The 48,344-nt window shown below is 69.3% G+C and carries 27 protein-coding genes and 2 pseudogenes; 16 read left to right on the top strand and 13 right to left on the bottom strand.

Annotated elements, in window-relative coordinates:
• The 7 genes from ACGFU7_RS39845 to ACGFU7_RS39875 form a co-directional block, all read left to right on the top strand.
• Positions 1–5,002 (top strand): amino acid adenylation domain-containing protein (locus ACGFU7_RS39845; RefSeq protein WP_393702813.1); only part of this gene is annotated, 5,002 nt, incomplete at its 5' end.
• A gap of 50 nt (positions 5,003–5,052) precedes the next feature.
• Positions 5,053–6,852 carry a carbamoyltransferase gene (locus ACGFU7_RS39850; RefSeq protein WP_393702815.1) on the top strand — a complete coding sequence of 600 codons (1,800 nt, stop codon included), beginning with the start codon at positions 5,053–5,055 and terminating at the stop codon, positions 6,850–6,852.
• Entirely contained in the window at positions 6,845–10,192 is a 3,348-nt protein-coding gene (locus tag ACGFU7_RS39855; RefSeq protein ID WP_393702816.1) for an amino acid adenylation domain-containing protein, read from the top strand. Before ACGFU7_RS39850 ends, ACGFU7_RS39855 begins: the two co-directional genes overlap by 8 nt.
• A complete protein-coding gene (locus tag ACGFU7_RS39860; RefSeq protein ID WP_393702818.1) occupies positions 10,189–11,685 on the top strand; it encodes an amino acid adenylation domain-containing protein in 1,497 nt (498 codons plus the stop codon). The genes ACGFU7_RS39855 and ACGFU7_RS39860 overlap by 4 nt, the downstream gene beginning before the upstream one ends.
• A gap of 66 nt (positions 11,686–11,751) precedes the next feature.
• Positions 11,752–11,958 carry an MbtH family protein gene (locus ACGFU7_RS39865; protein ID WP_393702820.1) on the top strand — a complete coding sequence of 69 codons (207 nt, stop codon included), beginning with the start codon at positions 11,752–11,754 and terminating at the stop codon, positions 11,956–11,958.
• Between the two features lie 88 nt (positions 11,959–12,046).
• A complete protein-coding gene (locus tag ACGFU7_RS39870) occupies positions 12,047–13,333 on the top strand; it encodes an MFS transporter (protein ID WP_393702822.1) in 1,287 nt (428 codons plus the stop codon).
• Between the two features lie 135 nt (positions 13,334–13,468).
• Positions 13,469–14,206 (top strand): SDR family oxidoreductase, encoded by a 738-nt coding sequence (locus ACGFU7_RS39875; RefSeq protein ID WP_393702824.1) that lies wholly within the window; start codon positions 13,469–13,471, stop codon positions 14,204–14,206.
• 19 nt (positions 14,207–14,225) lie between these two features.
• Here the strand turns inward: ACGFU7_RS39875 and ACGFU7_RS39880 are convergent, their stop codons facing one another.
• From ACGFU7_RS39880 to ACGFU7_RS39895, 4 genes are all read right to left on the bottom strand, one after another.
• A complete protein-coding gene (locus tag ACGFU7_RS39880) occupies positions 14,226–14,414 on the bottom strand; it encodes a ferredoxin (protein ID WP_393702826.1) in 189 nt (62 codons plus the stop codon).
• Between the two features lie 31 nt (positions 14,415–14,445).
• Positions 14,446–15,642 (bottom strand): cytochrome P450, encoded by a 1,197-nt coding sequence (locus tag ACGFU7_RS39885; protein WP_393702828.1) that lies wholly within the window; start codon positions 15,640–15,642, stop codon positions 14,446–14,448.
• A gap of 231 nt (positions 15,643–15,873) precedes the next feature.
• On the bottom strand, positions 15,874–18,735 hold the full coding sequence (locus ACGFU7_RS39890; RefSeq protein WP_393702830.1) for a GH92 family glycosyl hydrolase: 2,862 nt from the start codon (positions 18,733–18,735) through the stop codon (positions 15,874–15,876).
• Positions 18,725–19,018: a hypothetical protein gene (locus ACGFU7_RS39895; RefSeq protein ID WP_393702832.1), complete on the bottom strand. Its 294-nt coding sequence runs from the start codon at positions 19,016–19,018 to the stop codon at positions 18,725–18,727. The genes ACGFU7_RS39890 and ACGFU7_RS39895 overlap by 11 nt, the downstream gene beginning before the upstream one ends.
• Before the next feature lie 450 nt (positions 19,019–19,468).
• Between ACGFU7_RS39895 and ACGFU7_RS39900 the strand changes: the two are divergent.
• Together ACGFU7_RS39900 and ACGFU7_RS39905 are read left to right on the top strand one after the other, a co-directional pair.
• Positions 19,469–19,726: pseudogene (locus ACGFU7_RS39900) on the top strand (PAS domain-containing protein); the annotation flags it as partial.
• 345 nt (positions 19,727–20,071) lie between these two features.
• Complete coding sequence (locus ACGFU7_RS39905) at positions 20,072–21,208, top strand: PP2C family protein-serine/threonine phosphatase (RefSeq protein WP_393702833.1); 1,137 nt, start codon at positions 20,072–20,074, stop codon at positions 21,206–21,208.
• Positions 21,209–21,315: 107 nt separating this feature from the next.
• On the opposite strand, the gene ACGFU7_RS39910 is transcribed toward ACGFU7_RS39905, so the two are convergent.
• The 3 genes from ACGFU7_RS39910 to ACGFU7_RS39920 form a co-directional block, all read right to left on the bottom strand.
• A complete protein-coding gene (locus tag ACGFU7_RS39910) occupies positions 21,316–24,021 on the bottom strand; it encodes a SpoIIE family protein phosphatase (RefSeq protein ID WP_393702835.1) in 2,706 nt (901 codons plus the stop codon).
• Positions 24,022–24,136: 115 nt separating this feature from the next.
• Complete coding sequence (locus tag ACGFU7_RS39915; protein ID WP_393702837.1) at positions 24,137–25,375, bottom strand: DUF4032 domain-containing protein; 1,239 nt, start codon at positions 25,373–25,375, stop codon at positions 24,137–24,139.
• Positions 25,376–25,483: 108 nt separating this feature from the next.
• On the bottom strand, positions 25,484–25,765 hold the full coding sequence (locus tag ACGFU7_RS39920; RefSeq protein ID WP_393702839.1) for a hypothetical protein: 282 nt from the start codon (positions 25,763–25,765) through the stop codon (positions 25,484–25,486).
• Here ACGFU7_RS39920 and ACGFU7_RS39925 point away from each other — a divergent pair.
• The 3 genes and pseudogenes from ACGFU7_RS39925 (at position 25,748) to ACGFU7_RS39935 (ending at position 29,618) form a co-directional block, all read left to right on the top strand.
• Positions 25,748–26,572, top strand: coding sequence for a hypothetical protein (locus ACGFU7_RS39925; protein ID WP_393702840.1), 825 nt, complete (start codon positions 25,748–25,750; stop codon positions 26,570–26,572). The genes ACGFU7_RS39920 and ACGFU7_RS39925 overlap by 18 nt on opposite strands.
• A 16-nt stretch (positions 26,573–26,588) precedes the next feature.
• Positions 26,589–27,501: pseudogene (locus tag ACGFU7_RS39930) on the top strand (ferredoxin-NADP reductase); the annotation flags it as partial.
• Between the two features lie 827 nt (positions 27,502–28,328).
• Positions 28,329–29,618, top strand: a complete 1,290-nt coding sequence (locus ACGFU7_RS39935; protein ID WP_393702858.1) for a cytochrome P450 — start codon at positions 28,329–28,331, stop codon at positions 29,616–29,618.
• A 75-nt stretch (positions 29,619–29,693) separates the two neighbouring features.
• Here the strand turns inward: ACGFU7_RS39935 and ACGFU7_RS39940 are convergent, their stop codons facing one another.
• The 6 genes from ACGFU7_RS39940 to ACGFU7_RS39965 form a co-directional block, all read right to left on the bottom strand.
• On the bottom strand, positions 29,694–30,896 hold the full coding sequence (locus tag ACGFU7_RS39940; protein ID WP_393702842.1) for a cytochrome P450: 1,203 nt from the start codon (positions 30,894–30,896) through the stop codon (positions 29,694–29,696).
• A gap of 80 nt (positions 30,897–30,976) precedes the next feature.
• Complete coding sequence (locus tag ACGFU7_RS39945) at positions 30,977–32,032, bottom strand: MDR family NADP-dependent oxidoreductase (RefSeq protein WP_393702844.1); 1,056 nt, start codon at positions 32,030–32,032, stop codon at positions 30,977–30,979.
• Entirely contained in the window at positions 32,029–33,771 is a 1,743-nt protein-coding gene (locus ACGFU7_RS39950; RefSeq protein ID WP_393702846.1) for a phytoene desaturase family protein, read from the bottom strand. Before ACGFU7_RS39950 ends, ACGFU7_RS39945 begins: the two co-directional genes overlap by 4 nt.
• Before the next feature lie 20 nt (positions 33,772–33,791).
• Positions 33,792–35,474 carry a phytoene desaturase family protein gene (locus tag ACGFU7_RS39955; protein ID WP_393702848.1) on the bottom strand — a complete coding sequence of 561 codons (1,683 nt, stop codon included), beginning with the start codon at positions 35,472–35,474 and terminating at the stop codon, positions 33,792–33,794.
• Entirely contained in the window at positions 35,464–44,838 is a 9,375-nt protein-coding gene (locus ACGFU7_RS39960; RefSeq protein WP_393702860.1) for an amino acid adenylation domain-containing protein, read from the bottom strand. The genes ACGFU7_RS39955 and ACGFU7_RS39960 overlap by 11 nt, the downstream gene beginning before the upstream one ends.
• 132 nt (positions 44,839–44,970) lie before the next feature.
• Positions 44,971–45,912 carry a sterol desaturase family protein gene (locus ACGFU7_RS39965; RefSeq protein ID WP_393702861.1) on the bottom strand — a complete coding sequence of 314 codons (942 nt, stop codon included), beginning with the start codon at positions 45,910–45,912 and terminating at the stop codon, positions 44,971–44,973.
• Between the two features lie 675 nt (positions 45,913–46,587).
• Here ACGFU7_RS39965 and ACGFU7_RS39970 point away from each other — a divergent pair.
• The 4 genes from ACGFU7_RS39970 to ACGFU7_RS39985 all read left to right on the top strand — a co-directional run bounded on the left by ACGFU7_RS39970 (position 46,588) and on the right by ACGFU7_RS39985 (position 48,239).
• On the top strand, positions 46,588–47,043 hold the full coding sequence (locus ACGFU7_RS39970) for a transposase (protein ID WP_393702850.1): 456 nt from the start codon (positions 46,588–46,590) through the stop codon (positions 47,041–47,043).
• Entirely contained in the window at positions 46,947–47,483 is a 537-nt protein-coding gene (locus ACGFU7_RS39975) for a hypothetical protein (RefSeq protein ID WP_393702852.1), read from the top strand. The genes ACGFU7_RS39970 and ACGFU7_RS39975 overlap by 97 nt, the downstream gene beginning before the upstream one ends.
• Positions 47,484–47,605: 122 nt before the next feature.
• Positions 47,606–47,947 (top strand): DUF5713 family protein, encoded by a 342-nt coding sequence (locus ACGFU7_RS39980; protein WP_393702854.1) that lies wholly within the window; start codon positions 47,606–47,608, stop codon positions 47,945–47,947.
• A 100-nt stretch (positions 47,948–48,047) separates the two neighbouring features.
• On the top strand, positions 48,048–48,239 hold the full coding sequence (locus ACGFU7_RS39985; RefSeq protein ID WP_393702856.1) for a hypothetical protein: 192 nt from the start codon (positions 48,048–48,050) through the stop codon (positions 48,237–48,239).
• Positions 48,240–48,344 lie beyond the last annotated feature (105 nt).

Raw genomic sequence — 48,344 nt, forward strand, 5'->3', positions numbered from 1 at the left:
CATCAACATGTACGGCATCACCGAAACCACCGTCCACGTCACCACCACCGAAATCGACGAACACCAACTGGACAGCGGAGCCAGCAGGATCGGAACGGCGTTGCCGGACCTGCGCCTCCATGTCCTCGACCCGTACGGGAACCCCACCCCGATCGGAGTGGTCGGGGAACTCCACATCGGCGGCGCGGGCCTGGCACGTGGATACACCGGTCAGCCCGCTCTCACCGCACAACGATTCGTACCGGATCACCTGACGCCGGCCCCCGGTGCCCGCCTCTACCGCAGTGGCGACCTCGCCCGCTGGACGTCCAGCGGCGACCTGGAGTACCTCGGCCGGGCCGACGCACAGGTCAAGATCCGCGGTTTCCGCATCGAACCGGGAGAGATCGAAGACCAGTTGGGCCGACTGGAGACGGTCCGGCAGGCCGTTGTCGTCGTCCGGGACGATCTTGAGGACCGTGCGGATCTCGTCGCCTATCTCGTGCCGGAGCCGGACGCCGACCGGCCCACCACCAGCGATCTCCGAGACGCCCTCGCCGGCCACCTCCCCGATTACATGATCCCGAGGAACTTCGTCTTCCTCGACGCCCTGCCGCTCACTCCGCAGGGCAAGCTCAACCACCGGGCGTTGCCCGCTCCGACGACCGAACGCCCGGAACTGACAGCCGAGTTCATCGCTCCGCTGCCCGGGACCGAGGAGCTGCTCGCGACGATCTGGAGCAACGTTCTCGGCGTCGACCGCGTCGGCCGCCACGACAACTTCTTCGACCTCGGCGGCGACTCCATCCGCAGCATCCAAATACTCGGCCGAGCCCGCGACAACGGACTCACCTTCCACCTCCAAGACCTCTTCAACCACCCCACACTCGCCGACCTCGCCACCACCACAACCACAACGCAACCCGCCACCACACCACCCACCACCCAACCCTTCTCCCTCCTCACCCCCCACGACCGCGACCACCTCCCCCACCACCTCGACGACGCCTACCCCATGGCCGAACTCCAAGTCGGCATGGTCTACGAAATGCAACGCGACCCCGACCGCAACCCCTATCTGAACGTCGAGAACCTTCCGGTCGCCGGCCCGTTCGACGCTCCGGTCTTCCGGCGCGCTCTCGCGCTGGTGGTGAAGCGGCATCCCATTCTGCGTACGTCGTTGGCGCTGACCGGGTACAGCAAGCCGCTCCAGCTGGTGCACACGGACACCGATGTGCAGCTGACGGTGCTGGATCTGCGGGGTCTCGGAGACGACGCGCAGCGCACGGCTCTGCGGGAGTGCGTCCGTACCGAGCGGGCGAAGGTGTTCGACATCGGCGCCGCGCCGTTGTTCCGGATGACGGTCCATGTGCTGTCCGACGACGCCTTCCAGTGGACCGTCACCGACCACCACGCCATCCTCGACGGCTGGAGCCTCGCCTCCACCCTCGCCGAAATCATCGACACCTACCACACCCTCCTCGACGGCAACACCCCCACACTCCCACCCCTCCGCTCCACCTACCGCGACTACATCGCAGCCGAACAAACCGCACTCACCACCCCCGCACACACCACCTACTGGCACAACCTCCTCACCGACCGCCCCGACACCCGACTCCCCCGCGACTCGGCCGAGCTGTCCGACGAGCCGGGCTACCGCAGCGTCACCACACATCTGCCCCCACAGCTCCTCACCGCGCTGGAGCACAGTGCCGCACAGGCCGGGGTTCCGCTCAAGGCAGTGCTGCTGGCCGCCCATCTGCGTGCGCTGAGCCTTGCGACGGGGAGCCCGGATGTCGTCACCGGGCTGACTGCCAACGGGAGGCTGGAGGAGACCGACGGGGCCGAGGTGCGGGGCCTCTTCCTCAACACCGTGCCGTTCAGGCTCCGTCTGCCGGAGGGCAGTTGGGCCGATCTGGCGCGGGCCGTATTCGACGCCGAGCGCGAGATGCTCCCGCACCGCAGGTATCCGATGGCCGCGCTGCGGCGCGAGCTCGGTGGTGCACCGCTGTTCGAGGTCAACTTCACCTACAACAGCTTTCCGCAGTTCGGTGCGCTCGCCGAGGCGGGTGCGCTGGCCAAGGAGGGACCGGGCAACGACGTCCCGGGCGTGGCCCCCACGAGCTTCCCGTTCAGCGTCACGCTCAGCCGGGAATCGGTGCTCGGCGGGATGTGGCTGGAGCTGGAGTACGACACCGCGGAGCTGTCGGCCGGCCAGGTCACCCGGTTGCGTGACTACCACCTGCGGGCGCTGGAGGCGGTGGCGGCGGACATCGGAGCCGACGCGCACGGGGCGCGGTTGCTGAGCGAGGCCGAGCGGGCACTGCTCGACGCGCTGAACGACACGGCGGACGCGCGGGCAGCGGGCGGTGTCCCGGTGCACGAGCTGCTGCGGCAGCAGGCGGCCCGTACCCCGGACGCGCTCGCGATCGAGGACGGCGAGAGGCGGATCAGCTTGGCCAGGCTGGACGCGGACAGCGACCGCCTCGCCCGGCGGCTGCGTCGGGACGGGGTACGTCACGGCGATCTCGTCGGTATCTTCCTGCGGCCCGGATCGGCCGCGCTGACCACCTTCTGGGCGGTGTGGAAGGCGGGGGCCGCGTTCGTCCCGCTCGATCCCGGGCTGCCGGGGCACCGCCTGCGCTCGATGCTGGAACAGGTCCGGCCCGTGCTGCTGATCACTGACGATCCGGAGGCTGCCCCGGGCGGTCACCGACTGCTCGACCTGTCAGCCGTCACGCACGAGCCGGGCGCGGAGGACGCCGGGACGCGGTCCGGGGCCGGCCGGGACAGTTCCGCGCTGCCGTCCGTGAGCGCCCGGGACCTGGCCTATGTGATGTTCACGTCCGGCACCACCGGCGGCCCCAAGGGCGTCATGATCGAACACGGCAGCCTCGCCGCCTATGCGGTGGGTACCCCGCTCGGGCGCACCCGTTCGCTGGGCGCCGAGAAGCCGCTGCGGGTGGTGACCGGCACGTCGGCGTACATCTCCGACTTCCTGCTGGCGCAGGTTCTCCTGGTGCTCGACGGTCACACGCTGTGTGTGCTGAGCGAGGAGCAGCGGCGTGACCCCGGCCATCTCGTCGCCCGCGCCCATGATCCCGAGCGGGCCGTGGACGTCATCGACACCACCACCCTCCAGCTTCAACTCCTCGTCGAACACGGGCTGTTGGATGCACCGTGGCCGCCCCAGCTGCTCGTCTTCGGCGGCGAGGCGTGCCCGCCCGACCTGTGGGCGGCGTTGGGCGAGCGGCCCGGCGTGCGGGCCTTCAACAGTTACGGGCCGGCGGAGGCGACGGTCGAGGCGACCGTGGCACGGGTGACCGGGGGCGGCGGACCTGTCATCGGCCGGCCCTGTGCCAATACCCGGATCCATCTCCTGGATGCCGCAGGGTATGAAGTGCCGCCCGGCACCGCGGGTGAGATCTGCGTCGGCGGCGCCGGGGTGGGCCGGGGCTACCTCGACCGGCCCGGGGTCACGGCCGAGCGTTTCGTGCCGGACCCCTGGGGCCCGGCGGGCAGCCGCCTCTACCGTACGGGGGACGTCGGCCGCCTCACGGACTCCGGCGATCTGGAATTCCTGGGGCGGGTGGATCACCAGCTGAAGGTGCTCGGCGAGCGCGTCGAGCCGGAGGAGGTCGAAGCGGTGCTGCGCGCCCATCCGGGCGTTGCCGCCGCGATCGTCGGCCGCCATCCTGACCACGAGGGGCTGCTGGCCAACGTCGTACCGGCCCAGGGCGGTGCCCCGGACCAGCGGGAACTGCGACGGCATGCCGCCTCCCGGCTGTCGTCGGCGGCGGTGCCGGCGCACTTCGTCGTGGTCGACAGGTTGCCGCTCACCCCGGCCGGAAAGCTGGACCGTGCCGCCCTGCGGGCCACCGGCCCCGGCTCGGGTCCCGGCGGAACCGAAGGTCCTGAGGGGACCGAGGGTCCGGGCGGACCGGCCCGTGGCGCGGCGGAGTCGGCGTTCTCGCGGACGGAACGGCGCGTCGCCGAGGTGTGGCACAAGCTCCTCGGCCTTCGTGCCGGCCGGCAGGACGACTTCTTCACGATCGGCGGGCACAGTCTGCTGGCCGTACGGCTCGCGGGCGAGCTGGGCGCCGCGTTCGGCACCACCGTTCCGCTGCCCCAGCTGTACAGCACTCCCACGCTGGCGGGTCAGGCCGCGTACCTCGACGACGCCCGGCATGCGCGGGAGCGCAAGGATAGAAGCGGCGGCCCGCGCAGCGTCATCGGCCTCGGCGGCTCTCCCGGGCTCCAGCCTCTGGTGCTGGTGCATCCGCTCGGCGGCACACTCTTCTGCTACCGGGATCTGACGGCCCGGGTCGCGGGCTCCTTCGAGGTCCTCGGCGTACAGGGGGACCTGATGGGCGGCCGGGACACGGCGGACTTCGCCTCGCTGGCGTCGGGTTACGCCCGCGAACTGGCACCCCTGCTCCAGGGGCGGCGGCCCGTGATCGCCGGCTGGTCGGCGGGCGGTGTGCTGGCGCACGAGGTCGCCTCACGGCTGGCGGACCGGGACATCGTGGCCGATCGTGTCGTCATCATCGACGCCGCTCCCCAGCAGGGGCCCGACACGGCGGCGGACGCGGCGGCGCTGGAACGGCTGCGCAGCGATGTGGCACGGCTGGGACCGCGCCGGCTCCTCGCGGAGCACGCCATCGACGACGTGCTGCGGCTGCTCGGCGTGGACGCGGAGGCGCTGGCCGAGCTGAACGGTCCCGTCACCGCGTCACTCATGGAGTTCTGGCAGGGGATGCTGTCCGGCCTGGCCGGACACCGGCCCTCCCCCTACCCGGGCCCCGTGCACCTCGTGATGTCCCGCCGGGGTGAGGAGGCGGCCGTCCGTGCCGCGATCACCGGATGGGAACGGTTCGCCGGGACGCTGCGCGTCTCGTACGCCGACGGCGACCACTACCAGCTCATGCGGGAGCCCTGGATCGGGGACGTGGCCGGGGTGTTCGCCGGCCCGGACGATCCGACAGATCAGACCGACGGGGGCGTGTCCGGCCGGTCCTGATCCGCCGTACACATCCGAATCCGGCTGGACCCTTTCGAAAGGAACTCGACGTGCTGGTGCTCGGTGTCAGCGGACTCGACCGATCGTTGTCCGTCAAGAAGAACATGCTGCCCGGTCTGGACCGGCGGGAACAGCGTGTGGTGCAGGGCCTCGACTCGGCCGCGGCGCTGGTCGGGGAGCAGGGCGTGATCGCCGCCTCGGCGCAGGAGCGGCACGACGGGGTGAAGGGCACGGGCGCGTTCCCCGTCGACGCGGTCGAGGCGTGCCTGCGGATGGCAGGAGTGACCCTGGACGACGTCGACTTCGTCGCGCACGGCTTCCGGTACGAGCCGTCCGTCGCGTTCGAGCGCGACGAGTTCGCCCGGCGCTGGTACCGGGAGGTGTACAGCGAGGCCGTGCAGTACGAGGTGTTGCGTACGCACTATCCGGACCAGGACTGGGAACGCAAGTTCGTCCGGGTGGGCCACCATGCCGCCCATGCCGCCAGCAGCTACTACCTGAGCGGGTTCCCCGACGCGACGGTGCTGGTGGCCGACGGTATGGGCGAGGCCGAGTCCACGTCGGTCCTGCGGGGCAGCGGTGACGCGTTGCACGGTGTTCGCAGTTACTCCATATCCGCGTCGCTGGGCATCCTCTACAGCGTCGTCACCCAGTACCTGGGATTCCTGCCGGGGATGGACGAGTACAAGGTGATGGGTCTGGCGCCCTACGGGGACGCGGGCCGGTACGCGAATGTGGCGGACGAGCTGATGCGCAGGGCTCCGGGCGGGCGGCTGATGGCCCCCGTCCTGGCGCACGACAAGTCGCCGACGGAGCGGGAGACGCACCGGGGGGCCATCCGGCGGCTGGAGGAGCTGTTCGGTCCTGCCCGGCATCCGGAGGCGCCGCTCGACCAGCGGCACATGGATGTCGCGGCAACCGTCCAGCGCAAACTGGAGGAGAGCCTGCTGTACGTCCTGCGCGAGACGGCCGAGAGCGCAGGCGGCTCCCGCAATCTGTGCATGGCGGGCGGTGTCGCGCTGAACTGCACGGCCAACGGTGTGATCGCCCGCAGCGGTCTGTTCGACCGGGTGTTCGTGCAGCCGGCGTCGGGGGACGACGGTACGGCCCTCGGCGCGGCGCTGTGGCAGCTCCAGCAGCATGTACCGGCGCCGCCGGCCCCGATGACGATGCCGTACTGGGGCGAGGAGTTCGACGACGCGGAGATCGAGGCGCAGCTGCGTGGGCTGGGTGCCGGGTTCACCGTACGGAAGCTGGCCGAGGACGATCTGCTGGCCGAGGTGTCGTCGCTGATCGGTGCCGGGCAGGTCGTCTCCTGGTTCCAGGGGCGGATGGAGTTCGGCCCGCGTGCGCTGGGCAACCGGAGCATCCTCGCGGACCCGGCATCACCCGGCATGCGTGCCCATCTGAACACCGTCGTGAAGCAGCGTGAGGAGTTCCGGCCGTTCGCACCGGCCGTCCTGGCGGAGGAGGCGACCACGTACTTCGAGATCGAGCCCGGTCAGGAGTCGATGTACCGTCACATGCTCTTCGTGGCGCAGGTGCGGCCCGAGTACCGCGAGAAGCTGCCGTCGATCACGCATGTCGACGGCTCGGCCCGGGTGCAGACCGTCGACCGGGAGAGTGCGCCGAGGTTCTGGCGCCTGATCCGCCGAGTCGGTGACGACCGGGGCATCCCGATGGTGGTCAACACCTCGTTCAATCTGCGCGGCCAGCCGATCGTGCGGACGCCGGACGTCGCGGTCGCCACGTACGCCCGCTCGACGCTGGACGCGCTGGCGATCGGCGACTGGCTGGTGACCCGCGACCGGCCGTCGGCCGCCCAGGCCGCAGGAGCGAGCGATGAGTGAGCGCCCCACCCCCGCCGGGGCACGGCCGGTGGCGGAGCTCCGTGAGGCCGTCGCCGCGATCTGGCGGAACGCCCTCGGCCTGGACGACATCCGCGACGACTGCAACTTCTTCGACGAGGGCGGCGACTCCGTCCTCTCCGTGGAGGTGGCGATCTCGCTGCGCGAACTCACCGGCCAGGAACTCGAACTGGACGTCCTCTACGAGTACCCGGAGTTCGGCGCGCTGTCGGCGGCGTTGAACGGCGGTGATGAGGGAGGGCCGGAGACGAAGGAGCTGACCGCCGCCGAGGAACGGCTGTGGACCGCCGAACAGCTCCACCCGGGGAGCGCCGTCTACCATCTCGCCGTCCGCTACCGCTTCCCCGGCTCTCTCGACGTCAGCAGGCTGCGCGCCGCGCTCGACACGCTGGCGGCCCGGCACGAGGCGCTGCGGCGCGGCTTCGTGAAGCCCGCGCTTTCATTGACCGCGCGAAAGGTCTCGGTGGCCTGCCGGTGGGTGGACGCGCGGGGCGTTTCGGACGACAGCGTGCGCGAACTCGTCGACACCGAGGTGCGCACGCCGTTCGACCTCGGCCGGCCTCCGCTGCTGCGGGCCCTGGTCGTGGACCGGGGCGACTCGGGCAGTGAACTGGTCCTGACCGCACACCACTTGGTGTGTGACGGGATCTCGCTGGATCTCGTCGAGGCGCAGCTCCAGCAGCTCTACGAGGACGGCTCCGGCTCGGAAGGCAGCGAGTGGGAGCGGGAGTCCGCCGTCCGGCAGGCCGTGTCCGTACGGCCCCGGGATGCCGAGGCGGCGCTGGATCACTGGCGGACGATGCTCGCCGGCTGCCCCGACGCGCTTTCCCTGCCGCACGATCTGACCCGTCCGGCGCGGCCCGGTGTCGCGGGCGCCGCCCATCGCATCGTGCTCACGGACGCGCAGGTGTCGACGATCCTGTCGTCGGCCGAGGAGGAGCGGCTCAGTCCGTTCATGGCGTGGGTGGCCGCCTATGTGACCGGTCTCGTCGCAGTGACGGGCGACCGGGATCTGGTGCTCGCCGTGCCCGCCTCGTCGCGAGGTCCTGCCCAGGCGGGCGAGGTCGGCATGTTCGTCGACACGCTGCCGCTGCGGTTCACCGTCCGGCCGGGGGCCACGGCCCGCGATGTGATGCGGCTGGTGCGTCGTGTGGTGACCGGTGCCCTGGCCCATCAGCAGGTGCCGTTCCAGACGCTCGTCGAGGAGGTGCGGTCCGGCAGCGACCGTTCGCGGGCACCGCTGGCCCAGACCGCCCTCACCTACATGGACACCACACGGTGCGGGCTGCGGTGGGACGGTCACAGCGCCGAGCGTGAGCAGATCGGCACGGGCACCGCGAAGTACGAGGTGCTGTGGCTGGTCACGCGGACCGGTCTCGGGACGGTCTGTGAACTGGAATACTCCACGGACCTGTTCACCGGCGAGGCGGCGGCCGCCCTGCACCGGCGCATGGTGGCGGCCGTCGGCGACGCCTTCGCACAGCCGGACTCCCCCCTGCCGGAGCGCGGTACGAACGCGGTCGACGTGTTCGTCCCGATCCACGAAATGGTCCACCGCCGGGCTGCGGAGCACCCCGGCGCGGTGGCGGTACGGCACGGGCGGACGACGCTGACGTACGGGGAGCTGGACCGGCGGGCGAGCGTGGTGGCCGCCGGGCTCCGGACGGCCGGGATCGGCCGCGGCTCAGTGGTGGCCGTGCCCATGGAGCGTGGCATCGCGTCGGTCACCACGTGCCTCGGCATCCTGTACACGGGCGCCGCCTACCTGCCGGTGGACATCGCTCAGCCGGCCGAGCGCACCCGGCACATCGTGCGGACCGCGGCGACGGCGGCCGTCGTCACGGACGACGCGGCGGCCGAACTGCTCGCGGACGTGGTGCCCGCCCATCTGCTGGAGAAGCTGCTCGTCACCGACGAGGCCTCGGTGGCCCCGGCGGCGGTGACCGGCGCCGATGTGGCCTACGTGATCTGCACCTCGGGCTCGACGGGCCGTCCCAAGGCGGTGGTGGTGCCACACCGTGCCGTCGTAAGGCTGGTGCCGGACGCGGACTTCGTGACGTTCGGCCCCACCGACCGGGTCGCACATGTCTCCAATCCCGCCTTCGACGCGGCGACGCTGGAGATCTGGGGAGCGCTGGCAGGCGGCGGCACCCTCGTCGTCGCGGACCGGGACGTGCTGCTGTCACCGCGGCGGATGCGTTCCTTCGTCGCCGACGAGGGCATCTCCGTCATGTTCCTCACCGTGACGCTCCTCAACCAGATGGTGGACTTCGCACCGGACGCCTTCCGGGATCTGCGGGTGCTGCTCTTCGGCGGTGAGAAGCACGATGCGCGCAGGCTGGGGAAGCTGTTCGCGGCCGGCCCGCCCGCCACAGTGGTGAACGGCTACGGTCCCACCGAGAACACCACGTTCAGCACCACCCACGAGGTGACCGCCGAGGATCTCGCCGAGGGCGTGGTCCCGCTCGGCCGCCCGCTCCCGCGCAGCACTGCGTACGTCCTCGACGCATCCGGGCAGCGGGTCGGCGTCGGCGGGACCGGGGAACTGCACGTGGGCGGCGAGGGACTCGCCCACGGCTACCTCGATGCCCCCGCGCCGACCGCCGCGGCCTTCGTCCCCGACCCGTTCGCCGGGCTTCCCGGGCAGCGGCTCTACCGTACGGGCGACCAGGTACGGGTCCTGCCCGGTGAGCGGTACGAGTACGTGGGGCGGCTCGACGACCAGGTGAAGGTGCGCGGCCACCGCGTCGAACTCGCCGAGATCGAGGCAGCGGTACGGCGGCAGGACGGGGTGGCCGACGCCGTCGTGCTCGGACGTCCCACGGACGACGGCACCGAGATCCTCGCCTTCGTGGCTCCGGACACCGCCACGGACGAACCGGAGGCGGCCGTGGACGTCACCGCGCTCGGGGACGGACTGCGCGGGGAACTGCCGCAGTACATGCTGCCGACGGTGATCGTCGTCGACCGCATCCCCGTCACCGCCAACGGAAAGGCGGACCGCGAGGCACTCCTGTCCGCGTCGGCCGGGGCCGGGTCCGGTGACGGCGCCCCGGCGGAGCACACCGATGCGGCGCAGGACAGCCACCCGGTCGACGGCGCGGTCACCGCGCTCTGGCAAGAGGTACTGGGCACCGGGAGCGCCCGGCCGGAGGACAACTTCCTGAACGCGGGCGGACATTCCATCAAGGCCATGCGGCTGCTGGCCCGGCTCGACGAGGAGCTGGACGTCACGATCGATCTGGTCGACTTCTTCGAGAACCCCACCCTGCGCGGGCTCACCACCCTCGTACGGCTGGAGCTGTCGGGAGGCGCGCTGTGAGCACCGCTCCTTCCCTGGGCCGCTTCCTGCACTGGGCGCAGGTCCAGCCGGACGCCGCGGCGATCGTCGACGAGAGCGGCGAACTGAGCTACGCGGCACTGGAGTCCGCCGCCCGCGCCCGCGCGGCGGGGCTGTCGGCGGACGGGGTGCGCCCCGGTACGCGGGTCGCCGTCGAGTGCGGATACGGCACCGACTATGTGGTCGCCCTGCTGGCGACCTGGCTGCTGGACGCGGTGGCGGTACCCCTCGATCCGGCGGCGCCGGCCGAGCGCCGCCGCCACCAGGTCCGGCAGGCGCGCTGCGCGGCGGCCGTTCCCTTTCCGTACGCCGACGGCACAGTCCGCGCCGCCGTCGCCGACGTGGTCTCCGGGCGGGCGACCGAGGCGGCCGCCCCACCGGACGGGGGCGAGCCTGCCGCGTACATCCTGTTCACCTCGGGCTCGACCGGCCTTCCCAAGGGGGTGGAGATCGAGCACACCGGGCTGCTCACCATGCTGGACTACTTCTCCGGCGCCATGGGGCTGGGACCGGGCGACCGAATGCTCGCGCACAGCAGCATCGTCTTCGACATGTCCGTGCCGGAGATGCTGGTGCCGCTGACGAGCGGCGGCACGATCGCCGTCGCTCCGTCGCGGTGTGCGCGCAACCCGGAGTTCTTCGCGAAATGGCTGCTCGCCCAGGAGCCCGGCGCCGCGTTCGCCACACCCAGCCAGCTGCGGTTACTGCTTCCCTTCCTGGCCGGTGAGCGGGCCTTCACCCACCTGGTCAGCGCCGGGGAGGCGCTGCCCGCCGCGCTGGCCAAGGAGCTGGACGGGGTCGTCGGTACCTTGTGGAACGGGTACGGCCCCACCGAGACGACCGTCTGCGGCCTGTGCACCGAGGTCCGTCCGCCCTACCGGGACCCGCTGCCGATCGGCGTACCGATCACCGGTCTGAGCGCCCAGGTGCTGGACGGGTCGCGGCAGCCCGTTCCCGAGGGTGAGGTCGGTGAGCTCTGCCTCTACGGGGTCGGCGTGGCGCGCGGCTACGTCGGTGAGCCCGGCCTCACCGCCCGGTCCTTCACCACCGGCCCCGACGGCTCCCGTGCCTATCTGACCGGCGACATAGTGCGGATCGGTGCCGACGGGCAGTTCTTCTTCCACGGCCGGATCGACGACCAGGTGAAGATCCGGGGGCACCGGGTCGAGCTGGGCGAGATCGAGTCGGTCGCCGAGCGAACCCCGGGCGTCTCGCAGGCGGTCGCCCTGCTCACCGAAGCACTGCGTGGGCGGGCCGAGTTGCATCTCGCCGTGGTGTGCGGGTCCGGGGACGGCGAACCCGTGGGCCCAGGGGCCGCCGAGGCCGCGCTGCGTGAACGCCTGCGGCGGGACCTGCCGGTCCACATGCGGCCGGGGCGCCTGTTGTTCTTCGACGAACTGCCGCGCAACGCCTCGGGGAAGACCGACCGCAACGGGGTGCGGCGGATCGTCGAGGAGCGCCTGAGACGTCCCTGAGCAAGTCGTGCGCCCGAACAAATCCTCCAGTCGATTCAACCGTCAGTCAGGAAAGGCAGCGCAATCATGAGCGAGCAGACGACCGGCACCCGGTACAGCGTGGTCCACAACGACGAGGAGCAGTACAGCCTCTGGGCCGAAGGGCGGCCGGTCCCGGCCGGCTGGCATCGCACGGACTTCAGCGGTGGGCGCGAGGAGTGCCTGGCCCACATCGACGCGGTCTGGACGGACATGCGCCCCAGGAGCCTGCGGGTGGCCATGGGCGAGAACTGAGAGCTCACCGACCCAGGGCCGGGGAAGGAACCGTCGTCGTACGGGTGCCTTCCCCGGCCGTATCCCCAGCCAGCAGTGGAGGTCAGCCGTGTGGGCGCTTCTTCGCCGCAATGCGCAGTTCCGTCGGATGTTCGCCGGCGAGGCGGTCTCCAGCTTCGGGGACAGCGCCATGTTTCTGTCACTCGCCATCTGGGCGAAGGATCTCACCGGCTCGAACGCCGCCGCCGGTCTGGTCATGCTGGCGCTCACCGTGCCGGGCCTGTCCGCGCCCCTGCTGGGGCACCTCGTGGACCGGGTGCACCGCAAACCGCTGCTGGTCAAGATGTACGGCGGGATGGCGGTCCTCGTGCTGTCGCTGCTGGCCGTCCGGGGCTCCGGCCAGTTGTGGATCATCTATGTGGTCGCCCTCGCCTACGGGGTGCTGGTCTCCACCCCCGCCCGGCAGGCGCTGTTGAAGGACCTGCTGCCGTCGTCCGACGCGGTCCAGGCCAGGTCGCTCCTCATCGCCACCAGGGAGGGCGTACGCATCGCCTCCCCGGTGGCGGGCGCCGGGGTGTACGTGGCCTTCGGCGGCGTCGCGCTGGCCGTGCTGGGGGCGCTCACACTGAGCGCGGCCGCGCTGCTGATCGGCTCGGTCAAGGTGGTCGAGTCGGAACCGGACCCCGTCGAGGAGTCCTTCGGCACCTCCCTCACCGCCGGCCTGCGGTATCTGCGCGGCACACCGCTGCTGTTCCGGTTGACGCTGGCGATGGTCGTCTTCCTCGGCGGCATCGGCATGCTGGAGACCGCGGCCTTCGCCGCCGTCGATCACGGCCTGGGCCGCCCGGCGGCGTTCGTCGGGGTCATGGCGTCGATCCAGGGCGCCGGTTCCGCGCTCGGCGGTCTGGTCTCCGGGACGGTCATACGGCGGCTGGGGGACGTCGGTACCAGCTGCGTGGGCTACGGACTCGTGGCGGTGGGGCTGCTGCTGTGCGTCTCACGCGATGTGACGTTCTTCCTCGTCGGGACGACGCTCATCGGTGCGGGCCTGCCGTTCGTGGCCGTGGTACTGGGGGCGGCGGTGCACCTGTACGCACCGGCCCGGATGCAGGGCCGCGTCAACGCCACGGTCAACACCGCGAAGGACGGGGCGCAGACCCTGTCGCTCACGGCGGGCGCGGCGCTGATCGGGGTGCTGGACTACCGGGTCATGTACCTGGTGATGACGGTGACCACGGTGGCGTGCGCGGTCAGTCTGCTGGTCCGCTCGATTCCCGCTCCGGAGGTGGTGCCGTCGGTGGCGGACGCCCCGGCCGACGACAGGCCCGGACGGGGCGCGGCCCCTGCGCGCGAGCAGGACAGTGGCGCACCCGCGGGCGAGCCGCGGGTGGGGTGAGCCCTGGGCGTCCGGGCCCGCAGAACGAGCCGCGCCAAGCGCAGTGTGGAAGGCTTCTACGACGAAGGGCGTACGGGACGGAGCTTGTGCCCCGGACGCCCGCGGGGCCCTGAAACACTCGACGAAGGGTGCGCCATGAAGTTCACAGTCCTGGGGGGACGCGGCCTGATCGGCACACAGGTGGTCGAGCGGCTGAGAGCGGCCGGCCACGATGTCGTACCCGCTTCGCTGTCCACCGGAGTCGACGTGATCAGCGGCGAAGGTCTGGAGCGGGTTCTCGCGGGCGCCGATGTGGTGATCAACCTGACGAACTCCCCGGCATTCGACGAATCGTCCATCGACTTCTTCGAAACGTCGATGAACAACCTCGCGGCGGCGGCGGAGGCGGCCGGTGTCCGCCACCATGTGATTCTCTCGATCGTCGGCGTGGACCACGTGCAGCAGTACGACTACTACCGGGCCAAGGTCGCCCAGGAGACCATCCTCAAGAACGCACCGACGCCGTACTCGATCGTGCGCGCCACGCAGTTCTTCGAGTTCGTCGAAGCGGTCCTGTCCTGGACGACCGACGGCGACACCGTCCGTCTGCCTACCACCCCCTTGCAGCCGATCGCTGCTTCCGACGTCGCCGCGGCTGTCGTGCGGGCCGCGTCCGAAACGCCGTTGCAGGGCATCCGGAACATCGCGGGCCCTGACGTCTTCCCACTCGACGAGCTCGGTCGGATCACTCTGGCCGCACGTCCCGACGGCCGCCGCGTGGTCACCGACGACCGGGCGGGCATGTTCGCCATGGCCACCGGAGATGTCCTGACCGCGCCGGCGGACGCCGACCGTGCCCCCACGCACTACACGGACTGGCTTCAGCAGCCGTAGCCGGAGCTCCGCCGCTCCCCTACTCCACCGTGATCGCCTGCACCGGGCAGACGCGGGCGGCTTCCTTGACCATCGGGTCAGCCACGTCCTCCTCGTGGCCCGGCAGTAGTTCGCTGAAGCCGTCGTCGTCCTGGGTGAAGACCTTCGGCGCGGTCAGCGCGCACTGGCCGGCGCCGATGCATACATCCCTGTCGATACTGATCCGCATCACCACAGCATCCTTTCCAGGAGGGGTCCGGTCACCACGCCACGGGCAGTTCGAGCATGCCCTGGATCGTGTCGCCGGGCTTGAACGGGATCTCGTCGACGGGTGCCGCCAGCCGCAGCCCCGGCAGCCGGTCGAAGAGGGTGCGCAGCGCGATCTCCAGCTCGGCCCGCGCAAGATTCTGACCGAGGCACTGATGGATCCCGAAGCCGAAGGCGACATGGTGGCGCGACTGCCGGCCGAGGTCCAGTTCGTCCGGCGACGGGTACGCGGCTTCGTCCCGGTTGATCACCGAAGTGGACAGTACGACGCCCTCACCTGCCCGGATGGTCACCCCACCCACCTCGATGTCCTCCGTCGCCACCCGTGAGATGCCGTCCGCGATGGACAGGAATCGCAGCAACTCCTCCACCGCGGCGGGCATCAGGTCCTCGGATGTGCGCATCCGGTCCAGCTGGACCGGATGTTGAAGGAGAGTGAACGTGCCCAGCGAGATCATGTTCGCGGTCGTCTCGTGGCCCGCTATCAGCAGGATCTCGGCCAGCTGGACCAGTTCGTCACGGCTGATGGCCCCGGTGTCGAGCTGCTCAGCGATGAGCTCGTCGAGCAGCCCCTCGCCCCGGTCGGACCGCTTGCGCTCGATCAGTGACCGGAAGTACTCGTCGAGCGCCGCCCGCGCGGCCTCGATATCCGCGGCCCCGGGGCCGCGCAGCAACCTGCGCGACTGGGACTCGAAGAAGTCGTGGTCGGCGTACGGAACGCCGAGAAGCGCACAGATCACCATCGAGGGAACGGGCAGCGCGAAGGCGCTCACCAGATCGGTGGGCGGGCCCTGCTCGATCATGGCGTCCAGCAGCCGGTCCACGGTCTCCTGGATCCTCGGCCGCAATGCGGCGGTCCGCTTCACGGAGAAGCTCGGGATCAGCATCCGGCGCTGTGCGTTGTGCTCGGGGTCGTCGACGCCGATCAGTTCGATACGCCGTCTGGTGCTCCGGGCCACCCGCTCGGTGAACACCGGGAACTCGGGGTTCTCCCGGTCGGCCGACAATCGCCGGTCGACCAGCAGCGCACGCGCCTCGGCGTGCCCGGTCACCAGCCACACCCGGCGGCCGTCGAAGAGTCTGGCGGGAGACAGCGGCCGTTGCCCGTCGTTCTGTGGCCGGTATTCCGTCGGCGGGTGGTACGGGCAGGTGCGGTCCTGCGGGAAGGAGACGGTCTCGGTGTCTGCCATGGCGAGCCTCGCAAAGAGGACGGAGGGATTCCTACCGGTCTCCCCCACTAGATGCCTCAGTCACCTAACTAGTCTACGCAATGTTCAGCCAACTCGCCGGGTGTGCGGCCCCCCGGCAGCGTAACGCCGCGACCTGCGTCCCGCCTCGCGAGCCACCGGCGGACACGGCCGCGCGGACCGGCAGCCCCGACGGCTGCTCCGGCCCGCGCCGCACCCCGTACCGTGCTCGCGTCAGCCGAGCCCGGTGGCAAATACGTGCAGGTCAAGGTTGTGAGGAAGCGTCACGCTCTTGATCCGCTTGCCCTCCGGGACCTGGAACGGTGTGGTGGCAAAGACATAAACAGCGGAGCCGTTGCCTCCGGCCTGGTTCCGATGGTCGGCCCGCGCGACGAGTGCGTTACCGAGGACCGGGTCCGTGCCGCCGCCGGGCTTGGTCCAGTCGCCGAACGACAGATCCGCCTTCGCCGTACTGCCGTCGGTGAAGGTCACGGTGGCACTGCCCTCGTGATCGCCGTCGGTCGCCGATCCCACGAACAGCAGCCGTTCGGCGTCCTTCGCGGCGGCGGTCAGATCAATCGTCTGGCCGTCTGCGGCGACATTGTCCGGCCGGCCCTGCGGCGCGGCCGGCCAGGTGAAGGAGGTGCCCGAGATGTCCAGACGCGTTCCGCCCTTCAGCCCGGCCGCCGACAGCGCCTGGCGCGAGTAGCTGTTCCCGTCCCCGTCGTAGTCGCCCTGGCCGTGATCCGCGTCGTCGGACAGCCCCGTGTTGTCGTAGGCGGCCGAAAGGCTGCCCTTCGATGCGACCAGAACGATCGCGAACAGCTGTACGGGATCGGCCTGTCCGCTTCCGTACACGGTCAGCGGCACTTCGTAATAGCCCTCTGCGGTCTCCGGCCCGGCCGTCACCGTCAGCGCCGCGCTGCCCGAACCGGTCGCGGGATCGAGCTTCAGCCCGGTACTTCCCGGGCTCACGGTCAGGCCCTTCGGCGCCTTGGCGGTGACCGTCAAGGTCCGGTCACGCCCGGCGAGGCGCTGCGCGGCGACCGTGAGTTCCGCTCCGTCTCCGCCTGGCTCGGCGGTGGTCCGGCTGGGGGTCGCGTTGGCCAGGAAGGCACGCTCACCCGTGCGGTACGACGGCGGCGCCGCCTTCTTTGAGGTCGCCCAGCCGGTGTCCGGTGTGCCGGACAGGGAGAAGTCGAGTCGTCCGCCGTTCGTCACCACCGACTGCGGCAGATAAGTGCGCTCCCAGTTGCGGCCGTTGAGCTTGAGGTCATGCACATACGGAGTGTCCGTCGAAGCCTTCGGAGCCCGGATGTCCAGATCGGCGCCGCCCCCCGGCAGGTCCAGCACGGCCCGTTCGAACAACGGACTGTGCACGGTGAGATCGGGCGTACCTGGAGTCGAAGGATAGAGACCGAGAGCGGCCCAGACGTACCACGAGGACTGTGCGCCGAGATCGTCATTGCCCGGCTCGCCGTCCGGAGTGGGACTGAACAGGGTCGTGGCGGTGTCCCGTACCGCCTTCTGCGTCTTCCACGGCATACCGAGGTGGTTGTAGACCCACGGCACACCGAAGTTGATCTCGTTGCCGGCCCACATGTACGGCTCGTTCGGACCTGCGTTGAGCTTGGTGAAGAATGTGTCGAGCCGCTCGGAGGCGACGTCCCGGCCGCCCATGGCCGCGATCAGACCGGCGGTGTTCTGCGGTACGAGCCAGTTGTACTGTGCGGCGTTCCCTTCGTCGAAGCCGTCCTGGCCGAACTTGCCTTCCGGGGGCGGCTGGAAGCCGGGCCCGTCCGGAAAACGGCCGTCCTCGCCGCGCGGCTGGAGATAGCCGGTGGCGGGGTTGAGGATGTTCTGCCAGTTCTGGCCGCGACGTGTGAAAGTCCGCGCGGTGTCCGTGTCCTTGGCGGCGCGGGCGAGCTGCGCGATGGCGAAGTCGTCGATCGCCCATTCCAGCGTGACCGACCCACCGACGCGCTGATGGTCGCCGCGCGAGGCGTCGTTGTTGGGTGCGTAGCCGCGCTCGATGTAGTTGGCGATGTCCGGACGCTCCTGGTAGGCGCCCGGAGTGCCGTCCACCGTCGTCGCGCCCTTGACCAGGTACTTCAGCGCGGTCTTGAGGTCGAAGTCGCGGGCGCCGAAGGCGTACAGGCTGGCGATCAGGGGCACGGAGTTGTCGCCGGTCATCTGTCCCGTGTAGCTGTTCGCGAGCGGCCAGCGCGGCCACCATCCGCCTTGTTCGGCGTCGTTGACCAGGGACTGCGCCATGTCGCTCGCCTCCTTGGGCCACAGCAGGGCCTGAAGAGGGGCGAGAGAGCGGTAGGTGTCCCAGTCCGAGAAGTTGGCGTACTGAGTACGACCCTTGGGCAGCGTACGGACCTTGTCGTCGAAGCCGATGTAGCGGCCGTCGGTGTCGTTGAACGTGTTCGGGTGCATCAGCGAGTGGTAGAGCGCGGTGTAGAACGTCTTCAGCTCATCGGCGCTCCGGCCCGCGACCCGCGCCTTGCGGAGCTCCTTGGTCCACCGGTCCCTCGTCTGCTCCCGCAGCTCATCCAGGCTCCAACCGGGCACCTCGGACGCCATGTTGGCCTGGGCGCCGTCCACAGACACGTACGACATGGCGATCTTGGCGCGCACCGTGCGCGCTTCGGCGGTGTCGAACGTCAGATATGCGCCGGCCTTGGGCGCATCCACCGTATCGCTGTCCTTCGATACGGACTTTCCGTCCCAGGTGCCGTGCGCGGTGAATGGACGGTCGAAGGTGATCGCGTAGTGAACGGTGTATTCGTTGCCCTTGCCGCAGAAGTTGCCCGTGGTGGCGGAGCCGGTGACCTGCCGGTCACCGACGATCCGCATGTCGGCCTTCTTGTCTCCGGCGAGGCTCCCACCACCCTTGACCAGGACCTGCGCCGCCTTGCCATCTTCGGGAAAGGTGAACGCGGCGAGGCCGGTACGCGTGGACGCGGTCAGCTCGGCGCGGACCTTCGAGTCGTCGAGCGTGACCGCGTAATAGCCGGGCTCGGCCTCTTCGCCGGTGTGCGAGAAGTGCTCGGTACGGTCCCACGGCGCCGAACCGACGTCACCGGTCACCGGTCACCGGCAGGATCGGCACATCTCCGAAGGCCGTGCAGCCGACCGAGGCGTGATCGATGCTGAAGCCTCGGATCCGGTCGCTGTGGTACTGGTACCCGGCGTACGAACCGGGTGTATCGGGTGAGAACTGCATCATCCCGAACGGGACCGAAGGACCGGGAAAGTTGTTGATCTCGCCCACGGTCGAACCGCCGCGTCCCGTGCCGATGAGCGGATCGACGTAATCGGCGGGATCGTCGACGAGCTGCGCGCCGGCCTTGGGTGTTGACAACGTTGTCACGACGGCGGATGCCACGGCAGGTTGCACTGTTCCCAGGAGCAGTGCCGCCGCGGCGGCGGTCACTGCGCTTCGAGTCTTCCAACGTCTCACGTACGCCTCCGGTGCGGGTGCGGCTCAGGCCCACCACACATTCCGTGAAGTGGTCACGTCCCGTCAAGAGGCGGGCACAGACGTGAGTTCGCCGCGCCGAGCCGGCTTTCGGTCTCGTGACGGCGGTGCTCCTCACCTTTTCGGCCGGAGCACTCGCAGGCACCTGCGCACAGACCGGCGACGGACCGTCCACCGCGAACAGCCCGGCCGCCTCTTCAGCCACTCCCGCCGAGGGCATGCGCTCGCGGCCGCCGTCCTTTCCGTGATGGCAGCGGATGGCGGATCAGGGCGGGCGCGGACGCCACTCGCTTCGTAGATTGGCGAGAACACCTCGAGCACCGGAAGGCCGGCACGGGACCCGTGACACCGCAGATCGATTACAGGGGGTTGTTCGCAGCCACGCCCAGTCCGTACCTGGTACTGGACCCCGACTCTGTGATCGTCGACGTCAACGAGGCGTATCTGCGGGCGGCCGCCCGGAGCAGGCAGGATCTGATCGGGCAGCACCTCTTCGAAGCCTTCCCGGACAATCCGGCGGACCCCGACGCGGACGGTGTGCGGAACCTGGACGCCTCGCTGCGCCGGGCCCTCGACTCGAAAGAGCGGGACACGATGGCAGCTACCGGCGACTGGGCCCGGAACGCCTCGCCGATGCCCTGCCGGCCCACCTCGGCGTCAGCGGCGGCGCCAGTGACGACATCGCCCTCGTCGTCGTCCGCCTATGAGCCCGCGCCTGCGATCGTCACCACACCCCGCGCCCCCGCCTGCTCACCCACGCCGTGATCCCTGCATGCCGACAGCTCCCGACCGGGCAGAACAACTTCGGACGCGAAGCGGGCACGACGGTGCCGTCGGCGCGGCCTCCGCGATCCGCGGCTACGACAGTGGGTGGTGCCGCGGAAGACAGCCAGTGGGTCAGCTCAGCAATGGAGGAAGGATACGAAATGCGCATAGGGTTCCCATATGTCACATGCCGGTGAAGGCGGGGCGGGAGGGATCAAGGGCCTACCGCGGTGGCGTCCTCGGCCCGGTGGCGACAGGACGTGGGTCTGGTGGCTTCCCCTGCTGCTCATTGCCGTGGACGTGCTGGTGGATCTGGCGTTGCTCCACAGCAGCGAGCCGCTGAGCTTCCTGCTCGTCGGAGCCCCGCCCCTGGCGGCCGCCACCCGGAGCCCGCGGCACACCGCCGGGATGACCGTCGTATGTCTGGGGCTGGAGATGTGGATGGCCTCCCTGCGCCCGGGGCACTTCGCGGAGCAGCACCATGTGGCCATTTACATCGCCACCGCACTGATCGGCGTCGCCAGCGTCGCGCTGTCCCGGCAGCGGATCCGGGCCGAGGCCAGCCTGGTCCACGCCCGCTCGGTTGCCGAGGCCATGCAGACGACGCTGCTGCGCCCGTTCCCGGAACGGCTCGGTCCGGTACGGGCAGCGGGCTTCTACGAGGCGGGTGAGGGCGGCACGCTCGTCGGTGGTGACCTCTACGACCTGTGCGAGACCCCGTTCGGCGTGCGGGTCGTCCTCGGTGACGTACGCGGGAAAGGGCTGGATGCCGTTCAGACGGTCGCCGCTGTCCTGGGGAGCTTCCGGGTCTCCGCCCACGAGTGGACGGACCTGAGCCGTCTCGCGGAACACCTTGAGCTCAGTATCGCCCGCAATGCCGGATGCCCGGCAGGCGACGAGGAGCTGTTCGTCACGGCTCTCATTCTGGAATTCCCACCCGAGGGAGGCTCGGTGAGGATCGTCGATCGCGGACATCCGTCACCGCTGCTGCTCACGCCGCACGGCACGCAACGGCTTCGTACCGCCCCTGCACTTCCTCTGGGGCTGGGCAACCTGAGCCTCGGGAGCGCGGAGGTCACCACTCACCCACTGCGGGCAGGGGAAGTGATCCTTCTGTACACGGACGGGGTGAGCGAGGCGCGGAACGCGGGGGGCGAGTTCTATCCGGTGATGGACCGGCTGACGGATCACTTCGGTAACGGCCGCAGGCCTCTGGACCCCGAGGCTCTCGTGTCCTTCATCAGGGACGACACGGACAAGTGGTCGGCGGCCGGAGCGAGCGACGACCGGGCCGTGCTCGCTCTCACCCTGACGTAGGCGTCCCGGGGCCTTCGGGCCTCGGCCCGAGCCTTGGCACGCCGGGCCTGAGGGGTCTGCACCTGCCTGGTTCGAAGGAGGCCGCCGGGCCGCGCGCCGGGGCGGCGTCACGGAACGGATGGGCTGCTCGGCGGCGGGACAGCCGGCAGCGCCTGTTCCGTCCAGATGACCTTGCCGTGGTCCGTGTAGCGAGTCCCCCATCGGTCGGCGAACTGAGCGACGAGGAACAGCCCGCGGCCCCCCTCGTCCGTGGTGGCAGCCTGCCGCAGATGAGGCGAGGTGCTGCTGTGGTCGGAGACCTCGCAGATCAGGGAGCGGTCACGGAGCAGCCGTACACCGATGGGGCCCGTGGCGTAACGAATGGCATTGGTGACCAGTTCACTGATGATCAGCTCCGTGGTGAACGCCTCCTCCGCCAGATCCCACTCGGCCAGCTTGCGGGACACCTCGACCCGTACCCGGGGCACCGATGAAGGGTCGGACAGTACGTCCAGCTGGACCACGTCCGCGGCGTCCAGCCTGCGTGTACGGGCGACGAGCAGCGCGATGTCGTCGCAGGCGCGCTCGGGCACGAGGGTGCGCAGGACCGCCTCGCAGGTCTCCTCGGGGGTCCGGTCGGCGTTCTCGGCGAGGGTCCGGCGCAGGAGCGCCAGCCCTTCGTCGATGTCCCGGTGCCGGTCCTCGACGAGACCGTCCGTGTAGAGCACCAGGCGGCTGTTCTCGGGCAGCGGCGCTTCGAGGGTCTCGAAGGGCAGCCCCCCGAGCCCCAGCGGCGGGCCGCCGGGCACATCGGCGAATACCGAGGTGCCGTCCGGGCTGACGATCACCGGTTGGAGGTGACCGGCCCGCGCCATGGTGCAGCGCCCGGACACCGGATCGTAGATCGCATAGAGGCAGGTGGCGCCGGTGACTCCCGCGTCGGCGCTGTCGACGGCCTCGTCCTGGTCGATCTGGGCGACCAGTTCGTCGAGGTGCCACAGGATTTCGTCGGGCGGCAGGTCCAGCGTGGAGAAGTTGTGGACCGCCGTGCGCAGGCGCCCCATGGTCGCGGCGGCGTGCAGTCCGTGGCCGACGACATCGCCCACCACGAGCGCGACGCGGGCGCCGGACAGCGGGATGATGTCGAACCAGTCCCCGCCGACACCGCCGAGCCCGCCCAGTCCGGCCTGTGCGGGCACGTACCGGTAGGCGACGTCGATGGCGCTCTGTTCCGGGACACCGCGCGGCAGCAGGCTGCGCTGCAGGGTCACCGCCATGGTGTGCTCGCGGGTGTAACGGCGGGCGTTGTCGATGCTCACCGCGGCCCGGGCGACCAGTTCCTCGGCGACGGACAGGTCCTCGTCCTCGAACGGCTCGGACTTCGCCGAACGCCAGAACAGGACAACGCCCAGAATGGCACCGCGGGCGCGCAGCGGAATCGCGATCATCGAGTGGAATCCGTAGTCGACGAGCTGCCGGGCCCGTGCGGGATCCTGCTGCTGCCACCCGGAGAAGGCCGCCAGATCCGCGTCGAGCACCGCCTCACCCCTGCGCAGGCCGGCCCCCATGGGCGTGGTCGGCAGAAAGCGGATCACCGAGTCGACGGGATAGAGCGCCGTGTCCTCCCGGAGGCCGCCGAAGGCGGTACGACGCCACCCCTCATCCGTGCCCGCGGCCGTCGGCTCCTCGCCGCGCAGTACGGCCTCCGCCACATCGACGGTGGCGAAGTCGGCGAAGTGGGCCCTCGCGAACTCCGCCAGTTCCTCGCACGTGCGCACCACGTCGAGGGTGGTGCCGATCTCCGCGCCGGCCTCGTACAGCAGATTCAGCCGCCGCCGCGCCACATCGGCCCTGCCGGTGAGTGCCCGGAGCTCGGTGGTGTCACGCAGTGTCGTGACGCTGCCGGGCGGGCCGCCGTCCCGGTCGGTCGGCCTCTGGTTGACAGCGAGCAAGCGTTCGCCGACCGGAACCACTTCGTCGGTCACGGTCCTCCCCGAGACCAGCAGCTCCGTGGTGACCGGATCCAGCCCCAGCTCGGTCGTCGCACGTCCCTCCACGTCCGTCGGCAGGCCGAGCAGCCGACGGGCCTCGTCATTGGCGAGCAGCAGCCGACCGTCGCCGCCGATGATGAGCACGCCCTCCCGCACCGCGTGCAGGACGGCGTCGTGATGCTCGTACATCCGAGTCATCTCGGTGGGGCCGAGGCCGTGGGTCTGGCGGCGCAGCCGTCTGCTCATCAGCGCCGTCCCGGCCGTGGTGATCAGCAGGATCCCCGCGGCGGATCCGAACAGGAGAGGAAACTGCTGCTCGACGACGCCGCCCACGCGGTCGATGGTGATTCCGGCGGACACGAGGCCCACAACGGTGCCATCACTGCCGATGACGGGCACCACTGCCTGTACGAGTGGGCCAATGGTTCCGGTGATTTTCTCGACGACGATGCCGCCGTTCAGCGCGGGCTCCAGGTTGCCGACGAACTTCTTCCCGATCCGGTCGGGCAGGGGGTGGGTGTAGCGGATTCCGGCCCGGTTCAACACGACGATGAAGTCGACTCCCGAGAGTTTCCGGGCCCTCTCGGCCAACGGCTGCAGCACCGCGGTCGGGTTCGGGCTCTTCAGCGCTGCCTCGATCCCCGGTGAATCGGCAAAGACCTCGGCGACAGCGACCGAACGGCTGCGGGCTTCTCTTTCGCTGTCGGCTCGGGACTGCAGCACGAGCGCCGCCACGGCTGCGGCCACGAGCAACACGACAATCGCCACCTGCAGGAGAAAGACCTGACCTGCGACAGTTCGCATCTTGAGAACCGAGCGTCGGCGGCCGTACCGTCCGGTCATGCCCTCTTTGTACACCCTCCACACACGCTGGGCGACCCCCTCGGCACAGTGCGCGACGACCGTTGGGCGCGCCCGGTGGCCGGAGTCACGCGGGTTGTGGACGGAGTCACGCGGGTTACGGAGAATCGCTCGTCGGCGGCGCTTCGGTGTCGCGGCCGGGAAGAACAGTGGTGATGAAGTCCGCCACGGCCGCTTCCAGACCGACGTCCAGCTGTGCCCGCTCGGACATGTACCACCGGTGTTCCAGCAGCTCGTGATAGAGCTCGGCCGGGTCCATGGAGCTCCGGAGATCCTGCGGAACGGCACGCACCGTGGGCCTGAAGACCTCGCGGACCCAGCGGTGTGCAAGCACCTCCGCACGGGCGCCGAGCGAGTCGCCCGGCGCGTAGTCCTCCTGTGTCGCCATCCAGCTCTCGAGGTCGTTGAGGAGCCGCCGGGCCTGGTTCTCCTCGGCATCGAGCCCGGTGAGGCGAAGCAGCTGACGCTGATGATGGCCTGCGTCGACAACCTTGGGGACGAATGTGATCGTGTCACCGTTCGCGGAGTTGACGATCTGCATCTCGGCGACATCGAAGCCGAGATCATTGAGCCTGCGCACACGACGTTCGATGTAGTGATACTTACCGGCGGGATAGACCGAAGTGCGGGTCAGCTCTTTCCACAGCTCCTCGTACCGCTGACAGATCTCTGCGCCGAACGCGATCGGATCCACCGAGGGATGGAGTGCGCCGGCGGCCTCCAGGTCGAGCATCTCTCCACTGATGTTCACCCGGGCCAGATCGATGTCGTATTCACGCTGCCCTGTGCTGAGTCGGCTGTGCACATCGCCGGTCTCCGCATCTACAAGGTAGGCGGCATAGGCGCCGGCGTCCCGGCGGAAGAGCGTGTTGGACAGCGAGCAGTCGCCCCAGGCGAACCCCGCCAGATGCAGCCGGACCAGGAGTACGGCGAGGGCGTCCATCAGCCGGTGCATCGTGGTCGGACGCATGGTCGTCTCGAACATCGAGCGATAAGGCAGGGACCCGTTGAGATGACGGGTGATCAGCACCGGCTCCAGCGGTCCCCCGTCGCTGCCGGTGCGCCCGGTAACCACCGCGAGTGGATCCACCGCGGGTATCCCCAGCCGGGCAAGGGTACGCAGAAGCTCGTACTCGCGCACCGCCGGCCGTTCGGCGAGCTCCTTGACCGCCACCACGTCGGCCCCCGCTCGGGCATAGCGAACGACGTGGCGGGAGATGCCTCGCGGCAGCGTCACCAGATGCTTCTCCGGCCACTCTTCGAGCGGCAGGTGCCAGGGCAGTTCGAGAAGCAACGCGGGGTGTTCGGGGTTGGTGGCGCTGAACTGCAAAGCCATCGGGTCGCCTCGCTCGTACGGTGACGGGAACACCAGTGTGACGCAGCTGGTCGCGAGCACCGTGGCCAAGGGGGTGAAAGCCTGAGCTTCTTGGCCACCGTCTTGGTCTCAGGATGCCGCGTCAGGCCGGCAGCGGCCTGGGCGAAGCCGGTCGGCCCGGTCGAGCAGACAGCGCTGCTCGGGCAGGCTGGTGGTCCGTTCGGCGGCGTGCAGATAGGCGTCGCGTGCGGCGGAGTTGTCGTCGGCCAGCTCCAGCAGGTGGGCGCGGACGGCGTTCGGGCGGTGATGCCTGGCCATGCGGCCGTCAGCGTCCAGGCTCTCCAGCAGTTCCAGGCCGGCGCGCGGCCCGTCGGTCATCGCGACGGCGACGGCGTGATTGAGGGTCACCATCGGGTTCGGCGCGATTCGGTCGAGAACCCGTCCGCCAAGGACGTTTTCGGCCCCTACGAGAAGGTCCTGGCGGACGACCGCCGCCTCTCCTCGGTCAGCGCAGTCCTGCGCGACGGTGCCGGCGAAGCTATTGCGGTGCTGTGCGACCGAGGCCTGCTCACCGCAGTGCGCACAGCCGCCGTCGGCGCCCTCATCACCCACGCCATGGCCCGCCGCGACGCCGCTACGCTCGCCGTCGTCGGTACCGGCGAACAAGCCCGCCTCCAGGCACTCTGGCTCGCACGGCTCCGCCCGCTCACCACGGTGCTCGTCCACGGCCGGAGTTCCCAGAGCGCCCACACCGCCTGCCAGTGGCTCGACGCACACGGCCTGAACGCACGCCCCGCAACAGCACGGGAGGCAGCGGGCGCAGCCATGATCATCACCACCACGCCTGCGACCACGCCGGTCCTGAACACAGTGCAGGTGCGCGACGGCGCGCAAGTGACGGGAATCGGCACAGACATGCCACACAAGAACGAACTCCCCGCAGCCCTGTTCGGCCGAGCGCATCTGATCGCCACGGACGACCACGCCCAGTGCCTCGACCATGGCGACTTCGGCCATGCCGTACGGGTCGGGGCAGTCACCGAGTCCATCGACATCCCGGCAGGTCAGGTACTCAAGACGCCTCCACCTCGACCGGACGGGGCCATCAGCGTCGCCGACCTCACCGGAGTCCGAGCACTCGATGCTGCGCCGGCCTCAGCCGTCCTCGACCGGCTTCTGCCCCGCGACGACGAGGACAGGGCACCTCTATCGGCGTGACAAGGCCAAACGTGCGGATGCCATCGACCTGTCCGCCGAGCGGGTGGTCGTGGCCGGCAACGGCAACGTCGCCCTCGACGTCGCCCGCATCCTCGTCACAGACCCTTCGGCGCTGGCCGGTTCGGACATTCCGACCACGCACTCGCGGCCCTGCGCACCGCAAGGGTGCGCGAGGTGGTCCTGCTCGGACGGCGCGGACCCGAGCATGCGGCGTACAGCGCGTCCGAGCTGCTCGCCCTCAAGCACCTGCCGGGCGTGGAGCTGGTCGTCGACGACCACGATCCGCGGACCGGTGCGACGATCGACAGCGCGGCGCCGGACGAGAAGGCCGCGCTGCTGCGGGGTACGGCCCGCGAGACGGTGGACTGGTCGCGCACACCGAGCCGGAACGGCGCATCGTCTTCCGCTTCCACTCCGCACCCGTGGAGGTGCTCGGCGACGACACCGTCCGAGCCATGCGCGTGACGGGAAGTCCGGGCGAACTGGACATACCGGCCGGCATGCTCCTGCGGGCAGTCGGCTACCGCGGTGTGCCGGTGGCGGGACTGCCCTTCGACGAAGCGGGCGGCACTGTACCGCACGAGGGCGGTCGCGTGACGGGTCGGCCCGGGACGTACGTCGTCGGCTGGATCAAGCGCGGGCCCTCGGGCGGCATCGTAGCCAACCGTGCCTGCGCCGCCGAGACTGTCGGCACACTTCTGGCCGACGCCGTCGTCGGCGCGCTGCCTTCACCGGTGCGTGCGCCCAAGTCGTTCATCCGCCTCGCCCGGAGCCGCAGCCGTCATGTAGTCGACGCCCGGGGACTGGCCGCCATCGACAGGGCCGAACTGGCACGTGGCCTCGGCGACGGCCGCCCGCGGGTCAAGTTCAGCACGGTGCCGGAGCTCGTCGCGGCAGCGAAGGGCAACCGCTGGAGACTGCCGAGCTGATCCCCCGAATGAGTACCACCCCTGATCGCGTCTGCCGGAGACAGCGTTGCGGACCGTGGCAACCACGTCCTGCCCGGTGGTTCGCGACCGGAGCGCGCCGGAACCGCCTGGGGCATCGGGCAGTTCCGGACGGCCTTCGGAGTCCGGACGGCGGACCGCCTGCGGGCCTGGCTCCGGTGCGTCTCCTGCGGAGAGGGGTCCTGCCGTCATGACTCAGTGTGCGAGATGCTGTTGACGGGAGAAGGATCCGACGAACCGGCTGACTCTCGAGCCGGCATGAAGCTCGACGAATGGCTCGACGTCGGAGATCTCACTGGGGCGTAAGGACAGGCGCTCGGTCTCGATCAGGCCTCCGAGCATAGTTCTGTGCATCCAGTCGGACTGGCGCGGTCCAGTCGCCTCACGCAGCGTGCCCTCTGCGCTTCTGCCAGAAATCCCTGGCAGGCCCGACGATGCTTGCCCACCGGCGACGACCGCGCGAACTACCACGCACTTCGAAGCTGAGCACGAAGAGCACACGGATGTGCTGACCACTCCGACGTGCCCGTGACGCGCGCTCCCGCTGCCCCGGCCCGCTGCGCGTTCACTGTTCCGCCGGGAGCCCGGCAGCAGCTGCCGAGGCGGTCGGCCGGTCCTGTCGGCGCAGACATGCCGACCGCCCACTCCGCCCGCTCAGCTACCGTGTGCTACCAGCGCTCTTCCGGTTCCTGCCCTGCGACACAACGTCTCTCGGCGCATTCCGTGTTGGCGCCGGCCATTGTCCATATCCATGCCTACTGCAAAGCCTTCTCATGTCCGCACCGTGTGTGCGGACCGCGCGACGACTGATGGAGTGCACGTTGAGGACGACGTTCCGTTCTCGTATCACCGCCCGGCTCGGGCGCACCTACCTGTCCAGGATCCAGAAGTACGGGATCGGTTCTTCCACGGTCAGGCTGCTGCCCGAAGAGCTGCTGATGCTGCTGCGCAGGGATGGCCTGGACCCGGTGGACAAACTGGCCGGGCTCCGGGCGAAGACGCCGGTATCCAAGGTCTCGCTGCCGTTCGGTATGGACGCCTGGGTGGTCACCGGCTACGAGGAGTCGAAAGCCGTCCTCGGATCGGCCGACGGGTTCAGCACCGACTTCGCCCACCTCGCCTCGAATGCCGGAGTGGCCGCGGAGCAGAGCCCCGGCGGGCTCGGCTTCAGCGATCCTCCCGTGCATACGCGGCTGCGCCGCATCCTGACCCCGGAATTCACGATGCGCCGGCTGCGTCGCCTCACCCCCAGGATCGATGCCATCGTCGAGGAGCGCCTCGACGCGATGGAAGCCCGGCAGGGCCCGGTCGACCTGGTGGCAGAGTTCGCGCTGCCGATCCCCTCCCTCACGATCTGTGAGCTGCTCGGCGTGCCCTACGAGGACCGCCAGGACTTCCAGCAGCTGGCCATGGACCGCTTCGACCTCTTCGGTGGGACGACCGCACCCTTCGGCGCCATGTCGGAGTCGCTGGCGTACTTCAGGAATGTGGTCAAGATGCAGCGCGAGGAACCGGGCGACGGCCTGCTCGGCATGATCGTGAAGGAGCACGGCGACAGCGTCGACGACGAGGAACTCGCGGGCCTCGCCGACGGCGTGCTCACCGGCGGGTTCGAGACGACCGCCAGCACGATCGCCCTCGGCTCCCTCGTGCTGCTGCAGAACAAGGACGTCTTCGAGCAAGTACGGACGGACGAGGCAATGGCCGCGCCGTTCGTCGAGGAGGTGCTGCGCTACCTCTCCGCCGTGCAGATCGCCTTCCCCCGGTTCGCCCGCCAGGACATAGAGATAGCGGGGGTGGTCATTCCCCGGGGCGACATGGTGCTCTGCTCACTGAGCAGCGCCAACCGCGACACGTCGTACGTCATGGACGACGGACGTTTCGACCCGCACCGCAACACCTCGGGGCATCTCGCCTTCGGCTACGGAATCCACCGCTGCATCGGCGCCGAACTGGCGCGCATGGAACTGCGCTCCGCCTACCCGGCCCTGACTCGGCGGTTTCCCCGGATGCACCTCGCCGTCCCGCCCCAGGACCTGGCCTTCCGCAAGCTGTCGATCGTCTACGGCATCGAATCGCTGCCGGTGCACCTGCGCTGAGCGGGCGCACACCCTCAGAGCACCTGCGCACGTCACCGGAGCCGTCCCCCGGTCGGAGCTGCGGGAGTCGTCCTCCTACCAAGTGACTGCGATCCGCTGAGGACTGCGGGATGTGGTGCCGCGTCGCCACTCCACTCCGTCGGCGGGTCGCGCCAGACGGAGGCCGGGAAAGCGGGCGGCGAGACGGTGCAGGGACAGCTGGAGTTCGAGCCGGGCCAGCCAGGCGCCCAGGCAGTAGTGCGGGCCGGCGCCGAACGACAGGGTGGGGGCCTCCAAGGGGGTGAAGAGGTCGTCGAACTGCCGGGGCGGGAACACATCGGGGTCGCGGTTGGCCATGCCGCAGTCGGCGAGAACCACCGAGCCCGCCGGGATGGTCACGCCGCCGACCTCCGCGTCGGCGGCGGCGTGGCGCGCGGTCCCCCGGTCGTCGCCGAGCGGAACCAGGTGCAGCAGCCGCTCGGCCACGACCCCGGCGGCCTGTTCGTCCGCGCCGAGACGGGGCCAGCTCTCCGGCCGTTCGCCGAGCAGATAGAGCAGGGAGTTGCCGAGCATCGTCATCGTGCTGTCGTGTCCGCCCACCACCAGCCCGCACACGAGGTCGACCAGTTGCCCCTCCGGGATACCGCCCTCGTCATCGGCGGCCCGGACGAGCACGCTGGTCAGATCGTCGCCCGGCGCATTTCGCCGCTCGGCCAGCAGCGCGCTTCCGAAAGCGGCGAATTCCGCCAGCGCCGATTCCATTTCCTCCTTGGGGTGGGAGCCGTCGGAGAAGGCGTACTGGGTCCAGTGGCGCAGACGTTCCCGTGCCGGGGCGTCGAGACCCATCAGCCGGCTGATCACCTCGACGGGGAGCGGAAGGGTGAAGCGGGCCACCAGATCCACCGGAGGTGTGCTGTCGGCGAGTTCGTCCAGGCGCTGTTCCACGATCGAGGCGATCCAGGGCCGCCAGTGGGCGACGGCCCTCGGCGTGAACGCACGCCGCAGGGTGCGGCGCAGGCGCAGATGGTCCTCGCCGTCCTGGTTGAACATCAGGTCGAGGCTGCCCACCAGACCGGATTCGCCCGACAGGGACGGGGCGTCCGGTGTGTGGAGCTGTGCGCGTCCGAATCGGGTGTCGGTCAGGACCATGCGTACGTCGGCGTACCGGCTGACCAGCCAGGCATGGGTCCCGTCGGGCAACGCGACGGGCCTGGGCGGTCCGGGTGGGTCGAACCTCAGACGGTGCAGAGGGAGCGACGGCGGGCCGGTCGTCGCGTCGGTGTCGTCGGAGCGGGGCACGGGACCTCCAGGCATGCGCGGGTACGGCGAGATACGGGGCACGGGCAGGCAGCGGGAAGAGGGTTCGCAGGATCCGGCAGTCAGAGCTCGACCAGCACCTTCCCCCGACTGGCTCCCGTGTCCTGGTAGAGGCTCCGATAGGCGTCCGGGATGTTCTCGAAGCCGTGGTGGAGGGTGTGCCCGCAGCGGATCTCGCCCCGCCGGATCCTGCCGCCGAGTTCGTCGTGGAGCGCGCGCCAGTTCTGCTCGGTGAACCATTCCAGCGAGAAGATGCCGCGCACGGATGTGCGCGGGAACATGATGTACGGAAGCAGCCGTGGCCCGGTTGCCTCCCCGCCGACCTGGGTGGCCCATTGCCAGCACACGGCCACCTGGCTGTCGACGTTGAGCATGGAGAACACGGCGTCGGTGACGGTGCCGCCGAGATTGTCGAAGTATTTGTCGACTCCGTCCGGTGCGGCCCGGGTGAGAGCGGACCGCACCGCTTCGCGGCTGTCCCCGTGGCGGTAGACGACGACCGCGTCGAATCCCAGCTCGTCGAGGTATTCCGCCTTCTCCGTCGTCGAGGTGGTGCCCACCACGCGGGCGCCTGCGAGCTTGGCCAGCTGGCCGACCAGCGAGCCGACGGAGCCGGAGGCACCACTGATCACGACGGTGTCTCCCGATCGGACCGACATGAACTTGGTCAGGGTGCCCCAGGCCGTCATGCCGGGGCCGCCCATGACGCCCAATGCGGTGGGGAGCGGAAGCGCGTCGTCGTACCAGCGGGGGTCCAGGCGGCGGAAGGCCGGGAAGACCATCGGGAACGTCCCGGTCTGCCAGGGGGTGGCCGCGCCGGTGCTGACGAGATGCGTGCGCCAGCCGCCGAACCCCTGCACCAGGTCACCGGGCCGGTGGGCCGCCAGCGGACCGGCTTCCAGCACCTCCATGATCGAGTCGGCACCCATGTGCGCGCCGAGAGGAGTGTCCAGCGCGATGCCCTGGAGGTAGGGGTCCACCGATACGTAACGCGTCCTCAGCAGCATCTCGTCCGGGGCGAGGCCGACGTCGAGATCCTCCTCGACCTGCTCATAGACCTTCTCGACGTCGGGAACGCCCTCGATGTGCTCGCGTACCACCCATTTCCTGATCCTCATCCCGTTACCTTCCTTTCGGCGGGGGTCGAACGGCTCCCCGTGGCGCGCTGCGTGTCCGGTCGGGGCCCCACCGGAACGACGAGGTGGGTCGGGGGCGGCCCGCTCTCGTCGACGGACGCGGTGAATGTCCGGCCGTCGTCCCGGCAGATGAACTGCATGACGTGCCGGCCGGCCGCCGCCGCGCGGATCAGTCCGCCCGTCGTCGCCCATACGCCGGACTGGTAGAAGTTGCGCAGTCCCGGCAGGCCGGGGCCGTGCTTCTTGATGAGCGTCTCCAGCGTTTCCCCGCTCTCCACGAAGGGCTGCCAGCCGAGCACTGTGCCGTCGTAGTTGCCCGTGTAGCGGACCTGTGTGAGAGGGCTCGACACATCGCGCACGGCGATCGCGTCGGCGATACCGGGGTGGCGCCGTTCCAGGAATGCGACGAGTACGTCGCGGGCCCGCCGCTTGGCCGCGTAGTACCCGCGGCCGTGGCGTACCGGCAGCGTGTGGAGTTCCTGGCCGCCACGGGTCCGGGTCGCCTGCTCCGGTCCTTCGTCCAGGGCTCGCCAGGGGGCGATGTCGCAGAAGTAGGTGACGTACGCGATGCTCGTTCCGCGTGGGGAGAGTTCCGGGTAATGCCTGCTGCGGAACTGGACGTTGATGCTGGGGTGACGTATTCCGGTCAGGCCCGCCGCGTCCGCTTCGTCGAGCAGATAGGTCGTGCAGGGGTCGGCGTCGGGGAAGTCCCGGCGGAGGCCGAGGAAGAGTGTGAAGTATCCGGGGAACACCATGCCGGGTTCGCGGATGGTCCGGGTGTAGAGGCGGCGGTACTCCTCGTCGAGGTAGCGGCCATCGAGCAGTTCCATCATCGTGGTGCGGCCGTCGCAGGCCGAGACGACGATGTCGGCGTGCAGTTCGCTGCCGTCGCTCAGCCGTACCCCGACCGCGCGGTCGTCCTCGACCAGCACCTTTTCGACCTTGGCGTTGTAGGTCACTTCGCCGCCGAGCCTGCGGTAGCGCCGCTCGATGGACTCGGCCAGTCCGAGCGATCCGCCCTCGGGGACGCCAGCGGAGAGGTTCGCGTGCGAGGCGAGCTGGAAGTGGAACGGCAGTACCGGGAACGCCGGATGCTTCTCGTACAGGATGAAGTTGAACGCCTCACGCAGCAGGGGGTCCTTGAACCGCGCCGAGTAGTCGGTCATCAGTACGCTGATGGATTTGCGCACGACGTTGAAGTACGGGACGAAGGAAGCCAGCATCCGCCAGCGTTCCAGCGCCGGCATCAGCCCGACGGGCTTGAGGAACGGATAGACCGCGAGGCATTTGCGGAAGGCGCGCAGTTGCTTGCAGAAGTCCCGGATCAGAGTGGAGTCGGCGGGCGAGATGTCGGTCAGATGGGCCTGTAGCCGGTCGGGGTCGGAGTAGAAGTACACGGCCCGGCCGCACCGGCCGCGCACGACGTTGAACACATCGAAATGCCGTACCTCCTTGCCCTGCAACGCGCCCAGTTCCAGCCAGATCTGGTGCATCTCATTGCCGGGGCCGCTGCCGAGGAGCCAGCTGACACAGGGGTCCAGGGTGAAGTCGCCGCGGTCCCAGGCCGTGCAGCAGCCGCCCGGCAGTTCATGCATCTCCAGGACATGGGTGCGGTAGCCGTTCATCCGGGCGTAGCAGCCGGTGGACAGACCGCCGAGCCCTGCGCCGATGATGATCATCGACTGTCGTTCGGAAATCGGCTCTCGTTCGGAACGCGACATGAACCTGCTCTCCTCGGTGTTCATGTGCGGGTGTCCCCGCGCGCGGACCATCTGTCGAGCTGCGGCAGCCGGCCGAGCTTTCCGGGATGCCATGGCTCGCCGCCCTGGCTTTCGGATGCCGTGAACCCGCGTCCCAGCTCGTCGCAGAGGTACTGCACGACGAAGCGGCCGGTCGACGCAGCACGGATCAGGCCGCCCATGCCGACCCACTGCCCGGCCATGGAGAATCCGCGCAGGCCCGGCAGGCGCATGCGGTCCTTGCCTACCAGCTCGGCCGCGATGTCGTCGGCCTCGGAGAACGCCTTCCAGGCCAGAATGGAGCCGTCGTGGTTGCCCGTGTAGCGCCGGTTCGTGACCGGGGAAGCGACATCGACCAGCTCAATGCGTTCGGCCGTGCCCGGCAGGCGGCGTTCCAGGAAGTTCCTTACGAAGTCGGCCACTTGGCGCTTCTTCGCCCGGTACTCCTTGCGGTCGACGGCGCGCAATGCCGTCCAGTAGGCGAAGTCGCTGAAGTAGGTGCAGTGGACCACCGATCTTCCGGGCGGGGCGAATCCGTCCGAGTAGTGGGAGCGCAGCTGGACCACCAGACTGTTCTGGAGTGCGCCGGGCAGCCCGGCGGCGTCCTCGGGAGAGAGCAGGTACGTGGTGCTGTGCGCCCGGTCGGGGCCCAGATCGCCCCGGACCCCCACGAAAGCCGAGACCACCGCGGGGAACAGGGTGCCCGGACGGTGCAGCAGGTCGTTGTACAGCTTGTCGATACGCGGCCCGGTGAACCGGCCCTGCAGGAGACCGTGAATCGTGGTGTGGCCGTCGCAGGCCGAGACGACATGGTCGGCGTAGTGCCGCCTGCCGTTGCGCAGTTCGATGCCGACGGCACGTCCGTCCTCTACGAGGATCCGTTCGACCCGTGCCCGGTAGCTGATCTCACCGCCCAGCGCCTTGTACCGCTCCTCGATCGAGCGGGCCAGTCCCAGCGAACCTCCTTGCGGAAAACCGGCGTTGTGGTGATGGGCACTGGCCATGTTGAACAGGTACGGGAGCAGCGGGAAGCCCTCCGGATCCTGGAAGAAGATGTTGCGGAACGCCCGGCGCAGCAACGGGTCCTGGAACCGGTCGGCGAACTCGTGCATCGGTGTCGACGCCGTACGCCAGAACAGGCGGAACGCGGGCAGGACGGTACGCAGCGTCGCCGCTCTCTCGCGTACGGTCCGCAGAGCAGGGGCGGTCAGGAACGGGTACAGCTCGATGGCGATGAATCGCCTCAGGTCTCGGCAGAACGAGCGAATCAGCCGGGCGTCGGCGGGCGAGAGAGCGAGCAGGTGCCGCTCCAGCCGGTCCGGGTCGTTGTAGAAGACCACTGACCGGCCGGTCTCGTCGACGACTCGGTTGAACATCTCGAAGTTGGTGATGGTCTTGCCATCGAGCGCCCCCAGTTCGCGCCACACCTGGTGGGCGTCGTTCCCGGCGGCCGTGCCGATCAGCCACTCGATGCAGTAGTCGAAGATGTAGCCGTCGCGCGACCAGGCCGTGCAGCAGCCCCCGGGCAGCACGTGCTTTTCGAAGATGCGCGACCGCATCCCGTTCATCTGCGCGTAGCACCCGGTGGACATTCCGGCGACGCCGGCACCGATCACGATGACACGGGGGCTGCCGTCCGGCTCCCGCTCATCCGCGCTCCACGCGTCGCCCGCGTCACCGGCCATCGGCGCCGCCCTCCTGGAGGATGCCGCGCACCAGCTCGGCGTTGCGGGCCACATGCTTGGGGTCGAGCATGTCGGCGTGGATTCCGGAGCCGCGCAGTACGGGCGTGGCCGTGGTGGAGCTGCCGTGCCAGGTGCCGCGTGCGTCCGCGGCATAGAGCGCTGTCTTCTCCTCGTCCGTGACGACGCTGACGGTCGCGGACACCACTCCGAGGTTCGGTGTGCGGCCGCAGAACGCCAGGTACTCCGCGGCGTGGTCGAGGGTCTCGCGGGCGACGATCTCCGACCCTGTGTGCTTGAGCAGGTGTTCGGCCAGTTCCGCCTCGAAGAACTCGAAGTGTTCGCGGCCCGGTACGTAGGGCTCCAGGATGCGGTGCGAGTCCAGGACGATCACATGGGCGACATCGCGTCCCCGGCCTTCGAGCTCCTTGGCCACCTCGAATGCGAGGTTGCCGCCGAGGGAGTAGCCGATCAGCAGGCACCTGCCTTCGGGCCGGAGGGACTCGACGAGGTCGGCGTAGCGGGCCACCTTGTTCTCGCCCGGGACGTAGTTGAAGGCGATCAGCCGGTATTCGGGCAGCTGAGCGGCGAACGTCCGGTAGACGAGTCCGTGGCCGCCCGCCGGCGGGAAGCAGAACACGGTCGGCTCCCGATCGCTGTTGAAACTCAGGCAGGGCAGGTCGTCCGAGCTACCGCCGGTGGCGAGACGCTCCACCGTGGCGGCCATCCCGTGCAGGGTCGTGACCCGGTACAGGAGGCTGACGGGGATGCCGACGCCGAACTCCTGCCGGAGTCGGTGGATCAGCTCGATCAGCTTGATGGAGCTGCCTCCGGCCTCGAAGAACTCGTGCGTAAGGCCGACTCGCTCCAGCCCGAGCAGTTCCTTCCAGTGCCGGGCCATGCTCACTTCGAACGGTGTGCCGAGCATCTCCTCCGGCTCGTCGTCCGCATCGGACCGGGGCGTCGGCAGGCCGGCGACATCGACCTTTCCGTTGGCGGTCAGCGGCAGTTCCGGTAAAGCGACGAAGTGCGAAGGAACCATGTACGCGGGCAGCAGTCCCGCGAGGTGCCGGCGTAACGCGCGCCGGTCCAGCGCTGCTCCGGCCGCCGGTACGCAGTAGGCGCAGAGCGCATCCTCCCCCCGGGCGTCGGGGCGCACCGTGACGACCGTCCGGGCCAGCTGGGGCCACTGGGCGAGGTGGGCCTCGATCTCGCCGATCTCGATCCGATGGCCGCGGAGCTTGACCTGGCCGTCGACCCGCCCGAGCAGATGGACGCGACCGTCCGCGTCCCAGCGCGCCGCGTCGCCGCTCCGGTAGAGGCGTACAGGTTCGGCGCCGGGCTCCCGGCTCAGTGTCCGGGTCACGAATCGCTGGGCCGTCTGTGCGGGGTCGCCCGCGTAGCCGAGTGCGACGCCGTCGCCGCCGATCCACAGTTCGCCCGGCACACCGGGCGGCACGGGCTCACCGTGCCGATCGAGCACATGGAGCGTGCTGTTGGTCAGGGGGCGCCCGATCGGCACCGTCCGGCCGGGTTCCAGGTCGTCTACGGGTCCTTCGAAGCAAGCGCTGTCGATGGTGGCCTCGGTGACCCCGTAGGAGTTGATCAGACGGGTGTGCGATCCGCACAGGTCGCGCAGCCTTCGGTATTCCCCGGCCTTCCACGCGTCGGATCCGACGACCAGCAGCCGCATGAAGTCCAGTCGCAGGCCCTCGCGTTCGCAGTGGTCCATGAGTCCGCGTACGACGGCGGGGACGAACTCCGCACAGTCGATGTGCTCCTCGCGCATGGTCCGGTACAGGCGTTCGGTGTCGAAGAGCAGATCGCGGTCGACCAGCACCAGACTGCCGCCCGAGCACAGGGCGCGCACCAAGTCGCCGGTGAAGACGTCGAACGACGGGGCCGCCATCTGGAGGTGCACCCGCACGTCTCGGTCCAGCCGGTACTCCTGGAGCCAGGCTCCGTACGCCGAGGCGAGGTTCCGGTGGCTGACCTGGACGGCCTTGGGGTGCCCGGTCGAACCGGACGTGTGGATGACGTACGCAGGTGAGTCGAGGCCTGCCAGGTCCTCGGCGCCGGCCACGAGCGCCCGCCCGCCGTCGGCCTCGGGCGCCGCTTCGTACAGCTCCCGCAGGGTCAGCGTCTCGGCCGGCAGCCCTGCCATCCGGTTCCGGCAGGCGTCGTCCTCGACGACGACGAGGGTGGCGGCAGCCGTCCGCACGGCATGGGCGACGCGGTCGGCCGGGTGGTCGGGCGGGATCGGGAGATAGGCGCCACCGGCCTTGAGCACCGCAAGCAGCGCGACGACGAGGTCGGACGACTTGTCCAGGCACAGCGCCACCACCGAGCCGGCTACGACCCCCAGACCCCACAGCCGCCGGGCCAGCTCCCCGGAGCGGCGGTCCAGCTCCGCGTACGTCAGCCGGAGGGCCGTCCCGTGACGCGCCGGAACTGTGACGGCGACGGCGTCCGGGCACCGGGCGGCGACCTCGCTGATCAGCTGATGCACCGGGCGGACGCGGTCCGCCTCGCGCTTCCCTGCTCCAGAGGCCAGGGCGGTGCGCCCGGCGCCGCTCCACGCGCCGACCAGCCGCTCACGCTCCTGGGCGCCCAGCATCTCCAGCCGGGTGGTGGGGTGATCGGCCGGTGCCCGGGTCATGCTGTCGAGCAGTGTGGTGTAGTGCGATGCCATCCGCCGCATGGTCTCCGGCAGAAACAGGTCGGTGTTGTACTTGAGAACGCAGTGGAACCGACGCTCCGCCTCGTCCTCGTAGACGGACAGGGTGACATCGAACTGCCCTTCCTCCTCCGGGAGTTCGATGTAATTGAGCCGGTAGCCGTACTTTTCGGTAGCAACCTTGTGGGTCAGCAGGATGAACATGGCCTGGAACACCGCGGAGCGGCTCGGATCGTGCTGGAGCCCCAGCTTGTCGACCAGCAGGACGAACGGGTACTCCTGGTTGTCCAGGCCGCCCAGCACGGTCGTACGGACCTGTTGCAGCAGCTGGGCGACCGACGGTGCACCGGACAGATCCGCGTGCAGCGGGAGCGGGTTGACGAAGTAGCCGTAGACGGAGGCGAACTCCTGCTCGGTCCGGCCGGTGACCGGGCTGCCCACGATGACGTGGTCCTGACCGGAATAGCGCTGCAGCAGCACGTAGTAGGCGCTGAGCAGCACCATGAACGGGGTCACGTCGTGCTCGCGGGCCAGGGCGTGAACGCGGGCGGTGAGAGCTGTGTCCAGTACGAAGAACTCCGAGGCCCCGTTGTGTGTCTGCACGGCCGGACGGGGCTTGTCGACGGGCAGCTCCAGGACCGGCACCTCGGCCGGCAGATGCGAGCGCCAGTAGTCGAGCATGCGCTGCGCCGCGGGACCGGCCAGGAAGCGGTTCTGCGCGTTGAGGAAGTCCAGATAGCGCGCGGTGACCGGCGGCAGCGAGGGCGCACGGCCCTGGCGCAGCCCCTCGTACACCGCGAGGAGCTCCTCGATGAAGGTGAACGTCGAGATCGCGTCGGAGACGATGTGGTGGACCGCCTTCATGATCACCCAGCGGTCGTGGCCACGCTTGAAGAGGCGGAAGCGGAAGAGCGGGTCATGCTCCAGGTCGTACGGCCTGCGGTATTCGGCCACGATGGCGCGGTGGATGTCCTCCCACTCCTGGTCCTGCACGTCGAACAGCGCGATGTCCGGGCTCCGGTCCGACGACACCTGCTGCAGCGGCAGACCGTCCACCGTGAGGAAGTTGGTCCGCAGCGCGGGGTGGCGTGCGACCAGGCAGCGGACGGCCTCGAACATCAGGTCGGGGTCGAGAGCGACGCGGACCTCGACCGCGCCTCCGATGTTGTACGCGTAGCCTTCGGGGTTGAGCTGCCTGAGGAACCAAAGGGCCTTCTGGTTCTGCGTCAGCGGATGGCGGAACTCGTCCTCGAATACCTCCACCGCTGCCGTGTCGTCACCGCTGGCTTCGAACGCCACCGACTCGGCCAGGGCGTCGTGGAGCTGTGCGATCAGTTCGCCGGCCTGTGTGCCGCTCAGCAGAGCCACCACGGGCGGAGCGACGCCGAGCTCGGAGCTGAGCCGGGCGCGCAATTCCATCGCCAGGAGCGAGTCGAGTCCCAGGGCGTTGAGGCCGGCCTGCGGATCGATCTGATCGGAGCCCGTCCGCAGCACCGAAGCGGCCACTGCGGTGAACCGCCTCGTCACCAGGGCCAGGCGTTCGGCCGCGTCCGCGTTGCGGAAGGTGTCGAGGATGCCGTCGCTCGCTTCGTTGACCGTCCCGGCTGAGGCCGTCGCCGCCAGTTCGGCCACCAGCGAGGGCGGTGAGGCGTACCAGGACAGGAACACCGGCCAGTCGACGACCGTCGCGACGAGCAGCTGAGCCCGGTCCTGGCCGATGACGCGTTCCAGGACCGCCATGCCGACGTCCGGTGCGAGCGAGCTCATCCCACGGCTGTGGAGATAGTGGTCGACGAGCCCCAGCTCCTCGATCATGCCAGTGGCCCACGGACCCCAGTCGACGCTCAGCCCCGGCAGGCCGAGCGCCCGACGGTGCTGGGCCAGCGCGTCCAGAAACGCGTTCCCGGCGGCGTAGTTCGTCTGGCCCGCCGTGGTCATCAGCGAAGCGATCGAGGCGAACAGGACGAAGTGGTCGAGCGGTTCGTCGCGCAGATGCCGGTGCAGCAGATACGCACCGACGGCCTTGGGATCGTGGGCCTCGGCGAACGTCCGGTGGTCCATGTCCACGACGAGTGTGTCGCGGACCTGCCCTGCCAGATGGAACACCCCGCGGACCGGCAGCGGGTCGGTGAGCCGGTGAGCTTCGAGCCAGGCCGCGAACGCGGCCTCATCGGTGATGTCGAGCGGTGCCAGAACGACCCGTGCCCCGAGTGCCTCCAGCTCCTTGACGAAGGCCACGGCGCGGCCCTCGGCACTGGCGGGGTCGAGACCGCGCCATGCGGAGCGCTCCGGCAGCACGGTGCGTCCGATCAGGATGAGACTGCGTGCGCCACGCCGTACGAGTGTCCGGCAGAGCAGTCGGCCGAGCGCTCCGAAGGCACCGGTGACAAGGTAGTTCGCATCGGCGCGCAGACGCAGCGGAAGGGGGCGCGTCAGCCCTTCGGCCCGCCGCACCCGGCTGGTGAGGCGGCCCGCGCCACGCAGCGCGATCTCCTCCTCGTCGTCGGTCAGTACCTCGCGCAGCAGCGCCTGCGCCTCGGCCCGGCATCCCTCGTCTCCCTGTCGGCCGGGATCCAGATCGATCAGTTTGCCGCGGTGGGAGATCAGCTCCTGGTGCCTCAGCACCCGGCCGACCCCCCACGCGGGCGCCCCCAGAGGTTCGACGGTCTCGCCGGGCCCGACGTGCTGCGCGCCGCGGGTCACGATGTGCAGCCGGCCGCCATCCCCGCGGCGGAGCAGCGTCCGGGCGAGCACGACCAGTGAGTACGCCCCTGTGCCGCTGTGCCGTACGAGGTCCTGCCGCGAGGCCTCACAGAGGTGCGGCAGGTCGAGATTCCACAGATGCACGATGGTGACGGAGGACACCCAGCCGTCCTCGCCGTCCCTGCCCAGGTCGGCGAAGAGCTGCTCCAGGTCCGTGGCGGACCCCGGGACGACAGTGAATTCTCTTCCGTCGGCCCCCTTCCGATACATATCCCCCGGACGTACGAGGTGGCAGCGCTCGCCGCGCGCGGCGAGCAGGGCACTCAGGGCGTCGCCGACGCCTTGCCGATCGGCGAACACCAGCCAGTCGCTGCTGGTGGAGACGGGGCTGTCGGAGTCGGTCTCGTCCTCGGCGGAGTCGAAGGGGCTTTCCATCCAGACGGTCTCGGCGAGCCAGGAGTCAATCGTGCCGAGGCCGACCGCCGTGGACGCCTTTTCCACATCGGCTGCACGGAAACCACCGATACCGCCCAGGGGTTCACCGCTGTCCGCGTAGACGGCGATGTCCCCGACGAGCTCGTCCCCGTTGTGGCGGGTCACCGTGGCATGCACCCAGAGCGGTTGGTCTCCCACCGGGGCGAGGCACACCTCGTCGATCGACAGGGGCAGGCGGATACCGGATGTCTGCCGGTCCGCGCCGTCGTCGAGGAGCTGCGTCGTCAGCAACGCCTGGAAGCAGGCGTCGAGCAGCACGGGATGGATGTGGTGCCGGGCCGCGTCGTCACCGATCACCGCAGGCGGACGGAGCCGGGCGAGGACCTCGCCGGGACCGATCCACACCTCTTCGATGGCCCGGAACGCGGGGCCGTAGTCGTAGCCCAGGGCGGCCAGCGCCGCGTAGCAGTCCTTGCCGTCCAGCCGGCGCCGGGTGCGTGCCCGCAGGGCGGCGGTATCGACAGGGGGCCCGGCCGCACGCGGCTGGCCGGAGCGCACGACACCGCTCGCGTGCACCGCCCGGTCGCCCTCACCCTCCCCTGCCGAGGCGATGGTGAACGCCGCGTTCTGCGACGAGAGCGTCAGACGCACCGCCCGGTCCTCGCCCTCGGGCAGGAAGAGCGCTTTGCGGAGTTCGATGTCCGTCAGCACGACGTGGGTGCCGCCGGTCAGGGAGCGGACCGCCTGCGTGGCCATCTCCAGATACCCCGCTGCCGGGAAGACCACGGTGGACTGGATGCGGTGGTCGTCGAGGTAGGGCAGCCGCTCGGTGTCGAGTGTCGTGTGCCAGGTCGGTTCGGTGTGCGTCGTGCGGCGCCCCAGCAGAGGATGGTCGGCGTGGCCGAGGCGGACCTGCGCTACGGGGCCGGGCTCCGTCCAGTACCGGTCGCGCTTCCACGGGTAGCGGGGAAGGACCACCGGAGTACCCACCGGGTGCAGGGTGTCCCACGCGAGGGGGACACCGAGGTTGTGCAGCTCTGCCAGCGAGGCGGCGAAGCGCTCCGGTTCGTTCTCCTGGCGGCGGATCGACGGAAGGGTACGTACGGACGTCCCCCGGCCGTCGAGGCACTCACGGATGGAGTGGCCGAGCACCGGATGCGGACCGATCTCCAGGAACAGCCCGTATCCGTCGTCGGCGAGCCGGTCGACGGCCGAGCGGAAGCGGACCCGGTGGCGGACGTTCTTCCACCAGTAGCCCGCGTCCAGCTCACTGCCGTGCGCCGTGCCCTCCTGACCCGTCAGATACAGCGGAACCGTCGCCGCCCGGGGCTCAAGGCCGTCCAGCGAGGCCAGCAGTTCGTCCTTGATCGCCTCCATGCCCGCGCTGTGGTACGGGACCTGTACCGTCAGGAACTTGGCGAAGATCTGCTCGGGGCGAAGCCCGTCCGCCAGCTCGGCCAGCGCGTCCCGGTCCCCGGCCAGCGTGACCGCCGAGGGGCTGTTGACCGCGGCCACGGACACCCGGTCCCCGTACGCGCCCGCCCGGAGCTGTGCCTCCTTCTCGGGCAGACTCACGGCGAGCATCGTGCCGGTCCCGGTCAGCCTCTGCTGGAGCCGGCTGCGGTGCACCACGATCCTGACCGCGTCCTCCAGGCTGTAGACCCCCGCCTCGTAGAAGGCCGCGATCTCGCCGGTGCTGTGGCCGACCACGGCGTCGGGCCGCACACCGTACTGGCGCCACATGGCCGCGAGTCCCACCTGGACGGCGAAGTTGGCCGGCTGCGCCAGCCATGTCTCGCCCATACGCGATCCGGCTTCGCCTGCCGTCATCTCCTCGATCAGGGACCAGCCCGCAAACTTGCGGACGGCCACGTCGCAGCGGGTGACCGCGTCCCGGAACACCTCATCGCCCTTGAAAAGTTGGCGGCCCATGCCCCACCACTGCGGCCCCATTCCGGTAAAGACCCAGACCAGGCCCCGCTGTTCGATGTCGAGGTGCCTGCCGTGGACCACCCGGGGGTGAGGTTCATCCCGCAGGAAGGCGGCGAGCCCCTCGTCCAGATCGGCCCGTGAGGAGTACACGACGGAGAGCCGCGACTCAAGGTGCTGGCGACGGTGTGCAAGCATGTATCCGAGGTCGGGCAGCGGCACCTCGGGCCCGTGGACCCCTGCCAGCTCGCGGCGGATACCCGCCGCCAGCTCCGGCAGGGCGTCCGGGGTCCGTGCGGTCAGCGGCAGGAGATTCCAGGCCCGTTCGCCGGGCGCGGTCGGCTGTGTTTCCCGCTCGGGTGCCTCCTCCAGCACGACATGTGCGTTCGTGCCGCCGAAGCCGAACGCGTTCACCCCGGCCCGTGCGGGGCCCTCGTGCTCGGGCCAGTCGGTCGGCTCGGTCGGGATCCGGTACGGGGAGGACTCCCGGTCGATGTCGGTGTTGATCCGGTCCAGGTTGATGTGGGGCGGAATACGGCGGTGCTTGAGGCAGAGAACGGTCTTGATCAGCCCGGCGATACCCGCTGCCGCTTCGGTGTGCCCGATGTTCGTCTTGACGGACCCGACGTAGCACGTGGCACCTGGTCTGCGGCCGACGGCCAGTGCCCGGCTCAGTGCGTTCGCCTCGATCGGGTCGCCGACAGGCGTCGAGGTGCCGTGCGCTTCCACGTACTGCAGGGCGCCGGGTGTGATGCCGGCTGAGGCGCAGACGCGTTGGATGAGGGCGACCTGGGCGTCCGCGCTGGGCACGGTGATGCCATGTGTGCGGCCGTCCTGGTTGACCCCCGTGCCGAGGATCACTGCGTGGATCGGGTCGCCGTCGCGCACGGCGTCGTCCAGCCGCTTGAGCGCGACCATTCCGACGCCCTCGGCCCGTACATAGCCGTTGGCCGTGGCGTCGAACGTACGCGAGCGGCCGTCGGGCGACAGGAATCCGCCCTTCGTCTCGGCGATGGTGTACTGCGGTGCCGCATGCAGCAGGACGCCACCGGCCAGCGCGAGATCGGTCTCCCCGTTGTTCAGACTCTGGCAGGCGAGGTGCACCGCCACCAGGGAGGAACTGCACGCGGTGTCGATGGACAGGCTGGGCCCTCGGAAGTCGAAGCAGTACGAGATGCGGTTCGAGACCATCGTCATCATGGTGCCGGTGGCGGTGTGCGCGGCCAGAGAGGCGAAGCTCAGGTCGGAGAACTGGAGGATCTTGTAGTCCAGTGTGAACGCGCCGACGAATACGGCGGCATTGCTTCCGGCAAGCTCCGAGGGCCGCTGGCCGCCGTCCTCCAGCGCCTCCCAGGCCACCTCCAGCAGCTTGCGCTGCTGTGGGTCCATTTGGTCGGCCTCACGCGGGCTGATTCCGAAGAAGCCGGGGTCGAACTCGTCGAAGCCGTCGATGTATCCGCCTCGGCCACCGATGAGGCGTCCGGGTTTCTCCTTGTATCTGCTGCCGAGCGTCGTGACGTCGTAGCGGTCCGCCGGTGTCGGTGTGATGCAGTCCTTGCCGTCCATGAGGTTCTGCCAGTACGTGCGGTGGTCCGATGCACCGCCGGGCAGTCGGCAGCCCATGCCGATGATCGCTACTTTGTCGCTCACAGAGGCACTGTTCACGTCGGGCAAGGTCGTACTCCTCAAGTTGTGGCGCCGCGGCACGGCATGGATGCGGGAGGGCGGTGCGGTTTCCCGAAGAAGAGAGGACGGTCAGGCGGAACCGGGCCCGGCCCTCTTCACGCGGCGCCAGGGGTGGAGAAGGGTGGTGGCGATCTCGCCGGTAGGCGGGAACGACTGGGGGTCGCCGATTCCGACCGCGACCGGCTCGCGGCCGGGCCGCCAGGTGTAGCTGTCGAAAAGGTGGTCCCAGATCGACAGATCCGAGCCGTAGTGGCCCGCCTCGGACAGATCGGTGCTGTGGTGCAGGCGGTGCTGTTCGGGGCTGGCGAGCAGATGATTGAGCCGGCCGATGCGCACGTCGATGTTGGCATGGACGAAATAGCCCTGGGCGGCCACGAAGAGACCCACGACGAATACGGATTCGCGGGAGAACCCGATCAATGCCAGAGCCAGTTGAACGACTCCTTGCGCAAGAACGATGTCGAGGACATGGTTGACGCCGTTATTGGCGACGTTGACTTTCTGCGGCACATGGTGCACACCGTGCAGTCGCCACAATATCGGGTTGGCGTGGCCGAGTCGGTGCACGAGATAACTGGCCAGTGAACCGGTCAGCAGAGCTGCGGGAATTTCGGCCCAGAGATGGAGCGCCGGTTCGTCGGGCGTCATCACGGAGACGGCGGCGGTGACCACATATTGCGCCAGGGCACTGGCCGCCATCGTCAGCAGGAAGTAGACCCCGTACCAACGCCACTCGCTGGGGCTCGGGTGCCAGGCACGCTGATACGGAATCAGACGTTCGAGAGCGGTCAGGTAGGCGATGGTGCCGACCAGGAAGAGCGGGCTCACGCGGTCGGGATCCCAGTCGAGACACAATGCCGCCACGGCCACTGAAACCGCGGCCACCAGCAGGAACGGATACGCCAGCACGCGGAGAACAGAGCGCGGCGAAAGGCCGGGCACTCTCTTCCGCCGCACCGGACCGGAATCCTTCTCCGGATCACCGCCGTGCAGTGGTTCGCAATTTTCCATCCGCAGCACCTTTACGAAGGAACCAGTACAGAAGAATGCGCAGACCGCGAAGGAGGAATTGATGACTTCCTGCGGGCGCGCGAGACCGACGCGTCGGACGTCAGTTGTCACGCATGAAAGAATTCACACCTGGAGACTGAAGCGAACCCCCCTACGGACCCGGCGAACCCGAGCGGGACCACCGTGCGAGCCCGCTCTGATTCCATTTCCCTTTCCGGCACCATCAACCGTCGGATTCAAGCCTCGTCTTCACACGCCGGACGGGCGGGGCAATATTCGCCACCCCGTCCAATTTTCAATGAACCAGAAGGACCAGCCGGGCGGAATGCGAATAATTCGACCGTCCACCAAGTGAGTTACTAGTAATACTGATAATCTATTGGGACTTTATAATTTCCCCTGGCTTCGGCCCCGGTCCCGGCAATGCAGCGGGGCCTACAGGGCTTTGCGAGCCTCGTGGTCGGACGGCCGGACTCACGGGACGTAATCGGGGCTGCCGTGGCTCATAAGCGCCGGATCCCGAGCGGCCCTCGCCATCTGCAACTCCGAACAACTCTGGTTCACCGATGAGGAACTGACCGTCCTCGGGGACGCCCTCGGGCACTCCGTGCGTCAGGTCGGAGCCCACATCTGCCCCTCGTCGGCCCCTTGAGGACTTGGACGTCACGAGTTCAGGTGGGCCTAACCTGCCCGTTCCGGTTCCGGTGCCTGGGCTGTGATCACTTCCGCACCGATCCCTCCTACCTTCCGGACCTGCGGGCCTACCTGGACACCCTGCTGCGGGACCAGGAACGGCTGGCCGCGGCCGACGAGCTCGACGCCTGGGCCAGGGCGGAAGCAACACCGTCCGAGGAGGAGATCAGCCGCCTGCGGCGTCTGATCCGCAGGGTCGAGAGCGACCTCGACAACCTCACCGACGAAGAACGGGAGGAGATCCGCCAGGCCACCTCGGTCCTGCGCCGGTCCCGCACCGTACAGCTCGGCATGCCCACCCTCCGGCCAGCCGCCGGTGGCCTTCGACTCGAACGGGAAGCATGCAACCAGCCTCCCCGGCCGACCGGCTCGCCCAGGCCCGCGCCGACGACTCCACCCGCCGCCGCAGGCACGTGCTGGCCGCGCTCGACGACCTGACCCGCGAAGGCCAGCCGATCAGCGTCTCCGCCGTCGCCCGCTTGGCCGGCGTCCACCGCAGCCTGATCTACCGCCACGGCGACCTCCACGCAGCCGTGGCAGCCAAGGCCGCCCAACCACCCAACAACACCACCGGACCGCAGGTCAGCCGGAACTCCCTGCTGAGCGATCTGGCCAACCTCACCGAACGCAACACCCGCCTTGCGGGGCACGTGGCCCGCCTCGAACAACGCCTGTCCGAAGCCTTTGGCCAGGACGCCTGGCGCGCCACTGGCCTCGGCGCTCCCACCGACACAGACACCCTCCAGCGGAAGATCGAACACCTTGAACAACAGGTCGCCGAGCTCCGCGACCAGCTCTCCGAACGCGAAGAAGACCTCCAGGCATCCCGAGCTACTAACCGAGAGTTGATGACCCAGCTCAACAGCACCCCACGCTGACCTCACTACGGCCTGTTGTGAAAGTGCTGGTCACGAGTGATCTGGCATACATGGGCGGCGTAGCTGTCAATGGTGTCGTGCATGATCGGCGCGTCAGTTGTTCTGCGGAGATGGGGAAGCGCATGCCGATCACAAACCAGCAGGTAACAGGGCACGCGTTTCTGCGGCCGATGTACGAGGACTCGTACTTCCCCGATTACGTCGTAGACCAGGGCAGGGCGATCCTGCTGCGACTGTGCGAGCGGATTGAGGCTGAACAGCCGCCGAATCTGGAGGCCCTGTACGCGCTCACCCAGGCCGCGACGGAGGAGTTCAACCTTCTGGAAGCGGAGTTCGAGGCAGCCGGGAGTGAGATCGAGACGGTTGCGCGTGAATGGATCGCTGAGGAGTTCTGGCTTGTCGCGTCGGCATACGGCTTTACAGACGCGGATGCAGAGGAGCTGATCGCCGGCCGAGACTGGTGAGCGAGTGCCAGAATGACGCCCGTCGGTCACCTGCCTCATGGCGCTGTCAGTGCGGGGTCCTATCCTCCGGGGAGGTCACGGATGGCATAGGAGTCGGACGATGCAGATCGCAGGTATCGACCTGTACGTGAATCACCCAGTGATGGCCATCGGTTCGACCGAGTGGATCCCCACGACACTGGCTCTCAACAACGAGCCCGCTGCTGCCTGCGACACCCACCTCATCGTCCGCGTGCAGGCCCAGACCGTGCTGGTCAAGGTACGGATCTTCAAAGAAGCTCCGCCATCTTGAAGTGGCTGGTCAGCGGGGTGGCGTGACCTGGTTTCGGGGTGCTCGTGCTGGTCGTGGGCGGCAGTCTGTGTTGTAGATCGTCCGGCGGGGTGGTTTTGCCGATGA

It is taken from the genome of Streptomyces sp. NPDC048473 (assembly GCF_043200155.1).
Classification (GTDB): Bacteria; Actinomycetota; Actinomycetes; order Streptomycetales; family Streptomycetaceae; genus Streptomyces.

Excerpts from the sequence above, each read along its gene's own strand:
- ACGFU7_RS39855 (WP_393702816.1), top strand. The coding sequence starts at position 6,845 with ATGAGTGAGCGCCCCACCCCCGCCGGGGCACGGCCGGTGGCGGAGCTC.
- ACGFU7_RS39865 (WP_393702820.1), top strand. The coding sequence starts at position 11,752 with ATGAGCGAGCAGACGACCGGCACCCGGTACAGCGTGGTCCACAACGAC.
- ACGFU7_RS39875 (WP_393702824.1), top strand. The coding sequence starts at position 13,469 with ATGAAGTTCACAGTCCTGGGGGGACGCGGCCTGATCGGCACACAGGTG.
- ACGFU7_RS39880 (WP_393702826.1), bottom strand. The coding sequence starts at position 14,414 with ATGCGGATCAGTATCGACAGGGATGTATGCATCGGCGCCGGCCAGTGC.
- ACGFU7_RS39885 (WP_393702828.1), bottom strand. The coding sequence starts at position 15,642 with ATGGCAGACACCGAGACCGTCTCCTTCCCGCAGGACCGCACCTGCCCG.
- ACGFU7_RS39905 (WP_393702833.1), top strand. The coding sequence starts at position 20,072 with ATGTCACATGCCGGTGAAGGCGGGGCGGGAGGGATCAAGGGCCTACCG.
- ACGFU7_RS39910 (WP_393702835.1), bottom strand. The coding sequence starts at position 24,021 with ATGACCGGACGGTACGGCCGCCGACGCTCGGTTCTCAAGATGCGAACT.
- ACGFU7_RS39915 (WP_393702837.1), bottom strand. The coding sequence starts at position 25,375 with ATGGCTTTGCAGTTCAGCGCCACCAACCCCGAACACCCCGCGTTGCTT.
- ACGFU7_RS39920 (WP_393702839.1), bottom strand. The coding sequence starts at position 25,765 with ATGGTGACCCTCAATCACGCCGTCGCCGTCGCGATGACCGACGGGCCG.
- ACGFU7_RS39935 (WP_393702858.1), top strand. The coding sequence starts at position 28,329 with ATGGAGTGCACGTTGAGGACGACGTTCCGTTCTCGTATCACCGCCCGG.
- ACGFU7_RS39945 (WP_393702844.1), bottom strand. The coding sequence starts at position 32,032 with ATGAGGATCAGGAAATGGGTGGTACGCGAGCACATCGAGGGCGTTCCC.
- ACGFU7_RS39950 (WP_393702846.1), bottom strand. The coding sequence starts at position 33,771 with ATGTCGCGTTCCGAACGAGAGCCGATTTCCGAACGACAGTCGATGATC.
- ACGFU7_RS39955 (WP_393702848.1), bottom strand. The coding sequence starts at position 35,474 with ATGGCCGGTGACGCGGGCGACGCGTGGAGCGCGGATGAGCGGGAGCCG.
- ACGFU7_RS39960 (WP_393702860.1), bottom strand. The coding sequence starts at position 44,838 with ATGGGCTGCCGACTGCCCGGCGGTGCATCGGACCACCGCACGTACTGG.
- ACGFU7_RS39965 (WP_393702861.1), bottom strand. The coding sequence starts at position 45,912 with ATGGAAAATTGCGAACCACTGCACGGCGGTGATCCGGAGAAGGATTCC.
- ACGFU7_RS39975 (WP_393702852.1), top strand. The coding sequence starts at position 46,947 with ATGCAACCAGCCTCCCCGGCCGACCGGCTCGCCCAGGCCCGCGCCGAC.
- ACGFU7_RS39980 (WP_393702854.1), top strand. The coding sequence starts at position 47,606 with ATGCCGATCACAAACCAGCAGGTAACAGGGCACGCGTTTCTGCGGCCG.
- ACGFU7_RS39985 (WP_393702856.1), top strand. The coding sequence starts at position 48,048 with ATGCAGATCGCAGGTATCGACCTGTACGTGAATCACCCAGTGATGGCC.